General features: G+C 71.0%; 41 protein-coding genes and 1 tRNA gene. 28 read left to right on the top strand and 14 right to left on the bottom strand.

Going from position 1 to position 52,224, the window contains the following annotated elements; translation table 11 throughout:
• The first annotated feature begins 335 nt into the window (after positions 1 to 335).
• Positions 336 to 1,475 (top strand): glycerophosphodiester phosphodiesterase family protein, encoded by a 1,140-nt coding sequence (locus ABD841_RS12140; RefSeq protein ID WP_344970673.1) that lies wholly within the window; start codon positions 336 to 338, stop codon positions 1,473 to 1,475.
• Positions 1,476 to 1,560: 85 nt separating this feature from the next.
• Here ABD841_RS12140 and ABD841_RS12135 read toward each other — a convergent pair whose 3' ends face one another.
• The 10 genes from ABD841_RS12135 to ABD841_RS12090 all read right to left on the bottom strand — a co-directional run bounded on the left by ABD841_RS12135 (position 1,561) and on the right by ABD841_RS12090 (position 12,560).
• Positions 1,561 to 2,001, bottom strand: a complete 441-nt coding sequence (locus tag ABD841_RS12135) for a VOC family protein (protein ID WP_344970671.1) — start codon at positions 1,999 to 2,001, stop codon at positions 1,561 to 1,563.
• Positions 2,002 to 2,129: 128 nt separating this feature from the next.
• Positions 2,130 to 3,128: a sugar-binding transcriptional regulator gene (locus ABD841_RS12130; protein ID WP_344970670.1), complete on the bottom strand. Its 999-nt coding sequence runs from the start codon at positions 3,126 to 3,128 to the stop codon at positions 2,130 to 2,132.
• 292 nt (positions 3,129 to 3,420) lie between these two features.
• The gene (locus ABD841_RS12125; protein WP_344970668.1) at positions 3,421 to 4,455 is read right to left on the bottom strand and encodes a D-ribose ABC transporter substrate-binding protein; all 1,035 of its coding nucleotides are present in this window, start codon (positions 4,453 to 4,455) and stop codon (positions 3,421 to 3,423) included.
• A gap of 188 nt (positions 4,456 to 4,643) precedes the next feature.
• Positions 4,644 to 5,765: an ABC transporter permease gene (locus ABD841_RS12120; RefSeq protein WP_344970666.1), complete on the bottom strand. Its 1,122-nt coding sequence runs from the start codon at positions 5,763 to 5,765 to the stop codon at positions 4,644 to 4,646.
• Positions 5,762 to 7,309 (bottom strand): sugar ABC transporter ATP-binding protein, encoded by a 1,548-nt coding sequence (locus tag ABD841_RS12115; protein ID WP_344970664.1) that lies wholly within the window; start codon positions 7,307 to 7,309, stop codon positions 5,762 to 5,764. Before ABD841_RS12115 ends, ABD841_RS12120 begins: the two co-directional genes overlap by 4 nt.
• Positions 7,306 to 7,980, bottom strand: a complete 675-nt coding sequence (locus ABD841_RS12110) for a DUF2291 family protein (protein ID WP_344970662.1) — start codon at positions 7,978 to 7,980, stop codon at positions 7,306 to 7,308. The genes ABD841_RS12115 and ABD841_RS12110 overlap by 4 nt, the downstream gene beginning before the upstream one ends.
• The gene (locus ABD841_RS12105) at positions 7,977 to 9,599 is read right to left on the bottom strand and encodes an FGGY family carbohydrate kinase (RefSeq protein ID WP_344970660.1); all 1,623 of its coding nucleotides are present in this window, start codon (positions 9,597 to 9,599) and stop codon (positions 7,977 to 7,979) included. The genes ABD841_RS12110 and ABD841_RS12105 overlap by 4 nt, the downstream gene beginning before the upstream one ends.
• Entirely contained in the window at positions 9,592 to 10,545 is a 954-nt protein-coding gene (locus ABD841_RS12100; protein WP_344970659.1) for a transketolase family protein, read from the bottom strand. Before ABD841_RS12100 ends, ABD841_RS12105 begins: the two co-directional genes overlap by 8 nt.
• The gene (locus tag ABD841_RS12095) at positions 10,542 to 11,423 is read right to left on the bottom strand and encodes a transketolase (protein WP_344970657.1); all 882 of its coding nucleotides are present in this window, start codon (positions 11,421 to 11,423) and stop codon (positions 10,542 to 10,544) included. The genes ABD841_RS12100 and ABD841_RS12095 overlap by 4 nt, the downstream gene beginning before the upstream one ends.
• A 123-nt stretch (positions 11,424 to 11,546) precedes the next feature.
• Positions 11,547 to 12,560 (bottom strand): sugar phosphate isomerase/epimerase family protein, encoded by a 1,014-nt coding sequence (locus tag ABD841_RS12090; protein ID WP_344970655.1) that lies wholly within the window; start codon positions 12,558 to 12,560, stop codon positions 11,547 to 11,549.
• A 423-nt stretch (positions 12,561 to 12,983) separates the two neighbouring features.
• On the opposite strand from ABD841_RS12090, the gene ABD841_RS12085 reads away from it, so the two are divergent.
• From ABD841_RS12085 to ABD841_RS12055, 7 genes are all read left to right on the top strand, one after another.
• A complete protein-coding gene (locus ABD841_RS12085; protein ID WP_344970654.1) occupies positions 12,984 to 13,907 on the top strand; it encodes a hypothetical protein in 924 nt (307 codons plus the stop codon).
• A gap of 13 nt (positions 13,908 to 13,920) precedes the next feature.
• Positions 13,921 to 14,766 carry a class F sortase gene (locus tag ABD841_RS12080; RefSeq protein WP_344970652.1) on the top strand — a complete coding sequence of 282 codons (846 nt, stop codon included), beginning with the start codon at positions 13,921 to 13,923 and terminating at the stop codon, positions 14,764 to 14,766.
• Between the two features lie 191 nt (positions 14,767 to 14,957).
• Entirely contained in the window at positions 14,958 to 16,376 is a 1,419-nt protein-coding gene (locus tag ABD841_RS12075) for a DUF2079 domain-containing protein (RefSeq protein ID WP_344970650.1), read from the top strand.
• Positions 16,377 to 16,624: 248 nt separating this feature from the next.
• Positions 16,625 to 17,095, top strand: coding sequence for a phosphatase domain-containing protein (locus tag ABD841_RS12070; RefSeq protein ID WP_344970648.1), 471 nt, complete (start codon positions 16,625 to 16,627; stop codon positions 17,093 to 17,095).
• 196 nt (positions 17,096 to 17,291) lie between these two features.
• A complete protein-coding gene (locus tag ABD841_RS12065) occupies positions 17,292 to 17,570 on the top strand; it encodes a hypothetical protein (protein ID WP_344970646.1) in 279 nt (92 codons plus the stop codon).
• Between the two features lie 42 nt (positions 17,571 to 17,612).
• Positions 17,613 to 18,344, top strand: coding sequence for an HAD family hydrolase (locus ABD841_RS12060; protein ID WP_344970644.1), 732 nt, complete (start codon positions 17,613 to 17,615; stop codon positions 18,342 to 18,344).
• A gap of 273 nt (positions 18,345 to 18,617) precedes the next feature.
• A complete protein-coding gene (locus ABD841_RS12055; RefSeq protein WP_344970642.1) occupies positions 18,618 to 19,763 on the top strand; it encodes an acetyl-CoA C-acetyltransferase in 1,146 nt (381 codons plus the stop codon).
• 299 nt (positions 19,764 to 20,062) lie between these two features.
• Here the strand turns inward: ABD841_RS12055 and ABD841_RS12050 are convergent, their stop codons facing one another.
• Positions 20,063 to 20,242 carry a hypothetical protein gene (locus tag ABD841_RS12050; protein ID WP_344970640.1) on the bottom strand — a complete coding sequence of 60 codons (180 nt, stop codon included), beginning with the start codon at positions 20,240 to 20,242 and terminating at the stop codon, positions 20,063 to 20,065.
• Between the two features lie 559 nt (positions 20,243 to 20,801).
• Positions 20,802 to 21,512, bottom strand: a complete 711-nt coding sequence (locus ABD841_RS12045; RefSeq protein WP_344970638.1) for a class I SAM-dependent methyltransferase — start codon at positions 21,510 to 21,512, stop codon at positions 20,802 to 20,804.
• 149 nt (positions 21,513 to 21,661) lie between these two features.
• Here ABD841_RS12045 and ABD841_RS12040 point away from each other — a divergent pair, with 149 nt between their 5' ends.
• The 3 genes from ABD841_RS12040 to ABD841_RS12030 all read left to right on the top strand — a co-directional run bounded on the left by ABD841_RS12040 (position 21,662) and on the right by ABD841_RS12030 (position 28,055).
• Positions 21,662 to 23,683, top strand: a complete 2,022-nt coding sequence (locus ABD841_RS12040) for an ATP-binding protein (protein WP_344970636.1) — start codon at positions 21,662 to 21,664, stop codon at positions 23,681 to 23,683.
• A gap of 92 nt (positions 23,684 to 23,775) precedes the next feature.
• Complete coding sequence (locus ABD841_RS12035) at positions 23,776 to 25,806, top strand: ATP-binding protein (RefSeq protein ID WP_344970635.1); 2,031 nt, start codon at positions 23,776 to 23,778, stop codon at positions 25,804 to 25,806.
• 209 nt (positions 25,807 to 26,015) lie between these two features.
• Positions 26,016 to 28,055, top strand: coding sequence for an ATP-binding protein (locus ABD841_RS12030; protein WP_344970633.1), 2,040 nt, complete (start codon positions 26,016 to 26,018; stop codon positions 28,053 to 28,055).
• Between the two features lie 193 nt (positions 28,056 to 28,248).
• Here the strand turns inward: ABD841_RS12030 and ABD841_RS12025 are convergent, their stop codons facing one another.
• Complete coding sequence (locus tag ABD841_RS12025; protein ID WP_344970631.1) at positions 28,249 to 29,268, bottom strand: adenosine deaminase; 1,020 nt, start codon at positions 29,266 to 29,268, stop codon at positions 28,249 to 28,251.
• Positions 29,269 to 29,366: 98 nt separating this feature from the next.
• Here ABD841_RS12025 and ABD841_RS12020 point away from each other — a divergent pair, with 98 nt between their 5' ends.
• From ABD841_RS12020 to ABD841_RS12005, 4 genes are all read left to right on the top strand, one after another.
• The gene (locus tag ABD841_RS12020) at positions 29,367 to 29,867 is read left to right on the top strand and encodes a SigE family RNA polymerase sigma factor (RefSeq protein WP_344970629.1); all 501 of its coding nucleotides are present in this window, start codon (positions 29,367 to 29,369) and stop codon (positions 29,865 to 29,867) included.
• The gene (locus tag ABD841_RS12015; protein ID WP_344970627.1) at positions 29,864 to 30,847 is read left to right on the top strand and encodes a PASTA domain-containing protein; all 984 of its coding nucleotides are present in this window, start codon (positions 29,864 to 29,866) and stop codon (positions 30,845 to 30,847) included. The genes ABD841_RS12020 and ABD841_RS12015 overlap by 4 nt, the downstream gene beginning before the upstream one ends.
• A 228-nt stretch (positions 30,848 to 31,075) precedes the next feature.
• Positions 31,076 to 33,004 (top strand): ATP-binding protein, encoded by a 1,929-nt coding sequence (locus ABD841_RS12010; RefSeq protein ID WP_344970625.1) that lies wholly within the window; start codon positions 31,076 to 31,078, stop codon positions 33,002 to 33,004.
• Positions 33,001 to 35,046 (top strand): ATP-binding protein, encoded by a 2,046-nt coding sequence (locus tag ABD841_RS12005; protein ID WP_344970623.1) that lies wholly within the window; start codon positions 33,001 to 33,003, stop codon positions 35,044 to 35,046. Before ABD841_RS12010 ends, ABD841_RS12005 begins: the two co-directional genes overlap by 4 nt.
• Positions 35,047 to 35,106: 60 nt before the next feature.
• On the opposite strand, the gene ABD841_RS12000 is transcribed toward ABD841_RS12005, so the two are convergent.
• A complete protein-coding gene (locus tag ABD841_RS12000) occupies positions 35,107 to 36,312 on the bottom strand; it encodes a pyridoxal phosphate-dependent aminotransferase (RefSeq protein ID WP_344970622.1) in 1,206 nt (401 codons plus the stop codon).
• Between the two features lie 241 nt (positions 36,313 to 36,553).
• Here ABD841_RS12000 and ABD841_RS11995 point away from each other — a divergent pair.
• The 13 genes from ABD841_RS11995 to ABD841_RS11935 all read left to right on the top strand — a co-directional run bounded on the left by ABD841_RS11995 (position 36,554) and on the right by ABD841_RS11935 (position 52,176).
• Positions 36,554 to 36,626 (top strand) — tRNA-Trp (locus tag ABD841_RS11995).
• Between the two features lie 74 nt (positions 36,627 to 36,700).
• A complete protein-coding gene (gene secE / locus ABD841_RS11990) occupies positions 36,701 to 36,943 on the top strand; it encodes a preprotein translocase subunit SecE (RefSeq protein ID WP_344970620.1) in 243 nt (80 codons plus the stop codon).
• Positions 36,944 to 37,013: 70 nt separating this feature from the next.
• Positions 37,014 to 37,805: a transcription termination/antitermination protein NusG gene (nusG, locus tag ABD841_RS11985; RefSeq protein ID WP_344970618.1), complete on the top strand. Its 792-nt coding sequence runs from the start codon at positions 37,014 to 37,016 to the stop codon at positions 37,803 to 37,805.
• Between the two features lie 145 nt (positions 37,806 to 37,950).
• Complete coding sequence (rplK, locus tag ABD841_RS11980) at positions 37,951 to 38,382, top strand: 50S ribosomal protein L11 (protein WP_344970616.1); 432 nt, start codon at positions 37,951 to 37,953, stop codon at positions 38,380 to 38,382.
• A 131-nt stretch (positions 38,383 to 38,513) separates the two neighbouring features.
• A complete protein-coding gene (rplA, locus tag ABD841_RS11975) occupies positions 38,514 to 39,227 on the top strand; it encodes a 50S ribosomal protein L1 (protein WP_344970614.1) in 714 nt (237 codons plus the stop codon).
• 139 nt (positions 39,228 to 39,366) lie between these two features.
• Entirely contained in the window at positions 39,367 to 40,209 is an 843-nt protein-coding gene (locus ABD841_RS11970; protein ID WP_344970612.1) for an SCO4651 family lipoprotein, read from the top strand.
• 445 nt (positions 40,210 to 40,654) lie between these two features.
• Entirely contained in the window at positions 40,655 to 41,176 is a 522-nt protein-coding gene (gene rplJ, locus ABD841_RS11965) for a 50S ribosomal protein L10 (RefSeq protein WP_344970610.1), read from the top strand.
• 79 nt (positions 41,177 to 41,255) lie between these two features.
• Positions 41,256 to 41,648: a 50S ribosomal protein L7/L12 gene (gene rplL, locus ABD841_RS11960; protein ID WP_184538215.1), complete on the top strand. Its 393-nt coding sequence runs from the start codon at positions 41,256 to 41,258 to the stop codon at positions 41,646 to 41,648.
• A 479-nt stretch (positions 41,649 to 42,127) separates the two neighbouring features.
• Positions 42,128 to 43,129 carry an ABC transporter ATP-binding protein gene (locus tag ABD841_RS11955; RefSeq protein WP_344970608.1) on the top strand — a complete coding sequence of 334 codons (1,002 nt, stop codon included), beginning with the start codon at positions 42,128 to 42,130 and terminating at the stop codon, positions 43,127 to 43,129.
• 192 nt (positions 43,130 to 43,321) lie between these two features.
• Positions 43,322 to 43,831 (top strand): hypothetical protein, encoded by a 510-nt coding sequence (locus ABD841_RS11950; RefSeq protein WP_344970607.1) that lies wholly within the window; start codon positions 43,322 to 43,324, stop codon positions 43,829 to 43,831.
• The gene (locus ABD841_RS11945; RefSeq protein WP_344970605.1) at positions 43,828 to 44,352 is read left to right on the top strand and encodes a hypothetical protein; all 525 of its coding nucleotides are present in this window, start codon (positions 43,828 to 43,830) and stop codon (positions 44,350 to 44,352) included. The genes ABD841_RS11950 and ABD841_RS11945 overlap by 4 nt, the downstream gene beginning before the upstream one ends.
• A 442-nt stretch (positions 44,353 to 44,794) precedes the next feature.
• Positions 44,795 to 48,262, top strand: coding sequence for a DNA-directed RNA polymerase subunit beta (gene rpoB / locus ABD841_RS11940; protein WP_344970603.1), 3,468 nt, complete (start codon positions 44,795 to 44,797; stop codon positions 48,260 to 48,262).
• 26 nt (positions 48,263 to 48,288) lie between these two features.
• A complete protein-coding gene (locus ABD841_RS11935) occupies positions 48,289 to 52,176 on the top strand; it encodes a DNA-directed RNA polymerase subunit beta' (protein WP_344970602.1) in 3,888 nt (1,295 codons plus the stop codon).
• Positions 52,177 to 52,224: the final 48 nt, after the last annotated feature.

Raw genomic sequence — 52,224 nt, 5'->3', positions numbered from 1 at the left:
CGGCGAGGCGACCCGGGGGGTGGAGAACCGGGCGCTCGGAGGGATGGACGGCGAGGCGACCCGGGGGGTGGAGAACCGGGCGCTCGGAGGGATGGACGGCGAGTCGCCCCGGGAAACCGGCGTCCCAGCGGTCCTGGGACCAGGCGCCCAGGCGCTTCCGTGGCCCGTACGCCGATCGGCACCGCAGGCAGATGACCGGACGATCCGCCCGCCCGGCCTCCGCGCGCCCGCTGTCCATAAACCCGGCCTCCGCGCGCCTGCTGTCCGCGAGCTCCACCTCCACAGGCGCTGTCTCCGCGAGTCCTGTCTCCGCGAGTGCCGCGTCCGCGCGCCCGATGCTCGCGGAGCCCGGGCGTGACGACCGCGGGCCGATCGTCATCGCGCACCGCGGGGCCAGCGCCTTCCGGCCCGAGCACACCCTCATGTCCTACCGGGCCGCCATCCGGATGGGGGCCGACTACATCGAACCGGACCTCGTCTCCACCAAGGACCACGTGCTGGTCGCGCGGCACGAGAACGAGCTCTCGGCGACCACCGACGTCAGGAACCATCCTGAGTTCGCCGGCCGGAAGACGACCAAGGTCGTCAACGGCCGCCGGCAGACCGGCTGGTTCACCGAGGACTTCACACTGCGGGAACTGCGCACGCTCCGGGCCAAGGAGCGCTACCCCAAACGGCGCCGGGGCAACACGGCCTACGACGGGGTGGCGCTCATCCCGACACTGGACGAGATCGTCCGGCTCGCGCAGCGGCACGGTGTGGGCGTCTACGCCGAGACCAAGGCCCCGAGTCACTTCGCCTCGATCGGGTTGCCCCTCGAAGAGCCGCTGCTGGAGACCTTCCGGCGGCACGGCTGGGACGACGCGCAGGATCCGGTGTTCATCCAGTCGTTCGAGACCGGGATCCTCAAGAGGCTGCGCCCCGTCACGCGGTTGCGGTTGATCCAGCTGATCGGCGCGAGCGGTGCCCCGTACGACCTGGTCGCGGCCGATGACCCGCGCACCTACGACGACCTCGTCACCCCGAGTGGCCTGCGGGAGATCGCCGGGTACGCCGACGGCGTCGGCGTGTCCACGAGGCGGATCGTGGCCGCCGGGCCCAGCGGGAGGCTGGGGGCGCCCAGCTCGCTCGTCCGGGACGCCCATCAGCAGGGACTCCTGGTGCACGCCGCGACCATCCGCAACCTCAACGCGTGGCTTCCGGTCGAGTACCGGCGCGGTGATCCCGGCGGGCGTGCCTACCGGCGTGCCAAGGGCGATGTGACAGGGTGGCTGAGGCGGGTGTACGGCCTCGGCGTGGACGGGGTCTTCGCCGACGACCCCCGTGTCGCCCGTGTCACCCGTGACCGGTTGCGCGCGGAGCGGTCGGAGGCCCGGGGTGATGCGGGGCGGTCGGGGGCCCGGGGTGATGCGGGGCGCAAGCCCCGGCCGCGCCCCGGCGCGCGTGCGCCTCGGGAGTCCGCCGGGAGCGAGTAGGGCGCCGGCGGTACCCGCCAGTGTCCGCGCCCACGCCGGCCGTGCCGGAACCCCGGCATGGCCGGCCGGCGGCGGGGCTCCGGGCTCAGGTCACGCAGAACTCGTTGCCCTCCGGGTCGTGCATGGTCACCGCGTAGTGGTCGATGCCCGGTTCGTCCAGCACGCGCAGCACCGTCGCGCCCGCGCCCACCAGCCGGTCGACCTCGGCCCGGACCTGCTCCCGGCGCATCTCCGGCGGGAGCCCGCGGCCGCCGCTGGCCCGGACGTCGAAATGGAGCCGGTTCTTGACGGTCTTGCTCTCGGGGACCTGCTGGAACCAGATCCGCGGACCGGTGCCCTCCGGATCGACGATGGAGTCGACGCGGTCGTCCAGTTCCTCCTCGGGCACGCCGACGTCCCGCCAGTACTCCTTCCAGGTGGCGAAGCCCGCGGGTGGGTCTTCCGGCTTGTATCCCAGCGCGCCGGCCCAGAACCGCGCCAGCCGGTCGGGATCGGCGCAGTCGATCGTCACCTGGAACCTGGTCACCGTGGATCTCCTCCTGTCCGGGGTCCGCCGTCCGTGCGATTCTGCCCCGTCACCCCGACATTTCCCGCCGGGCGGGGCGCCCGTACACCGCCCCGGTGGTCTCGCGGAGGCCGACCGGCCGTCCGGGGTCAGGCGGGATCGGCGAGCAGGCGCCGGGCGACCTCCAGATCGGTGATCAGCACGTTGACCCAGCCGCCGCGGAGGGCGGCCTTGATGGCGGAGTACTTCCGCTCGCCGCCGGCGACGGCGACGCGGCGCTCGACCGAGCGGAAGGTCTCGACGCTTATCCCCACGACCCGCCGGTCGAAGGCGGAGTCGACCACGTTGCCCTCGGCGTCGAAGAAGTGCAGGCAAACGTCTCCGACGGCGCCCAGGGAGCGGAGCTCCTCCTGGTCGGCCTGGCTGACCGCGTTGCCGCTGCGCAGCAGCAGCGGGGAGGGCTCCAGGCTGCCGATGCCGACCAGCACGAGGGTCAGCTCGCGCCACTGGGACATGACGTCGACGACGGCCGCGTCCTGGAGCAGAGCGTCGCGGACCACGGGGGTGCCCACGACGCCGGCCGACGGGACGAAGACCGGTCTGGCCCGGGTGACGTCGGCCAGGCGGCTGATGAGGCGGGTGGCGTGCACCTGGGCCTCGGGGCTGCCGACGCCGCCGACGACCTGCATGACGCGGTCGGCGACCTGCACGCTCTTGGGATGCATGCGGTCGACGGCGGCCAGCAGCGTCTCGCTCCAGGAGGAGATGCCGATGACGTCGCCGCCCTTGAACGTCGTGTCGAAATAGGCCGCGGCGGCGGACGCCAGCGCGGGGATGACGTCGCCCTGGGCGCCGTCGGCGTCGACCACCACGGCGTCCCGCAGCGCGTACCGCCGCTGAAGGCCCTCTTCGAGCTCGGTGTGCACGCCCTCGGGGAGAACGACCACGGTCCGCACGATGCCCCGGGTGCTGGCCTCCTTGAGCAGGCGGGAGACGCGCGGCTGCGAGATGCTGAGCGCCGCGGCGATCTCCGGCTGCCGCATGCCCTGCTCGTGGTACATCCGGGCCACTCGCGCCAGCAGACGCAGATGGTCTGTGGCCACGGCGCGGCCGGAGCCGTGAACCCGTCCCATGTCGGGCACGACCATGCAGCGCCTCCTGTTCGACGTGTGGAGACCGGCTCCGTTCTCGGCCCGCGCGGCGGCGGTGAGGGTGTGAAGCCGGTGGCTGACGGGGGGATCCGATCATCTTTTTCACCCGCGGCCGATAACTCAGCGTACCGCCCGGATCCCTCACCCGCCCCGTGAGCCGGGACATACGAGCGGCCGGACCCGGCCGTGACGACCGCCGGGGACCGGACCGGTCCGGTCCTCCGGGCGGCCGGGGACCGGGTCCTCGGGAGAGCGGCGGGGGAGGGTGCCCGGCCCCCGCCGCCCGCCGTCACTTCCGGGCGAAGACGCCGAACTCGTCGGCGTTCTCCTTGGTCACCAGCTCGCAGTCGATGGACTGCTTCTCCTCCTTGCCGGTGGAACCGTTCTTGATGAACGCGTCGGCCTGCTCGACGGCGCTCTCCGCGGCGAGCGCGGCCGGCTGGAGGGCGGTGGCGTGCATCTCGCCGGCCTTGATCGCGGCGATGGCGTCGGGGCTGCCGTCGAAGCCGACGACCACGACCTTGTCGAGCATCCCGGCGGCCTTGAGCGCGGCCACGGCACCGAGCGCCATGGTGTCGTTGCCCGCGATCACGCCCTGGATGTCACGGTTCTTCTGGATGATGGTCTCCATCTTGGTGAACGCCTCCTGCTGGTCCCAGTTGGCGCTCTCCCTGGCCACGAGCTTCAGGTCCGGGTACTGGGAGATCACGTCCGTGAAGCCCTTGGACCGCACGCTGGCGTTGGTGTCGGACTCCTTGCCGACCAGCTCCACGTAGTTGCCCTTCTCCTTCATCGCCTCCACGAACGACTGGGCGGCCAGCTGGGCGCCCTGGGAGTTGTTGGAGACGATCTGGGCCTTGGCGACGCCGGTGGCGTTGATCTCACGGTCGATGAGGAAGACCGGGATGCCCGCCTCGGTGGCCTTGCGGACCGGGCCGATCGAGGCGTCGGCGCCGGCGTTGTCGAGGACGATCGCCTTCGCCTGCCTGGAGATGGCGGCGTCGATCAGCTCGCTCTGCTTGTTCGGGTCGTCGTCGTGCGACGCCACCGACGTCTCGTAGCCCAGCTCCTCGGCCTTCGCCTTGGAGGCGTCGGCCTCGGCCTTGAAGAACGGGTTGTCGTGGGACGGGGTGATGATGGCGATCAGCCCGCCCGCCTGGCCGCCGCCGGTCGGGCTCGCGGACACGGCCTGCGCGCCGGGCGAGTTCTGGGCCGACGTGTCGGCGGCACCCCCGCACGCCGCCAGCAGCGAGGTGCCGGCGAGGAGCGAGAGAGCGAGGCCGACGCCCCGGCGGCGCATGGAACCAAAGAAGGGAACGGACATCTCCGACCTCCGGAAGGATGGTGAACTGCACTGCGGATGAGGGGTGAGGTGGCCGCCCCGGCGGGCGGCCAGCCCGGCTGTTTGCCGTCGAGGCCGGGGAGATCCGGCTGCCGGCCGGCTGGGCCGAGGTGGAGCGGGGTACGCGAGCGAGATGGACCGGGGCTCGCGGGCGGGCCCCGGCCGCCCGCCTACGCCGCCGGCTCCGGCCGTTTACTGGCGGCCGCCGCCGAGACGGCGGCCCCTCGCCGTTTGAACCGCTGCTGGCCCTGGTCCAGCATCACGGCGAGGATGATGACGGCTCCCTTGATGACGATCTGCCAGAACGTCGACACGCCCAGGATCACCAGGCCGTCGGCGAGGAAGCCGATGACGAAGGCGCCGAGGAGGGTGCCCCGCACGGTCCCGCGTCCTCCGCTCAGCGCGGCGCCGCCGATGACGACCGCCGCGATCGCGTTGAGCTCGTACGTCTCGCCGGCCTGCGGCGCCGCCGAGGTCAGCTCCGACGCGATGATGAGGCCGGCGACCGCGGCGCACGCGCCGGAGATCACGTAGACGGCCGTCTTGACCCGGTTGATCGGGACGCCGGACAGCTCCGCCGCCCGCTCGTTGCCGCCGGTGGCGTACAGCCACCGGCCGAAGGGGCTCTTGGTGAGCAGCAGCATGACCGCCACGGCGAGAGCGACCATGATCCAGATCGAGGTGGGCAGGCCGAGCGGGCGGCCGCTGCCGAGCAGCCCGAAGCCGGTGTTGCCGAGTTCCGGGTTGCCGCCCAGGTTGGGATAGGTCGAGCCGCCGGAGATCAGCAGCGCGATGCCGCGCGCCACGTACAGCATGCCGAGCGTCGCGATGAACGGCGCCACCCGGAACCGGGTGACGAGCACCCCGTTCACCAGGCCGACCAGCATGCCGACCGCGATGCACAGCACGATGACGCCCCACACCGGCGGGTAGGCGATCAGGTCGACGAAGCCCAGGTTGAGGCCCTGGAGCAGCTCACCGGCGACGACGCCGGACAGGCCGACGATCGAGCCGACCGACAGGTCGATGCCGCCCTTGAGGATGACCAGCAGCATGCCGAGCGCGATCACCGCGTTGATCGCGACGTGCTTGGTCATCGTGATGAGGTTCGGCACGGTGAGGAACGAGTCCGACAGCAGGCCGAAGACGACGATCAGGACGGCGAGCGCGATGAACGCGCGCAGCTCGAACAGGGCGTTCAGCAGGGACAGGCGGCGTGCGGCGGCCGCGGCCTTCTCCGGCGAGGCGGGGTCCGTCGCACGCGGGGCGGTGGTGGTTCCCGGGGATGTCATCGCTCACCGTCCCCGGCCGCCTCGATGGCGGCGCCGTCCGACACACTCATCAGTTCCTCCCGGTTGATCTCCCCGCGCCGGAACTCACCGGCGACGGTTCCGCGGACGAGCACCAGCAGCCGGTCGGGGATGTGCAGGGCTTCCTCGGCGTCAGAAGTGGTGAAGAGGACGGCCAGGCCGCGTCGCGCCTGGGCCGCCATGAGCTCGAAGACGTCGGCTTTGGCGCCCACGTCGACACCGCGTGAGGGGTCGTCGAGCAGCAGCACGCGCGGGTCGGTCAGCAGCGCCTTGCCGATGACCACCTTCTGCTGGTTGCCGCCGCTGAGCGAGCCGATGGCCGCGCCGGCGCCGTCCGTCTTGACGGTGACGTCGGAGATCATCCGCTCCACGGCGTCCCGCTCCCGGTCCCGGGAGACGAACAGCCGCCGGACGAACTTGGCCAGGCTCGCCAGGGAGAGGTTCTCCCCGACGGACATCGTCTGGACCAGGCCGTCGCGCTGGCGGTCCTCGGGGACCAGGACCACGCCCTGCTCGATGCGGCGGCGGATGCCGGCGTCCTCCAGCGGGGCCCCGGAGAGCAGGATCTCGCCGGAGAGCGCCGGGACCCGACCGGCGAGCGTCTCCAGCAGCTCGGTGCGGCCCGAGCCCATCAGGCCGTAGATCCCGACGATCTCACCCTGCCTGACGGACAGCGAGAGCCGGTCGATCGCGAGGCGGTCGGGGTTGGCCGGGTCCGCCACCACGAGGTCGCGCACGGTCAGCAGTTCCTCCCCGAGGGCCGGGGTACGGTGCGGGAACAGCGCGTCCTGGTCCCGGCCGACCATCTGCTCCACGATCCAGCCGATGTCCACCTCGGCGGCGTCGGCGGTGGCGACGAGCCGGCCGTCGCGCAGCACCACGACGTCGTCGGCGATCTCCAGCGCCTCGTCCAGGTGGTGCGAGATGTAGACGACGGCGACGCCGTTCCCGGTGAGCTCCCGGATGACCCGGAACAGGACCTCGACCTCGGGGGCGGTGAGCGCGGAGGTCGGCTCATCCATGATCAGAACCCGGGCCTCCTGGAGGAGCGCCCGCGCGATCTCGACGACCTGCTGCTGCCCCAGCCTCAGGTCGCCGACCAACTGGTCGGGATCCAGATCCTCCTCCAGGTTGCTGAGGATCGCCCTGGTGGTGGCCCGCTGGGCCCTCCGGTCGATCGACCCGAGCCCTCCGGGGACCTCGCGCGCCAGGAACAGGTTGTCCTGGATGCTCAGGTTGGGGCAGAGGCTGAGTTCCTGATGGATGATCGCGATGCCCTGGTCGGCGGCGTCACGGGACGACACCAGTGCGACGGGCCGGCCGTCCAGCTCGACGTGGCCGGTCGTGGGGTGCTCGATCCCGGAGAGGATCTTCATCAGCGTCGACTTGCCGGCCCCGTTCTCACCGAACAGCGCGGTCACCCGGCCGGGAGCGACGTCGAAGTCGACCCCCTTGAGCGCGTGCGTGCCGCCGTACACCTTGGTGACGTCGCAGGCCCGCAGGATGGGAGCGACCGCCGTTCTCACGACGCCTCCTCGATCGAGACCGGGGTGATGGTCACGACGGAAGGGCTCAGGAGGGTGAACGCACCGGTGAAGGAGATCTTCTTGCCCGCGAGGCCCGGCGCGTCCAGGTTCTTGAGCAGCTTCTCCCGCATCTGGTTGTTCAGCGAGGTGGCGGCGTCGGCGTACTCCACCTGGTTGAGGAACTGCCCGAAGGTGATGAACCCGGCCGCGTCGCGCAGCGCCGTGCCGTTGATGGCCGGGCCGATCTGCAACGACACCCGGGTTCCCTCCGGCAGACCGGGGACGGTGACCGGCAGCAGACCCGATTTGGCCTCGCCGGCCTCGCCGGTGCCCTTGACCGGGAAGCTGTAGGGGCCGGTGCCCTGGCGGCGCCCGTATTTCTCGCCGGCCGCCTCCTTGTCGGCGACCAGCGCCTTGACCAGCACGGGGAGGTCGACGGCGTCCTTCTGGATCGCGGGCACGACCTTGCTCTCGTACGTCTCCGCGCCGAACGCGGCCGGGTCGAACTTCTTCGGCCCCGCCGCCACGGCCGACTCCGGCGAGCGGTACTCGGTGCTGAGGCCGATGGCCGCCAGCAGCGCCGCCGCCGCGGCGACGGCGATCCATTTCGCCGGGATCCGCCGGCGGGACGCCTGCCCGCCGCTCGGTCGCGCTGTGATCGGCGTGCTCATGCGCCGCTCCTTTCGGCCAGGTCGCCGCTCGTCTCCTGGTTCGCGTGGGGTGCGGACGTCTCCTGACGCGCGGAGGGAACGGGCGGTTCCGGGACGGTTTCCCGGTTCGTGCGAGGCGGGAACGTGGTGGCGGCCGGCAGGTCCATGCCGTCCGGAGGCAGGGCGCGGGGGCGCGAGCGCTCGACCGCCTCGTGCCACGCGGCCCGCCGGGCCGCGCGGCCGAGCTCGTCGCCGCCGGGTCGGAACTCGTCCGCCGGCCGGGGCCGGGCTTCGAGGTCGGCCAGGGTCCACAGGCCCGCCGCCAGACCCGCGGCGTCCGCCACCCCGAGGGACGACAGGTCGTGCTCGCCCGAGCGGGAGATCAGCCTGCCGCTGACGTCGGCCTGCAGCTGCATCATCCGGGCGCTGCGGGTGAGTCCGCCGTCGGCGAGGAGCACCCGCACCTCGCCGACCGCCCGCTCGACCGCGGTCACCACGTCCTCGACCTGGAAGGCGACCGCCTCCAGCGCCGCCGCCACCAGGTGGTCGCGGCGGGTGCCCAGGGTCAGTCCGCTCAGCACGGCGACCGCGCCGGGCTCCCACCAGGGCGCGCCCAGGCCGCCGAACGCCGGCACCAGGTGCACCCCGTCCGGCGCCTGCTCGGCGGCTTCCTCCAGCAGGGCCTCGGGAGAGGTCCCGAACAGCTCGGCGAGCCAGCTGAGCGCGCGCCCGGTCGCGCGGATGTTGCCCTCCACCGCCAGCACCGGCCCGGTGACGTCCCAGGCGACGCTGCGGCAGAGTCCGGGGGCGTCGTCGCAGTCGCCGATCGCCATCACCGAGGAGCCGGTGCCGTAGGTGGCCTTCACCACGCCCGGGCGCCACCCGCCGTGGGCGAACATCGCGGCGTGCGAGTCACCCATGACGGCCAGGACCGGGACACCGTCCGGGAGCGGAGCGAGGCTCCGCACCGCGGGGAAGGCGCCGCAGGAGGCGGTGATCCTCGGGAGGACCTCGCGCGGCACCCCGAACAGGTCGAGGAGCGCGTCGTCCCACTGCCGGGTCGCGATGTTCATCAGCTGCGTGCGCGAGGCGTTGCCGACCTCGACCACGTGGTCGCCGCCGAAGCGGCTGAGCAGCCAGGAGTCGACGGTGCCCAGGCACAGCTCGCCGGCCAGGGAGCGCCGGCGGTCGGGGTCGTACGTGTCGAGCAGCCAGCGGGCCTTCAACGCCGAGAACATCGGGTCCAGCGGCATCCCGCTGGCGGCCCGCACGAGCGGGTCGGCGCCCGTGGCGACGAGGTCGAGGCACCGCCGGGTCGTGCGCTGGTCCTGCCAGCTGACCAGGGGGCCGACCGGCCGTCCGGTGCGCCGTTCCCACAGCACCAGCGACTCGCGCTGGGTGCTGAAGCCCACTCCGGCGATCCGGGGGGCGAGCGCGGGGTCGACGCAGTCCGCGACCGCCCGGCGCACGCTCTCCCAGATCTCCTCGGCCGACTGGTCCACCCACCCCGGGCGGGGCTGGCTCTCGGAGAGCGGAGCCGACCCGCGTGAGACGATCCGGCCGTCGGGGGCGACGAGCAGCGCCTTCGTGGAGCCCGTTCCCTGGTCGACGGCCAGGACGAGCGGGCCGGCGCTAGTCATGCCCCAGCAGGTCTCGCACCGCGGCCACGATGCCGTTGGCGGAGAGCCCGAAGTGGTCGAGGAGGAACGCGGTGTCGCCCGTGGGGGCGAAGACCCGGGGCACGCCCAGGATCCGCATGGGGGAGGGCCGGTGGGTCGCGACCACGGAGGCGACGGCGGCGCCGAGCCCCCCGCTGGTCGTGGCCTCCTCGGCGGTGACGATGCCGCGGGTCTCGCGGGCGGCGGCGATCACGGCCCCCTCGTCCAGCGGGTCGAGGAAGGGCATGTTGAGCACGCGCACCGAGACGCCGTCCGCGCGCAGCCGCGCGGCGGCCTCCAGCGCGCGCGAGGTGAGCGAGCCGATGGCGATCACCGTGACGTCGTCGCCGTCCTGGAGCAGGACGGCCCTGCCCGGCTCGAACGGGGCGTCCGCAGGGGTGACCACGGGCACCTTGAAGCGGGGGACACGCAGGTAGGAGGGCCTGCCGGAGGCGGCGGCCCAGCGCACCGCGGCGCGGGTCTGCACCGGGTCGGCCGGCACGATCACGTCCAGGCCGGCGATCGCGCGCACCCAGGAGAGGTCCTCGATGGAGTGGTGCGTGGGGCCGAGTTCGCCGTAGGCCATGCCGGGGCTCTGGCCGCAGAGCACGACGTGCGCCTCGCTGTAGGCGATGTCGGCCTTGATCTGCTCCAGCGCGCGACCGGTGAGGAACGGCGCCGCCGCGCAGACGAAGGGGATCTTGCCGGCGTTGGCCAGGCCGGCGGCGACGCCGACGAGGTCCTGCTCGGCGATCCCGACGTTGACCAGCCGCGTGGGGAACTCCTGGCGGAAGGCCACGAGGTTGCTCGACCCGACGGAGTCGTTGCACACCGCCACGATCCGCTCGTCCTCGCGGGCCAGCGCGATCAGCTCGTCGGCGAACGCCTGCCGCGAGTCGAAGGTCGCCTGCTGTTCGGTGACGGTCATCGGGCCAGCTCCGCGAGCGCCGCCGTGACCTGCTCCGCGCTGGGCACCTTGTGGTGCCACTCCACCCGGTCCTCCATGAAGGACACGCCCTTCCCCTTGATCGTGTTCGCGATGACCACGACCGGCCTCCCCGTCGTGGAACGCTCCAATGCCTTCAGCAGTGCGAGGTGGTCGTGCCCGTCCACCTCGCGGACCTCCCAGCCGAAGCTGCGCCACTTGTCGCCCAGCGGCTCCAGGTTCTTGGTCTCCTCGGTCCTGGCACCCTGCTGCAGCCGGTTGCGGTCGATCACGACCGTCAGCGACGACAGGCCGTAGTGGGCCGCGGTCATCGCCGCTTCCCAGTTACTGCCCTCCTGGAGCTCGCCGTCACCGAGCACCACCACGGTCCGCCACGTGGCGCCGTCCAACTGGGCGCCCAGCGCGCATCCGGTGGCCACCGGGAACCCGTGCCCGAGCGCGCCGGTGTTGGTCTCCACGCCGGGCACCTTGATCTTGTTGGGGTGTCCGTTGAGCGCCGATAGGGGGGCCATGAAGGTGTCCAGCTCGGAGACGTGGAAGAAGCCGCAGTGCGCCAGGGTGGAGTACAGGGCGGCGGCGCAGTGCCCCTTGCTCAGCACGAACCGGTCGCGCCCCTCCCAGCGGGGACGTTCCGGGTCGAGGGAGAGCACCCCGTAGAAACAGGCCACCAGGATGTCGGTGACCGACAGGTCACCGCCGATGTGTCCCAGCTGCGCGCGGTCGATCATCCGGACGATGCTCTGGCGCACCTCGCCGGAGATCCGCTCCAGCTCGGCCACCGCGTCCTCCGGACGGCCCTCGCGGATTCGCTGAGAGATCTCCCGGTACGCGGCGGAACGCGTGGGATCAGCCGGCAACATGTCGCTTCCGTCCCTCGAACTCGAAGTTGTGGTTTCTCTGGTCGTTCCGGCCGCGGTCCTGCCGGGTGCGGCCTCCCCGGCGGCGCGCGGGCCGCCCGCCGCCGGTGGGGCCGTGGCGGGGTGTCACTGCTCGGCCTGTGCGCTCAGCAGGGCCTTCTGGACGACGCGCTGGGCGGTCAGGGCGTCCTGCGCCCGCTGCGCGGCGGCCAGGGCCTCGTGGTCCACCAGGCCGAGGGCGCGGTGGATGGTCTTCATGACGCGGATGCCGGCCCGGGCGGCCTCGACCGAGTCCTCCCGGAAGGGGAACTGGTCGAGCTGCCAGACACCGTCCCAGCCCGCCTCGCGCAGGGCGTGGAAGAACTCGAAGGTCTCGGTGAGGTGGACCGAGCCGACGACCATGTCGTCGTCCCAGCCCCGGTAGTTGTCGTTGACGTCGATGGCGAACAGGCGCCCGCGCGAGATCGCCAGCCGCGCCGCGTCCGCCGGGGACTCGCCGCCGTACAGGGAGTGGCCGAAGTCGAGCAGGATGCCGACGTTGGGCAGCCCGATCTCCTCGATGCCCAGCAGGGTCTTGGCCACGGAGGAGAAGACCATGGTGTTGCGGGGCTCGCGCGGCTTGTACTCGATGGCGAAGCGCAGATCGGGGAAGGTCGTCGCCAGCTCGCGCACCGCGTCGAGGGACAGGCGCCACAGCTCGGAGTGGTCGGCCTGGAAGGGGTAGTCCCACCCGTCCTGGCCGGGCCAGAGCTTCACGTAGTCGCAGCCGAGCTCCCGGGCCGTCTCGGCGCCCTGGGAGACGAGCTCGATGGCCTGCCGCCGCACCTCCGGGTCGGGGTTGGTGAACGCCCCGCGGGTGAAGCGCCTGGTGTAGATCTCCGGCGTGACCGCGATGGCCCGCAGGCCGTTGCGCTTGAGCGCCGTCTTCACGTCGTCGAGCGGCAGGTCGACCGGGTCGAAGGGGAACGTCAGGTCCACCACCGACAGCTCGCCCACCTGCCCCGCCAGGTCGATCGCCTCCAGCGTGCTGACCGGCGGGCCGTACCCGTCGGTGGCGTACCGGTCGACGTACCGCCCGAAGTGCCAGATACCTGCGCCGAAAGTCGGCTCTTGAATATCTATGCGCGAGTGACTAGACATAACCACGACGGTAGGGTCACTGCGCGTACATGTCAACGAAATCTTTCGGCAACATGAGAAAGGGTCCGGGATGCCCGCCGGGAGGGCCGCCGCGAGTTCCGGCGTGCCCTCATGTCGTCCGCCAAGCGGCTCTGACCTGCTGTTTCATTGGTTCCCGGGGGCCGGCCCGCCGACTCGCCGGCCGGCGGATCCGTCCTGGCGCGGTCCCGGGCGGGGGCGGAGGCCCCGTCTTCCGCAACGTGCGACACGCCGGTGGTGGGGTGCTGTACTTGCTGTGGGATAGATGAGAATTTCTGTCCGTTTTGCCGAGATGCTCGCGTCGCTTGGCCTCTCTTCATAGGATCTATGCCTGGCCGTGACTGTGGCCGGTCAGTCTTAATGACTAGGGCAAACCGGACTATTAATCTGGAACAGGGAGCAACTGTGCTGAAGTCCAAGACGCGGCGCCGCGTCGCGGTCAAGACAGCCGTGATCTCGGCGGCGGGCGCAGGCATCCTCTTCGGCGCGATCCCGGCGATCGCCTCCATCGCCGCCCCGAAGCAGGTCACCTACTCCTGCTCGGTCGTCGGCGCGGCGGCATCATCGACGTACGCGTTCCAGATGGACCTCACCGGCCCGACGGCGGCGGTGACGAACTCACCCCTCACCGCGACCTGGAAGGTCAACCCGCCCGCCGCGTCCCCTCTCGTCGCACCCACGGGCATCCCGTCGAACCTGAACCTCATCCTCGACGCGGACATGCAGATCAGCAATGTCACGGGCACCCCGCTGGCGACCCCCTCGGAGCTCCGCTCGGTCGCCGCCACCGGTGGCGTTCCCACGGCGGGTCAGACGCTCACGCCGCCACCCCTGATTGTCACGGTGACGCCCACCGCGACCGGCGTGGTCGCTTTCCAGCCCGACTCCTTCACCCTGCTCCTGGGGTCGGCCACCGGCACGGAGGAGACCGATCTGCTCAACTGCACCCTCTCGAACACCGCCGAGGCCTCCGCCGCCGCGCTGCGGGTGACCGTCGCGACGGCCGTACCGTCCGGCTCCGTCAGCCCGAGCTCGACCGGCACCTCCACCGGGACCTCCACCCCGACGTCCACCTCCACCGGGACCTCCACGCCCACGTCCACCGCGACCTCCACGCCCAAGCCGACGATCACCGTCACCAGGACCAAGACCTCCAAGCCGTCCTCCACCCGGCAGATCGAGAAGACTCCCGACGGCGCCGCCGCCACCGGCGGCGGCGGGGAGGCCGGGCCGGACGCGCGGGTCATCATGCTCAGCGGCGCGCTGATGGTGGCCAGCGCGGGGATCGGCGGGCTGGTGCTGCGGCGCCGCACCGCCTCCCGGGGCTGACCGGGGCGCCGGGATGACCACCCCGCCGCCGGAGGGCTGGCCGCCCAGGCAGTTCCGCGGGCCGGTACCCGGCTACCGGCCGGTCCCGCTCCAGCCGCCGCCCTACCCGGCCCCCGGATACCAGAGCTACGGCCCGCCGTACGAGGAGTGGCCGGGCCACGACGGCGTCGAGGGCGGCAGGGTGATGCGGTCGGTGCTCATCCTGGCCGGGATCGCCGGCGTCGTCACGGTGCTGGTCGGCCTGCTCTACATGCTGGCCGCCCCCGAGGAGTACGGCCTGGCCGACCAGCGGACCACCCTGCCGCCCCGCAACCAGGCGGCGGCGGCCCCGTACTTCCAGGCGCCGCCGACCGTGCCGCCACCCCAGCCCACCCTCCCGGCGGCCCCGCCCATGCAGCCCTCCACCCCGGTCCGCCTGGTCATCGAGCGGCTCGGCGTCAACGCGCCCATCAGGTCGGTCGGCCTCGACAAGCACGGCGCGATCGAAGTGCCGCCGGTCGGCAATCCCAACCTGGTCGGGTGGTACCGCTCGGGGCCCACGGCGGGCGAGGCCGGACCCGCGATCATGCTCGGACACAAGGACACGCGCTTGGGCAGCGCGGTCTTCAGCCGCCTCGACGAGATCCGCAACGGTGACGTCATCGAGGTGCACCGCAAGGACGGCATCATCGCCGTCTTCACGGTCGGCGGGCTGGAGCAGGCGGAGAAGTCGGTCTTCCCGACCCAGCGGGTGTACGGCGAGTCGGCCAACCCGCAGCTCCACCTGATCACCTGCGGCGGCACCTACGACCGCACCACCGGCCACTACACCGACAACGTCATCGTCTACGCGACCATGACGAGCACCCGGAAGGCATGAGCGGCGCGGTCCCGGCCGGGACCGGGTGCCCGAAGGACCCGGGCGTTTCCGAGACGCGGGAGGGCCCGGACGCCTCCGAGACATCGGGGCACGCGGACGCTTCCGACACATCGGGGAGTTCGGACACCCGCGGAACCGTCAGGCGCCCGGACCTCCCCGGGATCCTCAAGCGCCCGGACCTCCCCGGGTTCGTGCGGCGCCGCCGGCACGGGTTGCTCCTGGGCGCGCTCGTCGCGACGGCCGCCGGGGTCTACGCGTTGCTCGGCCTGGTCAGATTCGCCACCTTCCGGGCGAGTATCTTCGACCTGGTCATCTTCGACCAGGCCGTGCGCGGCTACGCGGGCTTCGGCGCACCGGTGGCGCCCGCGGTCGGGGTGTTCCACGGCGCGGGGATGGACTTCCTCCAGCTTGCCGACCACTTCTCGCCCATCCTGGCCGTCCTGGCGCCGCTGTACTGGATCCACGACGGCCCGCAGACGCTCATCGTCGCCCAGGCGGTCCTGTTCGCGCTGGCCGCGATCCCGATCTGGCACTACGCCGAGCGCCGTCTCCGCCCGGCCGGGGCGCACCTGGTCGTGGTGGCCTACGCGGTGTCGTGGCCGATCGCGCAGGCCGCCGCGTTCGACTTCCACGAGGTGGCATTCGTCCCGCTGCTGAGCGCCATCATGATCGAACGGCTCGACGCCGACCGGGCGGGCGCGGCGTACCTGGCCGGCATCGCCCTGCTCCTGGTCAAGGAGGACATGGGCCTGCTGGTCGGGGGATTCGGCTGCTACGCGTTCCTCACCCGGCGACGGCTGGAGGGCGCGGCGTTCGTCCTGTTCTCCCTGGGCGCGCTGCTGATGATCCGTGACGTCCTGATGCCGCTGGTGGGTTCCCGCCCCGCCGGGTTCCACTGGGCGTACGCCAGCCGGGGCGCGACCATGGGCGAGGTCGCGCTGTCGATCGCGCGCGACCCGGCGGGCGCGTTGTGGAGCCTGGTCAGCCCGGCGGTCAAGGTGGACACCCTGGTCCTCCTGCTCTGGCCGGTGCTGCTGACCGCGCTGGCCTCGCCGTTGGTCCTGGCCGCCCTTCCCCTCGTCGCGGAACGGTTCCTGGCCGATCGGTCGCAGTGGTGGGGGAGCGACCACCACTACAACGCCTTCGTCATCGCGATCCTCATCTGTGCCGGGGTGGACGGCGCCGACCGGCTCAGGAAGCACCTCCGGGCACGGGCGCGTGGGTACGACCTCGGCATGCACTGGGCGGTCGCCGTATGCGTGATCGGACTCACCCTCACCCCCCGGTTCGCTCTCGACGGCCTGTGGGACCCGGTCTTCTACACCGGTGAGCCGCACGTCGCGGCGGCCCGCGAGGCGGTGGCCGTCGTTCCCGACGGCGTGGTCGTCGAGGCCGCCAACAATCTCGGTCCCGCCCTCAGCGGGCGGGCGACGGTGCTGCTCTGGGGCGCCGGGGCGCCCGGCGCGCCGTGGATCGTGGCCGACGTGGCGCGGCCGTCCTACCCGTTCGGGGGGCAGGACCAGCAGCGGCAGCGCGTCGACGAGGCGCTGCGCGGCGGTTACCGCGCGGTGTTCGAGCGGGACGGCTACATCGTGCTGCACCGCCCCTGAGTTCCGCTCCCGTTTCCGGCCCCGCTTCCCACCCCGCTTCCCGCTCCGGACCGGAGGGCCGGTGCGGGCCGTCCGGGAGCGGGAACATCGTCTTCCTCCGGCGGGTGCCGGCCCCGGCCGTCCGCGGCCGGGGCCGGTGCCGAAGAGCGCGGGAACGGGGCGTGACGTTCGCTTCCATCCGGGCGTATCGTCCTGTCCGGACGGTGCGGCGAAAACAGAGAGGCTTCGTGGGCGCTGACAAGGATCGGGTGAGAGAGCTCGAACTGCCGGGCGGAGGCACGGTCCTGGCTCGCGGGCTGCGCGGCGCACCGGCGCCGGACCCGCCTCCGCAGTTCGGGCTGTATCTGCTGGGGCATCCTCTCGACCGGCCCACCCTCTACGGTCGCTACCTGGTCGGGCTGCGGCCGTGGACGCCGCCCTGGCCGCACGAGCGCGTCGACTGGCCGGACTTCTCCGCCCCGCGCCGTCCCGAGGAGGCGGCCGGCCGGCTGCGTGAGGCCCTGGCGCGCATCCGGCGCGGTGAGCGCGTCGAGGTCGCCTGCGGCGGCGGCCGCGGCCGAACCGGTACCGCCCTGGGTGCTCTGGCCGTCCTTCAGGGGATGTCCCCCGCGGAGGCGGTCGACTGGGTGCGCTCCGCCTACGACGCCAAGGCGATCGAGTCGCGGGCGCAACACCGGTTCCTCCGCTCCGGGATCCTGGTGGAGGGGCGCCGACCGTAGCCGGGTTCCGGCCCCGCCCGCCGGGCCGACCCCGGCGGGCGGCGGGAGAACACCCGTGAGACTCCCGGCGATAGTTGGCGGGAATCGAAGTGGGATCCTGCTGATTCACCGGGTTTCCCAGAGATTGTCGGCGGATCGGGCTGCTTCCCGGCCCAAGATGGCGGAGAAGAGGTGGGGATCCCTCGCTCTGTTCCCCATGGCTCTCGATCTCGAACGGCCACCGGTGATGGAGGTCGAGACCGGTTACCGCAGTGGTGATGCGATGCACCCGCTGCCGGGAGAACCACGAGCCGCCTACGACCCGGTCGGCACCGGGCTGGGCCGGCGGCACCGGGCCAAGGTCGCCGAGCTCGCCGCCCTGGACCCGGATCAGGCCCGGCTGCTGGGCCTGGAGCACGTCAGTGAGCGCACTTTGGAAAGGTCTGGCGGGAGTGGTTCGGTCCAGGCGGTGCCCGGCAGCGCTGCCGATATCTGAGATCGACCGGCTGCGGGACGGACACCACGAGATGATCATCCTATGGCGGATGTGATTTTCTTCGATCTGGACGGCACCCTGGTCGATCATCGGAGCGCGGTCTTGGAAACGATCGGCCAGATCGTCCGGACCGCGCCGAACGCGACGGCTCCACCGGAGGAGCTGGTGACGTTGTGGTGGACACTGGAGGGGCGCCACATGCGGGAATACCTGGCCGGTCAGTGCTCCTTCGCTGAGCACCACCGACGCAGGCTCCGTTCCTTCCTGCCGGTGCTCGGCGAGCCGGTTCCTGAAAGTCCCGGCCTTCTGGACGCCTGGATCGCCGAGCGCTACCTCACCGTGTTCGAGGAGTCCTGGCGGTGCTATCCCGACGTCCAGCCATGCCTGGAGACCCTGAAACGGCTTCCCCGAGGACCGCGTCTGGCCGTTCTCACCAACGGGGACCCCGAGCAGCAGCGCGCCAAGCTCGCCCGCTTCGGCCTCCTCGAATACTTCGAAGCCGTCCTGACCCCGACCGAGCTCGGTGCGGCCAAGCCCGTCGCCTACGCCACCGCCTGCCGGTGGATGCGGACGGACCCCGCGCAGGCGGTCAACGTGGGCGACATGCTGGAAAGCGATGTAAACGCAGCCGCCCTCGCCGGGCTCACCGGCATCTGGCTGGACCGCGGCATCGACTTCGTCACCGGTGGACCGTCGCCGACGGCAGACGAGACGGTGCTCCGCATCGAACGGCTGACCGACCTCCCCGACCACCTGTCACGCACGAACGCCTGAGTGGCGCGGAGGGGACCGCATCCCGCTCTCGGCAGGCGGAAACATCTACAAAGACCCACCAGGATAGGGAACGGTGGCACATCTTCCACTCCACGCCCGGCGGATCCGCCAGCCACCGCTGGGATCCGCCGACTGTCGCTGGGAGTCACAACCCGACCGGCCCGGTAAGGCATGGACGAAAATTCTGTTGTAACCTCCTACTGACCGAACATTGCTCGGTTTCCATGGCGGCTCGGTTCCATCGGCAACCCGGTTCCCCACGCAGGAGGCACTGTGGCAGAGGCGTACATCGTCGGGGCGGTCCGCACCCCGGTCGGCAAGAAGAAGGGCGGTCTGTCCACCGTCCACCCCACCGATCTGGCCGCGCACACCCTCAGGGCGCTCATCGACCGCACGGGGGTCGACCCGGCCGCGGTGGAAGACGTGATCATGGGCTGCGTCATGCAGTTCGGCCCGCAGAGCATGGACATCGCGCGCAACGCCTGGCTCTCGGCCGGCCTGCCGGAGAGCGTCGCCGGCGTGACCATCGACCGCCAGTGCGGTTCCTCCCAGCAGTCGATCCATTTCGCCGCCCAGGGTGTGCTCTCCGGCACCCAGGACCTCGTGGTGGCCGCGGGCGTGGAGTCGATGAGCATCGTCCCCATGGGGTCGAGCATCACCGCCGCGCTGGAGAAGGGCATGCCCTTCCCCTTCGGCGAGAAGTGGGTGGAGCGGTACGGCAAGCAGGAGATCTCCCAGTTCCGCGGCGCCGAGCTCATGTGCGAGAAGTGGGGCTTCGAACGCGACGAGCTGGAGCGGTTCGCGTACGAGAGCCACCAGCGAGCGGCCAAGGCCGTCGCCAACGGTTACTTCAAGGAGCAGATCGCCCCGATCAACGGCGTCGAGGACGACGAGGGCCCGCGTCCCGACACCACGCTGGAGAAGATGGCGGCGCTGAAGACCCTGAAGGAAGGCGGCCAGATCACCGCGGCCACCTCCTCGCAGATCTCCGACGGCTCCGGTGCGATCCTCATCGCCTCCGAGCAGGCCGTCCGCGACCACAACCTGACCCCGCGGGCCCGGATCGTCACCCTGGCGCTCCTCGGCGACGACCCGGTCTACATGCTGACCGCGCCGATTCCGGCGACGCAGAAGGCGCTGAAGAAGTCCGGCCTGTCGATCGACGACATCGACGTCACCGAGATCAACGAGGCGTTCGCCCCGGTCCCGCTGGCGTGGATCAAGGAGATCGGCGCCGACCCGGCCAAGGTCAACCCGAACGGGGGCGCCATCGCCCTCGGCCACCCGCTGGGCGGCACCGGCGCGATCCTGATGACCAAGCTCCTGCACGAGCTGGAGCGCACCGGCGGCCGGTACGGCCTGCAGACGATGTGCGAGGGCGGCGGCCAGGCCAACGTCACGATCATCGAGCGCCTGTGACGGCCGGGCGTCCACGACGCCCCGGTGGACCGTGAGCCCCGGCCCCGGACATCCGGGGCCGGGGCTCACCCGAAGAGAGAGCCGGCGGGAACTTCGTGACGGGGTTCCCGCGGGGATCCTCCGTGGAAACCGCCGCGCGGAGATCCTCCGAACCTCCGGCGGGAGAACCCCGGGGCGGGCCCGGGGCGAAGAACCCGGCGAAGAGCCGGGTGCGGGACCCGGAGGAAGAACCCGGCGCGGTCCCGGGGAAGGCCCCCTCGGGAGAGGGCCTTCGAGAAGAGACCGGGAGCGCCCTCGGGTCAGCGACCGCCCTTGCCGGGAATCCGGCGCGGCTGCTGAGTGGGCCTGATCGGCATCTGCGGCATCGGCACCCGCCGGGGGGCCGTGGGGACGAAGCGCTCCGGGAACGGAGCGTCGGTCTTGTCGGTTTCGGCGGCCTTGGCCTTGCCGTTGCGCTTGTGAATGGCACTGACTCGCATATGGAACTCCTCGAGAAGATGACGACGCGGCGGAAGACCGGGCCGGACAACTCAGCTGCCGCGTCAGACGAACGGGGCCAGAGAGCTGAGCGCGGGCGGATCAGCGACGGCTGATCGACGCCTGCTCTTAGGAGTTAATCCACATGCGGATGACCTTACGGCGGTCCCGCCGGGCGGTGCAATCGGTTTTTCCGGCCTGCCTTCTCCGCCTTCGTGCCCACCGGCGCGTGCCCACGCGGTCCGGCCACGAAGGTGAGGCGGGAGACGCCCGGGGAGAGCCGCAACGATCCGAAGGTCACCGCGACCGCGGTTCGCTGCCTCCGGGCTCATGCCGCGGGACTCCTCGCCCTGTGACGGCCCGGGCGTCCGGCGCGCGGTCGTACGGCCGGTGGGCATCGGGGCGCGGGCGCACGGCACCCGCCCGTTCGCGGCGCGCTTGGGCCCGCCGGGGCGCGAAGCGGCACCCGCCGGCCGGACGCGAGCCACGCCGATCAGTCGAGGAGCCGCGGAAGGGCACGCGACGACGCCCCGGTGTTCCCCGGAACGTCGTCGCGCACGATCACTTCGGCACGCGGGCGACGCAGAAGACGGTCTGCCCGAACGGCGGGCGGACGAAGCGCTCGATGAAACGGGTCGCCGGGACCACCGTGCGGTCGTAGATCTTGACCAGGCGCGGGTCGGGGTAGCCGACGCCGCCGCGGCGGACGGCGACCCACCAGGCGATGCCCCCCAGGAAGTTGATCGGCTTGAGCACGTCGATGTCGAGGCCCGCCCGAGAGACCGTCCGGCGCAGCGTGGCCGGGGTGTAGCGGGTGACGTGGCCCACCTTGCGGTCGAAGTCTCCGTACAACTGCATGTAGCCGGGGACCCAGATGACGATCCGGCCACCGGGGGCGGTGACCTTGGCGAGCGACCGCAGGGCCTCGACGTCCTCCTGGATGTGCTCCAGGACGTTCATCATCACGACGGTGTCGACCTTCTCGCCGATCGGGATCTCGGTCGGCAGGCCGAACTGGAGCACGTCGACGTCGGTGCGGTCGGCGAAGCGCTTGCGGAGCTGCTCCACGCAGTAGGGGTCGAAGTCGCTGACCACCAGCCGGTCGAGGCGGGGCAGGAACTGCTCGGCGAAGTGCCCCAGGCCGGAGCCGATCTCCAGCATGGAACGGCCCACGTGCGGGGCGACCATGTCGAGCTCATACTGCCGGTAGTTCCTGGCCTCGTCACCACCCAGGTGGTTCTCCAGGGCCTCGTCACCGGCCGCGGGTTGCACTACGCGGTCATACCCAGACATGCGGTTCCGTCCAGCTCGCTCACGAAAGGCCGCGGCGAGAGCCACGGCCGGGGACAGCCAGAGTCTAGTGGCGGTTCCCTCGGAGCGGCCCCTCAAACCACACCCGGCCACCTACCATGGGCTGCCTCATGGAAGAAACCACCTTCGTCGGCCGGGTCGCGGAAAGCGCCGGGCTGGTCCGGTTGCTCCGAGAGTCCCGCCTGGTCACGCTGGTCGGGCTGGGCGGAGTCGGCAAGACCCGCCTGGCGCGCAGGGTGGCGCAGGAGGCCGCGCGAGATTTCCCCGGCGGTCTCTGGCTGGTCGAGCTGGGCTGCCTCACCGACCCGCACCTGGTGCCGGGGACGGTGGCGGAGGCCGTCGGCGTCGTCGACCAGTCCGCCAGGGCGCCGGAGGAGGTGCTGGTCCGGTGGCTGACCCCGCGCACGTCGCTGCTCGTCCTCGACACCTGCGAGCATCTGGTCGACGCGGTCGCCTCCCTGGTGGACACCCTGCTGCGCGGCGCGCCCGGCCTGCGCGTCCTGGCGACCAGCCGCCAGCCGCTCGGCGTCTGCGGTGAGCACATCCACCCCGTTCCGCCGCTGCCGATCGAGGACGCGGTCGCCCTGCTCCGTGACCGCGTCGGCCCCCTCACGGACGCCGGCGGCACGGCCGCGGACACCGGTGCCGGTGGCGCGGCCGCCGACACCGAGGGCATGGCCGAGCTCTGCGAGCGGCTCGAACGCATCCCGCTGGCGATCGAGATGGCGGCCGTCCAGCTGCGCACCTGGTCGGTCGGGCAGCTCACCCGGCAGCTCGACGACCGCTACCGGCTGCTGACCGGGGTGGGCGGACCGGTGCGGCACGGGTCGTTGCGCGCGGCGATGGGCTGGAGCCACGAGCTGTGCACGCCCGCCGAGCGACTGCTGTGGGCGCGGCTGTCGGTGTTCGCCTCGGGGTTCGACCTGGAGGCCGCCGAGCAGGTGTGCGCGGGCGGGCCGCTCGGGGCGGGAACGGTGCTGGAGGCGTTGACCGGGCTGGTCGACAAGTCGCTGGTGCAGCGCGAGGAGCTCGCGACCGGCGTCCGGCTGCGCATGCTCGACACGGTCAGGGAGTTCGGGGCCGAGTGGCTGCGCCGGCTCGGCGAGGCCGACCGGGGCCGGGCCCGCCATCGCGACCACTACCTCCGGCTGGCCAAGCGCTGCGCGGTGGAGTGGCCCGGCCGCCAGGTGGAGTGGTACGCGCGGATGCGCGCCGAGCGGAGCAACTTCCGCAAGGCGCTGGAGCTGTGCCTGGCCGACCCCGAGTGGTCCCGGGTGGGCCTGGACCTGGCGGGTTCCCTGTGGTTCCTGTGGATCTGCTGCGGTATGCAGCGCGAGGGCCGCCACTACCTGGAGGGCGCCCTCGCGCTGCACGCCGGGCCCTGCCCGGAGCGGACGAGGGCGCTGTGGGTCTGCGCCTGGGTGGCCGCGATCCAGGACGAGACCGACGCCGCCCTGGAGCTGCTCGCCCGGTGCCGCGCCGAGGACGCCGAGGGGAGCGCGGGCGGCCACATCCTCCAGATCGAGGGACTCGTCGCCCTGATGCGCCGCGACCTCGGCCGGGCGGTGGAGCTGCTGCGTGAGGCCGCGGCCCGGCACGCGGCCGGGGGCGACGTGCTGTCCGGGCTGCTGCCCTGCCACATGCTGCTGGCACTGGGCCTGCTGGCCGCGCGCAGGACCGAGGAGAGCGTGCGGACGCTGACCGAGGCCCGGGCGCTCTGCGACGCCCACGGCGAGCAGTGGAGCCGCGCCCAGGTGGAGTACGTCTTCGCCCTGACGGAGCAGGCCATGGGCCGCACCGCCGGTGTCTTCGACCACGCCGGGGCGGCGCTGCGCGGGGCGCGGCTCTTCGACGACCCGCTCATGACGGTCGTCTCGATCGAGCTGATCGCGTGGGCGACGGCGGCCGCGCCCGGCGGCTCAGCCGCGAAGGCCGCCCGGCTGCTGGGCGCGGCCCAGACCATGTGGGACCGCACGGGACTGCCGCAGCTCGGCTCGCCGATCTTCACCAGGGTCCGGGAACGCGCCGTCACACAGACCGTGAAGATCCTCGGCGGTGCAGGATTCGACACCCATTTCACCGAGGGCCAGGCCTGTGACCTGGACTTCACTGTGAAATATGCGCTCGGGTAGAAAATTTCACCACCGGCGGCGCTCCGGCCCGCCCGGCCCGCCGCCGCTTCCGTGATTGGCTTGCCCCCTCACGCGAAGCTGCGGGGGGATCGGTGGCGGAGACGCGCACGCGCCGGGGCAACGTCCCCGCGGAGACGAGCAGCCTCATCGGCCGGCGACGGGAGCTCGACGAGATCGCGGTCCTGGTCGGAGGGTCACCGCTGGTGACCCTCACCGGGGTCGCCGGGGTCGGCAAGACCAGGCTGGCCCTGCGTACGGCCGCCCGCCTGCGCGGCTCCTTCGCCGACGGGGTGTGGGTGGTCGAGCTCTCCGCCGAGCAGAACGGCGACCTGGTCGGCCACGCCGTCGCCGCGGTGCTCGGCCTGCGCGAGCAGGCGGTGCGCCCCCAGGACGAGGTGCTGGCCGAGTATCTCGCCGACAAGCACCTGATGCTGGTCCTCGACACCTGCGATCACCTGGTCGACGCCTGCGCCGTGCTGCTGCGTCGTGTCCTGCCCGGCGCCCCGCACGTGCGGGTGCTCGCCACCAGCCGCGAGCCACTCGGGCTGCCCGGTGAGCGGTGTTTCCCGATCGAGCCGCTGGCGGTGCCCGAGTCCGGCGCCGCCGGGACGGACGCCGTGCGCCTGTTCACCGAGCGGGTCCACGCGCTGGTCCCCGGCCTGGTCCTCGATCCGGAGGAGGTCGGCCACGTCTGCCGTTTGCTGGACGGCATCCCGCTGGCCATCGAGCTCGCCGCGCGGCGGCTGCGCGCACTCTCCCTGCAGCAGCTCGCCGAGCGGCTCGACGACCGTTTCGCGCTGCTCGTCGGCGGCAGCCGCACCCCGTTCCGGCGCCACCAGACCATGCGCACCGCCGTCGGCTGGAGCCATGAGCTGTGCACGCCCGCCGAGCGCCTGCTGTGGGCGCGGTTGTCGGTCTTCGCGGGCTGGTTCGACGCCGCCGACGCGCGGGCGGTGTGCGCCGACGCGGGGCTCACGCGGCTGCCGCTGGCGCGCCTGGTGAACCGGTCGATACTGATCGCCGACGGGTCGCGCTACCGGATGCTCGCCACGGTCCGCGACTACGGCCGGCAGTGGCTGCGATGGCTCGGCGAGGAGGAGACCTTCCTGCGCCGTCACCGCGACCACTACCTGGTCCAGGCTCGCCGCGCGGACGCCGAGTGGTACGGCCCGGGCCAGGCGCGCTGGGCCGACTGGGTGCACCGCGAGCTGCCGAACCTGATGGCGGCCCTGGACCACGACGACGGGTTCGAGCTGGTGACCGCGCTCTGGTTCGCCTGGTGCTGCCTCGGCCAGGTGCGGCGGGGACGCCGGTACCTGGAGCGGGCACTCGACCGGCACACCCGGCCCAGTCCGGCGCGGACCAAGGCCCTGTGGGTGAGCGCGTGGACCGCGCTCACCGCGGGGGACACCGCCGCGGCCCGGCGACGCTCCGGCCAGGCCTACGCCGCCGCGACGGCCGACGGCGACCTCGCCGCCGCGGGATGCGCCCGGCAGTGCGCCGCGGCGGCCGCTCTCGCCGAGGGCGACCTCGACGAGGCCGTGCGCCTGGCCGCCGAGGCGGCCGAGTTGTTCGCCCAGGCCGTCCACATCCACATCGGGTTGCCCGTCGCCGAGGTGACGATGGCCAGAGTGCTCGACGCCCGCGGCGAGGCCGGCACGGCCGTGGAGGTGCTCACCCGGCAGTGGGCGCGCTGCGCCGAGCACGGTGAGCTGTGGGCGCGGTCCCACGGGGACCAGGCGCGATCGGTGGTCGAGCTCGGCCGCGGCGACGCCGACGCGGCGGAGGTCTACGCGCGCGCGGCGCTCGACCTGAAGTGCCGCCTGGGCGATCCGATCGGCAGCGCCGCGGCGATCGACCAGCTCGCCGCGGCCGCCGCGGCCCGGGGCGAGGGATGGCGGGCGGCCTGCCTGCTCGGCGCGGCCCATCGGATGTGGACCTCCCTCGGGCTGTCCGGCGACGGCTCGCGTGGGCTCGCCGTGCCCCGCGAGCGCACCGAGAACACGGCCAGGGCGCTGATCGGGGATGCCCGCTACGAGATCGCCTTCGCCGAGGGACTGGTCATGGAGCCGGACGCGGTGGTGTCCCGGAGCCGGGACACGGGCGGATCCGACCACCCGTAGCGGGCACACCCGATCGACGGCTCCGCCGCGCCGGATGCCAAAAACCCCGATTCCCGGCATTCGCGGCGCGGGGGAGGAAGTTCGCCCTCGACACGGCGGTGAGATTTGCACCCGGGGGAGAAGGAAACCCCACCGGGGAAGGGTGATCCGGCCGGTTCGTGACCCGGAGGCGGTGCGATTCCTCCTGAGTGGAAAAGGAGCGCGAACCGATGGAACGGACCCCATGGTGGCGCGGGAACCTGCCCGCGGAGACGAGCAGCTTCATCGGCCGCGAGATCGAGGTACGGCGGCTGCTGAAGCTCCTGTCCGACACACCCCTGATCACGATCACCGGCGCCGGGGGCGTCGGCAAGTCGCGGATCGCGGTCAAAGTCGCGGAGGAGTCCCACGACTCCTACGCGGACGGCACGTGGCTGGTGGAGCCGGCCGGCCGGCGCGACGGCGACCTGCTCGCCCACACCGTCGCGGCGGTTCTCGGGCTTCGTGAGCAGCCGCCCCGGCCGCGGACCGGGATGCTCGTCGAGTTCCTCGCGGACAAGAACCTGCTGCTGGTCCTCGACGCCTGCGAGCACCTGACGGACGCCTGCCGCGGGCTCGTCACCGAGATCCTGGACGCGGCACCCCGCGTACGTGTCATCGCGACCTCCCGCCAGGCGCTCGGACTGCCCCGGGAGGTGCCCGTACCCATCGAGCCGTTCCCCGTGCCCGGCCCCGGAGCGGAGGAGCGGCGGACGAACGACGCGCTCCGTCTCTTCCTCGACCGGGCCGCGGACACGGTGCCCGGCCGCCGGGTCACCGGAACGGACCTGGCGGCCGCGGTGCGGATCTGCCGCAGGCTGGACGGCGTCCCCCTGGCCGTCGAGCTGGCCGCGGGGCGGCTGCGGGCGCTGCCGGCGCCGCGGCTCGCCGATCACCTGGAGGAGCGTTTCGCGGCCCTGCCCGCCGGCCCCGCGCCGGCCGCGCAGCGGACCCTGCGCACCGCGATCGACTGCTGCCACGAGCTGTGCACCCCCGCGGAGCGCCTGCTGTGGGCCCGGCTGTCGGTCTTCGCGGGGACCTTCGACACCGAGGCGGTCCGGCGGGTCTGCGAGGACGAGCACCTGCCCGACGCGTCGGAGCCGCTGGCGGGTCTGGCCGCCACGTCGCTGCTCGCCCGGGTGCCCGGCGGCTACCGGCAACCCGACGCGATCCGTGAGTACGGCCGGGAGCGGCTCGCCCGCCTCGGCGACGAGGACAGGCTGGTCCGGCGGCACCGCCACCACTACCTGGACCTGGCACGCCGGGCCGACGCGGACTGGTACGGCCCCCGGCAGGAGGAATGGGCGGCCCGCCTCGACGCCGCCGCCGCCGACCTCCGCCTCGCCCTCGACTCGGGCTCCCCGGCCTCCCCGGCCTGCGTCGAGCTCTCCGGGAGGCTCTGGATCCTCTGGTCCTGCCTGGGCCGGCTCAACGAGGGCCGCCACTACATGGCGCGGTCGATCGAGGCCGCGCCCGCCGCCGACCCCGGGTTGCCGAGGCTGCTGTGGGCCGACGGCTGCGTGGCCGTCGCCCGGGGCGAACTGGAGCTCGGCCGCCGCCGGGCCGAGGCGGCGCTGTCCGCGGCACTCGACCGGGGCGACTACACGACGGCCGGGCACGCCCAGCTCCTGCTCGCCTGCCGCTCACTGCTCGTCGGAGACCTCGGCGAGGTCGGGCCCGCCGTCGAACTCGTACGCGAGTACTTCCGCCGGGGCCGGGCCGACACCGTCGACGAGCCGCTCGCCCTGGTGACCGTCGCCACGGCGCACACCTGGCGCGGCGAGTTCGCCAGGGCCGTCGCCGCGCTGGAGGAGGCGCGGCGGCTCTGCGACGCCCGCGGCGAGCGCTGGGTCCGCGCCTGCGGCGACTACGTGCTGTCCATCGCCCGGCTCGGACTGGACCGGGTGGCCGAGGCGGCCGAGGCCGCGCGGGAGTCGCTGGACGCCAAGTGGCGCTTCCGCGACGCCGCCGGTGTGGTGCTGGCCCTCGACCAGCTCGCGGTGATCGCCGCGGTCGGGGGCGACGGGCACCGCACGGCCCGGCTCCAGGGCGCGGTGGCGCGGCTGCGGACGACCTTCGGGCTACGCAGGTCCGATTCGCGAGGCATGTCCGAGCCGGGGAGCGTGGCCGAGCGCACCGCGCGGCAGCTGCTCGGTGACGAGGCCTATGACGCGGCCTTCGCCGAGGGCTACGACGACCTGGACTCCGCGATCGCGTACGCCCTCGCCTGAGCCGCCCGGGCACCGCTCCCGCCGGCCCGCGACCGCCACGGGCGGGACGCCCGGCGGGTCACACAGGCGGAAAGAGGCGACACGAGAGGCGACAGAGGCGACACCGGCTCCGCCCGCGCCCGGAGCCGCTCGGTCCGTTGATGTCGGCTGGTCGTCGATGTCCCGTGGCGGGTTCTCGGGTACCGTCAGCCGCTCAGTCCGCCGATGCCAGCCAGTCGTCGATGCCCCGCAGCAGGTCCTTGCGCACCGCCTCCGGGGCCGCCGAGGCCCGCACCGACTGCCGGGCCAGCTCGGCCAGCTCCGCGTCGGAGAACCCGTACACCTCCCTGGCCAGCTCGTACTGGGGCAGCAGCCGGGCCCCGAACAGCAGCGGGTCGTCCGCGCCCAGCGCGATCGGCACCCCCGCCTCGAACAGCCGCCGCAGCGGCACGTCCTCGGCCCGCTCGGCCACGCCCAGCCCGACGTTGGAGGTCGGGCATACCTCGCAGGTGATGCCGCGCGCCGCGAGGCGCTCCATCAGCTTCGGCGACTCGGCCGCCCGCACGCCGTGTCCCAGCCGGTCGGCGCCCAGCATGTCGACGCACTCCGCCACGCTCACCGCGCCCATCAGCTCCCCGCCGTGCGGTACGGCCAGCAGCCCCGCACGCTTGGCCAGCCGGAAGGCGCCGTCGAAGTCGCGGGCCCGGCCACGGCGCTCGTCGTTGGAGAGCCCGAAGCCGACCACGCCCTGGTCCATGTGGTGGATGGCGAGGCGGGCGAGCGTCTTGGCGTCGAGGGGGTGCCGGGTCCGGTTGGCAGCCACCACGACCGCGATCCCTATCCCCGCGTGCTCGGCCGCCCGGCGCGCCGCGTCCAGCATCAGCTCCATGGTCGAGGTGAGCCCGCCGAACCTGGACGCGTACCCGGACGGGTCGATCTGGATCTCCAGCCAGCCCGACCCCTCGGCGGCCTCGTCCTCGGCGGCCTCGCGCAGCAGCCGGTAGACGTCGCTCTCCCGCTGCAGGACGGACCGCGCGATGTCGTACAGCCGCTGGAAACGGAACCAGCCGCGCTCGTCGGTCGCACGCAGCCGGGGAGGCCAGTCCTCCTCCAGCGCGTCGGGAAGGTGCAGGCCCTGCTCGCGGGCGAGCTCGACCAGGGTCGAGTGCCGCATCGAGCCGGTGAAGTGCAGGTGCAGATGGGCCTTGGGCAGTTCGGTGAGGGGACGTGGCATTTCAACATGGTGCCGTACCGCCGGGACCGGGTGGTGATTTTTGGTCTCAACCTGGCGGTCCGTTCGCGCGTTGGGGAGGGCGAAAGGGGACCTCGCTGATGACGGAAGAAGACGAGGCGGCCTTCGACGAGTTCCTGGCCGCACGCAGTACGGCGCTGCTGCGCACCGCGACCCTGGTCTGCGGCGCGTCACCGCACGACGCCGAGGACCTGGTGCAGGGCGCGCTGGAGAAGGTCTACCGGCACTGGAGCCGGATCCGGCACGACAACCCCGAGTCCTACGCCCGCAGGATCGTGGTCAACGCCGCGATCAGCCTCTCCCGGCGCCGGAAGGTGATCCGGGAGATCACCTTCGCCCGGCTCCCGGAGACCCCGGTCGACGGGCCCGACATGGAGCTGCGGGACGCGCTGCTGGTGGAGCTGCGCCGGCTGCCCGCGCGGATGCGCGCGGTGCTGGTGCTGCGGTACTGGGAGGACCTGTCGGAGACCGAGACCGCCGCGCTCATGGGCTGCTCGGCGGGGACCGTGAAGAGCCAGGCCGCACGGGGGCTGGCCAGGATTCGCGAGCGGATGGGCACGCTGGAAGGGGCGTTGGGATGAGTCTTGAGCAGGAGCTGTCCGAGGCGATGCGGGGGCACGTCGCGGGCGTACGCGCCTCCTCCCTGATGGGTACGGCGATCCGCCGCCGCCACCGCGCCCGGCGGCTCCGGTTCCGCGTGGCGGGCGCCGCCCTGGCCACCGCGGCCGTCGCCGGCGCGGTCCCGGCGTACCTGGCGTTGAACGCGGGTCCGCCGCCCGCCGCGGGCGGCCCGGCGGCCCCGGCGGGCGGCGAGGCCAGGGCCGGCGTCGTGGAGCAGGTGAAGGTGCCGGACGTCGGGAAGAAGTCCGTGGCCGAGGCCAGAGCGGCCCTCGCCGGGGTGGGCCTCACGGTGACGGTCGGCAACGGGGCCCCGGGCGGAAGCAGCCCGTTGCCCGAGCCGGACGACGACGACCTGGTGGTCGAGCAGATCCCCGCCGCGGGGCAGGCCGTCCCGAAGGGGTCCGCGGTGGAGCTGTTCGCGGTCGCCAGGCCCGCGGCGACGTCCTCGCCGGAGGCGGGGCCGGAGAAGGTCTCCATGCCGCAGGACCTCGGCGACCTCGGGGACGGACGCGAGTTCGGCGGCGTCGAGTTCACCTACCTGCCCGGCGGCCTGGTATGGGGCGAGTGGTCGGTCAAGAACGGCTTCGGCGTGGCCAGCTACTCCACGTCCTGGAAGAAGCCGGACCTGCCCGCCGGGCACTACAGCGTGCAGGCGGTGGTCTACCGGGGCGACGCCGCCGTCGCGGTGACCGAGCGGATGAAGGGCTACCGCGGGCAGGGCGCCGAACCGATCAAGGTCGGCGGCCGGACCGCCTACCTGGTGAACGCCGGCGAGGCCGTCGGCACGATCGAGGAGAGCGGCACACCCACGCTCGTCTGGGCCGTGGGCAAGGGCCTCGCCGTGGAGGTCATGATGAGCCCCGACTACGCCGGGGAGCTCGGCGGGGAGGCCCCGGCCGAGCTGAGAAAGATCGCTGAGGGTGTCGTCCCCGCGAAGTGACGCGGGTGCGGGCGCCACGGCGCGCGCCGCGAGGCCATGACACTCCACACTATTTATCGATATATCGGATTCTGGGTTGCAAACCGGGCGAGCGTCTCCGGCCGTGGGGCGCTCGCCCGCGCCCGCATCGCCCGTCATACCGAGGAAATCTGAGCAACGGGGTTTCAGGCGACCGTTCCTCCGTGCGACCGTAGATGCACACGTTGTCAGGACGACGCTGGGGCTGCCATGAAAGCGGACGTCTTCGTCGGCAGGGAGACAGAGCTCGCCGACGTCTCAGCGCTGCTCGAAAGGGTCCGTCACGTCACGCTGACCGGCCCGGCCGGGGCCGGCAAGACCAGCATCGCCCTGCGCCTGGCCGCCGCGCTCGAACCGGCCTTCCCCGGCGGCGTCCACGTCGTCGAACTGGCCGACGCCCCCGCCGACGTCGGGGCACTGACCGAGATGCTCGCCCGCGCGATCGGTGCCCCCGAGCGGCCGGGCGTGGCCACGCTGCGATCCCTGATCGACGTGCTCGTCCCGCGCCGCAGCCTGATCGTCCTCGACACCTGCGACCGGGTCGTCGGCGCGGCGGGCATCCTGGTCGGCCTGCTGCTGCGCTCGGTCGAGGAACTGCGGGTGCTGACCACCAGCCGGCAGCGGCTGGGCCTGCCGGGCGAGCACCTCTACCCGATCGGCGGCCTGCCCGACGACGAGGCCGTCCGGCTGCTCATGACGCTCACCCACGACGAGCCCGGCGACGGCGACCCGGCCGAGCTGTGCCGGCGCCTCGACAACCTGCCCCTGGCGATCGGGCTCGCCGCGGGCGTCACCCCCGGGCGCGCGTCCGGCCCGCGACGGCACGGCTCCATGCGGGTGGCCCTCGGCTGGAGCCACGAGCTGTGCACGCCCGCCGAGCGCCTGCTCTGGGCGCGGGCGTCCGTCTTCTCCGGCACCTTCGACCTCGAAGCCGCCGAGGAGGTCTGCGCGGGCGGCGCGCTCACCTCCGGGCAGGTCCTCGACGGGCTGCTCGGCCTGCTCGACAGATCCATCCTGGCCCGCGAGGAAGGCGAGGGCGGGGTCCGCTACCGCCTGCTGAACACCGTCCGCGAGTTCGGCCTGGTCTGGCTCGACCGGCTCGGCGAGACCGACGAGGTCCGCCGCCGCCACCGCGACCACTTCCTCGCCCTGTCGGCCCGCGCCGAGATGAGCTGGCAGGGCCGCCAGCTGGAGTGGTACCGCAGGCTGGTCCTCGAATGCGGCAACATGCGCGGCGCCATCGAATACTGCTACTCCCGCCCCGAGGAATACCGCAAGGGCCTCGACCTCGTCGGCAACCTGTGGTTCCTATGGGCGTGCTGCGGCATGCAGGCCCCCGGCGACGACCTCCTCCAGCGCGGCCTGGACCTCGACCACACCGTCAGCCCCGAGCGGGTCAAGGCACTGTGGGTGCACGCCTGGGTCTCCATCCAGCGCGGCGACCTCGAACGCGCCGAGCGCATCCTGACCGAGTGCGCCGCCGAAGACTCCGACGGCTACGCCACGGCCTACGTCAGCCAGTTCCAGGCCCACCTGGCCGTCGTCAGGGGCGACGTGGGCGAGGCGCTGCGGCTCATCAAACACGCCCGCGTGCGCCACCGCTCCACCGGCAACGTCTTCCCCGGCTTCCTGCCCACCTACACCGTCGTCGCCACCGCCATGATGCTCGCCGGCCACCACAACCAGGCCGTCTCCGTCCTGCGTGAGGGGCGCGAGCTCTGCGAATCCTGCGGCGACTACTGGACCCTCATCCGCCTGGACCTGCTGCTGGCCCAGGCGGAACTCCTGCTCGGCAACACCGCCTCCGCCGTGGCGGCGGCCCGCGGCTCCCTACGCGGCGCGCGTCTGTTCGGCGACACCATCTCGCTGATGGAGGCGCTGGAGGTGTTCGTCGTCATCGCGGAGTCCTGCTCGGACGACGCCTTCGCCGCGACCCTCTTCGGGGCGTCGCAGGCGGCCTGGGAGAGCGCCGAGGTCCCGCCCAGCCGATCGCCCATCGTCACGAGCATGCTGCGCGTCATCGAACTGCGGTTACGCGGGCGCATGGGCAGGAGCACGTTCGAGAGGCTGACGGCGGAGGGAAGCTCGACCAGCCTGCGCACCGCCGTGGAACACGCACTCCAGGGAGCCTTTTCTTGACACAGTGCGGCAACCTGCCGGTCGAGATGAACACCTTCGTCGGCCGCACCGCCGAGCTCGACGAGATCGCGAAGCTGCTCACCCGGACGCGCCTGCTCACCCTGCACGGCGCCGGAGGCGTCGGCAAGACGAGGCTGGCCCTGAAGGCTGCGCAGAGCATCCGGGACGACTACCCCGACGGCGTCTGGGTGGCCGAACTGTCATCGGAGATGAACGGCGACCTGCTGGCCGGCGCCGTCGCCGGGCTCCTCGGCCTCCCCGTGCAGGCCGAGCGCCCGGTCATGGAGTCGCTCACCGCCTTCCTCGCCGACCGGCGGCTGCTCCTCGTCCTCGACACCTGCGAGCACCTGGTCGGCCCCTGCGCGGAACTGGCGGTCGCCATCCTGACCGGCGCACCCGACGTGCACATCATCGTCACCAGCCGCCAGGAGCTCGGCCTGCCACTGGAGATCGTCAAGGTTGTCGAACCGTTCCCGGTCCCACCGCCCGAGGCCGCCGACCTCGCCGAGTACGACGCGATAAGCCTGTTCCTCGACCGGGCGAGAGCCGTCGCCCCCGGAGTCCGCACCGACGAGCGGGCCATGATGGCCATCGCCCGGCTCTGCCGCAGGCTCGACGGCGTGCCGCTCGCCATCGAGCTGGCGGCCAGCCACATGCGCGGCCTGTCGGCGACCCAGCTCGCCGACCAGCTCGACGACCGTTTCAAGCTCCTGGCCGACGGCGACGGCCTGCCCGTCCGCCACCACACGCTGCGCACCACCGCCGGCTGGAGCCACGAGCTGTGCACACCCGCCGAGCGCCTGCTCTGGGCACGCCTGTCGGTCTTCCCCGGCGCCTTCGACGCGGAGTCGGCCCGCGGAGTCTGCGAGGACGAGCGCCTGCCCGACGTGCCGGACGTGCTCGCCTCCCTCGTCGCCAAATCCGTCGTCGCCCGGGTCGGCGACCAGTACCGCCTCCTCGACACCATCAGGGAGTACGGGCGCGACTGGCTCGGCGAACTGGGCGAGGGCGAGCTGATGGTCCGCCGTCACCGTGACCACTACCTGTCCACCGCCCTGCGGATGGGCACCGAGTGGTACGGCCCGCGCCAGCTCGAATGGGCCTGCTGGGCCCACCGGGAACTGCCCAACATCCGCACGGCGCTCGACCGCTGCCTCGCCGCGGGCGACCACCGCGCCGCCCTGGAACTGAGCGGGGCGCTGTGGGTGCTCTGGTGCTACCTGGGCCTCGTCCGCGAGGGCCGCTACTACGTCGACCGCGCCCTGGCCACCGTCGGCGCCCCCGACCCCGCCAGGTCCAGGCCCCTGTGGGTGGCCGCGCACCTCGCGCTCATCCAGGGCGACATGACGCTGGCGCGCAGCCGGGCCGAGGAGAGCGTCGAGAGCGCCCAGCACTACGGCGACGCCGACGCCGAAGCCAACGCCTACATCCGCCTCGCCGGCCACCGCCTGCTCACCGCGGACCCCGACGCGGCGCGATCCTACGCCCTCCGCGCGGCCGCCAGGTTCCGCGAGGCCGGCCCCCCGGACTCCCCGGCGCCGCTCTCCGTCCCCCTCGTCCTCGCCATGGCCGCCGCGTTCGGGGGTGACCTCGACGAGGCCGTGGAGATCCTGCGGGAGACGCGCCTGCGCTGCGAGGCCCGCGGAGAGCTCTCCCATCGCGCCCTGGGTGACTACATCCTCTCCCTGGCCCTCTTCGGCCGGGGGGAGGTCGCGGAGGCCTCAGCGGCGGCCAGGGAGGCGCTGGAGGTCAAATGGCGGCTGCGCGACATGGTCGGCAGCGCCCTGGCCATCGACCAGCTCGCGCGGATCGCCGCCTCCGCGGGCGACGGGTACCGCGCGGCCTGGCTCCTGGGCGCCGCCCAGCGCATCTGGATCGCCTTCGGGCTGCCCGGCCCCGGCGCCCTCACGAGCACCGAGCCCCGTCAGATCGCCGCGGTCCGCGCCACGGAGCTGATCGGCGAGGCCGCCTACACCCGGGCCTACGAGGAGGGCGCCGCCTCCCACATCGAGGCCGCCGTGGCCTACGCCCTGGGAGACTGAGCGCGCGGGCACACGAGGGCGGGCCCGGCCGTGGGGGCCGGACCCGCCCTCGCGACACGCCTAGCGGATCTCGCCGAGGAACTTGGCGAGACGGCTCACGCCCTCGACGAGGTCCTCGTCGCCGAGCGCGTAGGACAGGCGGAAGTAACCCGGGGTGCCGAAAGCCTCACCCGGGACGACCGCGACCTCGGCCTCCTCAAGGATGATCTCGGCGAGCTCCCCCGAGGTCTGCGGACGCCGGCCCCCGACCTCCTTGCCCAGCAGCTCCTTGACCGACGGGTAGGCGTAGAAGGCGCCCAGCGGCTCGGGGCAGACCACGCCCGGGATCTCGTTGAGCATCCGGACCATGGTCTGGCGGCGGCGGTCGAACGCCGCGCGCATCTCGGCCACGGCGGACAGGTCGCCGCTGACGGCGGCCAGGGCGGCCGCCTGGGCCACGTTGGAGACGTTGGAGGTGGCGTGCGACTGCAGGTTGGTCGCGGCCTTGACGACGTCCTTGGGGCCGATCAGCCAGCCCACCCGCCAGCCGGTCATCGCGTAGGTCTTGGCGACACCGTTCAGGACCACGACCTTGTCGCCCAGCTCGGGGACCGCGGTGGCGATGCTCGCGAACGTCGCGCCACCGTACGTGAGGTGCTCGTAGATCTCGTCCGTGACGACCCACAGCTCGTGCTCGGCGGCCCAGCGGCCGATCGCCTCGACCTGCTCGGGGCTGTAGACCGCTCCGGTCGGGTTGGACGGCGAGACGAACAGCAGGACCTTCGTACGCTCGGTGCGCGCCGCCTCCAGCTGCTCCACGCTCGCCAGGTAGCCGGTGGTCTCGTCGGTCACCACGTCGACCTGCACGCCACCGGCGAGCTTGATCGCCTCAGGGTAGGTCGTCCAGTACGGCGCGACGACCAGCACCTCGTCACCCGGGTCGAGCAGCGTGGCGAACGCCTCGTAGACGGCCTGCTTGCCGCCGTTGGTCACCAGCACCTGGGACGCGTCGACCCGGTAGCCGGAGTCGCGGAGCGTCTTGTCGGCGATGGCCTGCTTCAGCTCGGGGAGACCGCCGGCCGGCGTGTACTTGTGGAACCTGGGGTTCCGGCACGCCTCGACGGCGGCCTCGACGATGTAGCCGGGGGTCGGGAAGTCCGGCTCGCCCGCGCCGAAGCCGATGACCGGGCGGCCCGCCGCCTTCATCGCCTTGGCCTTGGCGTCCACGGCGAGCGTGGCGGACTCGGAGATCGCGGAGATGCGCGCTGAGATGCGAGGACGGGTCATGCCTCCATGGTTACAGACCCGTGCCGCGGACTCCGCCTCGCACCCGCCGTCGGCCGGTCCCCGGCGGACCGTACCGGAATCCGGAAAACCCGCTGAGCTGGGTGATCACTATCCAGTTCGACGCGGCGGCCATTCCCACGTAGACTCCGGCATTGTCTTCCCGACGACGCGTGAACCGGCGGGCAAGACCGTGAGCCGCAACCAAACATCGGCCCAACCGATGTATGGTGGTTCATGTCCTAGGGCAGTAGCGCAATTGGTAGCGCACCGGTCTCCAAAACCGGCGGTTGGGGGTTCGAGTCCCTCCTGCCCTGCGAGGAGCGGTCCGCGCATCAGGCGTCCAGCGCGCCGCTGGATGCGTTGGATTCGACAGATTCAGGTGAGGACTGTGGCGATCGACACGCGCGGCGAAACCGCAGACAAGCCGAGCGGCGAGAAGAAGCGTACTTCTCCCGCGCTCTTTTACCGGCAGGTTGTCGCCGAACTGCGTAAGGTCATCTGGCCCAAGCGCAAGGAACTCGTCTCCTACACCATCATCGTCCTGGTCTTCGTGCTGATCCTGGTCGGAATCGTGTCGGCTCTGGACGCGTTGTTCACCGAGGGTGTGCTGAGAATCTTCGGCGGAGCCTGAGCCGGCGTCCGGCAGGCGGGTCGCTCCGCGACACCTCCATCAGCCATCGACGGAAAGAGAAAGAGCCACCGTGTCCGAGTCTTCACAGTCGGCCGGCGAGTCCCGCGAAGAGCGCGAGGACGAGCTGGAGAAGGCCGTCGGCGTCACCGAGGATTCGTCTGACGAGTCCGAGGAGTACGACGTCGAGGCCGAGACCGACGACACCGACGTCGAAACCGAGGCCGCTCCGGCCCCGGCCGGCGCCGTCGACGAGGACGGTGACGTCCTTCCCGACGTCGACCCGGTCGAGGAGTTCAAGCGGGAGCTGCGCGGTCTGTACGGCGAGTGGTACGTCATCCACTCCTACGCCGGTTACGAGAACCGCGTGAAGTCCAACATCGAGACCCGCACGCAGTCCCTCAACATGGAGGACTACATCTTCCAGGTCGAGGTGCCCGTCCACCACGTGACCGAGATCAAGAGCGGCAAGCGCCAGCTGGTCAAGGAGCGTGTGCTGCCCGGCTACGTGCTGGTCCGGATGGAGCTCACCGACGAGTCCTGGTCCGCGGTCCGCAACACGCCCGGTGTGACCGGTTTCGTCGGCCTGTCCAACAAGCCGAGCCCGCTGAGCATCGACGAGGTCGCCAAGCTGCTCGCGCCCGAGCCCACCGAAGAGGTCAAGAAGACGACGGCCAAGACCTCCACGGCGACGGTCGACTTCGAGGTCGGCGAGTCCGTCACGGTCATGGACGGCCCGTTCGCCACGCTGCCTGCCACGGTCAGCGAGATCAGCGCCGAGTCGCAGAAGCTCAAGGTGCTCGTGTCGATCTTCGGTCGCGAGACCCCGGTCGAGCTCTCGTTCAACCAGGTCTCGAAGATCTGAGCCGGTCGCGTAGACTTCGTTAGTCTGCCCCGCGGTCGCGGGGATGGTTCCAAAGTTGCCGCGCTGGTCAAGGTACGGCTGCGGCGGGCCCCGCCTGCGCGGGGATTTGGAACGTCGTTGAGAAGAGAAGGACCCGGAGAGAACCATGCCTCCCAAGAAGAAAATCGCCGCGCTGGTCAAGGTCCAACTGCCCGCCGGCAAGGCCACGCCCGCCCCGCCGGTCGGTACCGCCCTCGGTCCGCACGGCGTCAACATCATGGACTTCGTCAAGCAGTACAACGCTGCGACCGAGTCCCAGGCCGGCAACATCATCCCCGTTGAGATCACCATCTTCGAGGACCGCAGCTTCACCTTCGTCACGAAGACGCCCCCGGCGCCTGAGCTGATCAAGAAGGCTGCCGGCGTGGCCAAGGGCTCGCCCGTCCCGCAGAAGGACAAGGTCGGCAAGCTCACCAAGGAGCAGCTGCGCCAGATCGCCGAGACCAAGATGCAGGACCTCAACGCCAACGACCTGCAGGCGGCCGAGAAGATCATCGCCGGCACCGCCCGGTCGATGGGCATCACGATCGTCGACTAGCCGGTTCCCCGCACGACCGGCCGGGCGCCGGGTGCGACGACGATCGCGTCCACGCCGCCGGCCACCAAACGTCGAAGTGGGAGGGCCCGCGCAGGCCCCTACCACGGACACTCGTATCCAGGAGTGAGCAAGTGAAGCGCAGCAAGGCATTCCGCGCCGCATCGGCGCAGGTCGACCGCGAGACCCTGTACAGCCCGGCCCAGGCGGCCAAGCTGGCCAAGGAGACCAACGTCGCCAAGTTCGACGCCACCGTCGAGGTCGCCCTGCGGCTGGGTGTCGACCCCCGCAAGGCGGACCAGATGGTCCGTGGCACCGTCAACCTCCCGCACGGCACCGGTAAGACCGCCCGGGTCCTGGTCTTCGCGACCGGTGACCGCGCCGAGGAGGCCCGCGCCGCGGGTGCCGACATCGTCGGTGCCGACGAACTGATCGACGAGGTCGCCAAGGGCCGCCTCGACTTCGACGCCGTCGTCGCCACGCCGGACCTCATGGGCAAGGTCGGTCGTCTGGGCCGCGTGCTCGGCCCCCGCGGCCTGATGCCGAACCCCAAGACCGGCACCGTGACCCCGGCCGTCGGCAAGGCCGTCACCGACATCAAGGGCGGCAAGATCGAGTTCCGTGTCGACCGGCACGCGAACCTGCACTTCATCATCGGCAAGGTGTCCTTCAGTGAGCGTCAGCTCATCGAGAACTACGCCGCCGCCCTCGACGAGGTGCTCCGTCTCAAGCCGTCCGCGGCCAAGGGGCGCTACCTCAAGAAGGTCGTCTTCTCCACGTCCATGGGCCCCGGCATCCAGGTCGACCCCAACGTGACGCGGGCGATGACCGCCGAGCTCGAGGTCTGATAACAGACGTCTTCCGCGGAAGGCCTCAACCGAATGGCCATTCGGTTGAGGCCTTCTTCGTTCTCCGGGAGGACGCGCCGGATCTTGCCGCGGCGTAGTGTCGTAGGCAAGTCCTCGGGGGAAGAAAGGGTGAAGACGAATGCGCCGATTGGCTCCCGCACTCGCCGTGGGAGCGGCCGCGCTGGTCGCGGTCGCGGGGTGCGGTGCGCAGGGCACCGCGTCCCTTGGAAACGTCAAGCTGGCCGCCGCGGAGGCGGTGCAGCAGAGCGCGCAGAAGGCCGAAGCGGTGACCTCCTACTCCGCGGACCTCGTCCTCGACGCCACGGGTGGGCAGAAGGGCACGAGCAAGGTCCAGGGCAGCGTGCTGTACCAGAGCCAGCCTCAGCTGGCGACCGACATCCGGCTGGACACGATCACCTTCGGCGGCCAGAACGTGCCGGGCGGCGCGCGGGCCATCCTGTCGGGTGAGACGGTCTACGTGAAGTCGGAGCTCCTCAACCGGTTCACGGGCACGGAGAAGCCGTGGGTCAAGGTGTCGCTCAGCGAGCTGGACGCCTCCGGGCAGGCCGAGGTCAGGAAGTTCATGGACCAGGCCCGGCAGTTCGACCTGGCGGGCACCGTCAAGCTGCTGACCGCGTCGAAGGACGTCAAGGCCGTCGGCACCGAGACGGTCGGCGGTGTCGAGACCACGCACTACAGCGGCACCTTCCCGGTCGCCGAGGCCGCCCAGCTCGTCGACCCGGCCGAGCGTGAGAAGCTCCAGGGGCATTTCTCGCAGGCGAAGGACGTGAAGTTCGACCTGTGGGCCGACGCCCAGAGTCTGCCCCGCAAGGTGACGCTCAGCGGCGCCGAGCAGGGGACGACGTTCAACCTGACGGCGTTCTTCAAGGGCTTCAACGAGCCCGTGGAGATCACCGTCCCGCCCGCGGACCAGGTGGGCGAGCTGCCCGACCACCCCGCCGGGAACCACGGCGGGAACTGACGCCCGGTCCGCCGGTCTCCGTCGCGGGGGCCGATGTTCCCGAGGCTCTCGCGCCCCCGGCCGACCGGCCGGGGGCGCGTGTTCTCCCGGGCGCCTTTCCGCGGTGATTCTCCGGGTGTCCGGGCGCCCTTCCGGGTGTCCGGGCGCGCTTTTCCGAATGCGCCCCGGCCTCGGGGCGCGCTCCTCTCCGGGGCCGGCCGCGCTTTTCCCGGTTCGATTTGGCTTCCACCCGGCCAGGGCGTAAGCTGTCAACGCCAAAGACCGCCGGTCGTCGTCATGCCTCATGGCCTGGCGACCCAAGGATCCACGTCAGTGGACGGCCCGCGTAGGTGTGATGTGAGTTTTCATTTGGATTGATCTCCTTATGTGAGCCCCGTGCGCCTGCGCTCGGGGCTTGTTCGTTTTCACGGGCCTTTACGCCGGCGGCACATCTGGAAGGAGGCCCATGGCGAAGGCAGAAAAGGCAACGGCTGTAGCCGAGCTCAAGAGCAGCTTCGAAGGCTCGAGCGCCGCCGTTCTGACCGAGTACCGCGGTCTCACCGTCGCCCAGCTCAAGCAGCTGCGCGTCTCTCTCGGTGAGAATGCGAAGTTCGCCGTGGTGAAGAACACGCTGACCAAGATCGCGGCCTCTGAGGCCGGATTCAGCCAGCTCAACGACCTGCTCGCCGGTCCGTCTGCGATCGCGTTCGTCAGCGGTGACGTGGTCGAGGCTGCCAAGAGTCTGCGTGACTTCGCCAAGGCCAATCCCCTCCTGGTCATCAAGGGCGGTGTCGTCGACGGCAAGTCGATGACCCCGGACGAGATCACCAAGCTTGCCGACCTTGAGTCCCGCGAGGTCCTCCTCGCGAAGCTGGCCGGTGCTCTGAAGGCGAAGCAGGGCCACGCGGCCGCCGTCTTCAACGCGCTGCCCACCAACATGGCTCAGCTGGCCGAGGCCCTGCGCGCCAAGCGCGAGGGCGGCGAGTAGGTCCGCGCAGGCGGTCCAGGGGATTAACGCAAACCGCGGTCCCATTTCGTAGTAGTTGCAGTTAAACGGAGGAACCATCATGGCGAAGCTCAGCACCGACGAGCTGCTCGACGCTTTCAAGGAGATGACTCTCCTTGAGCTCTCCGAGTTCGTGAAGCTCTTCGAGGAGACCTTCGACGTCAAGGCCGCCGCCCCGGTGGCCGTGGCCGCCGCCCCCGCCGCCGGCGGTGGCGCCGCCGCCGAGGAGGTCGAGGAGCAGGACGAGTTCGACGTCATCCTCGAGGCCGCCGGTGACAAGAAGATCCAGGTCATCAAGGAGATCCGCGCCCTGACGAGCCTGGGCCTGAAGGAGGCCAAGGACCTGGTCGACGGCGCTCCGAAGCCGGTCTTCGACGGCAAGGTCAACAAGGAGCAGGCGGAGAAGGCCAAGGCCGCCCTTGAGGGTGCCGGCGCGACGGTCACCGTCAAGTAATTCGTCTCACCAGGAAGAGCGGGTCCACCCAGTGCCGGTGGCCCGCTCTTCTTGCATTTCCATGGTGCGTTTCCGTCCTCTTCCTGCGTCTCCCCGCCGCGTTTCCGTCGTACGTCTTCGCGTTTCCGCGTTTCCGCGTCTCTGTCTTTTCGCGTTCAGGCGTGCGTCTTCGCGTCTGCGCGTCTGCGCGTCTGCGCGTCTCCGCGTTCAGGCGTGCGTTCCCGCGTCGGATCTCCGCAGGTCCGCGGCCGGGGTCGGGTGTCTCCGGCCGGGCGTGCGCGCCACCTGTTGGACGATATGTCTTATAACCGTGGCGTAACGATCGCCGGAAGCCCTTGGACCCTCGTGCGATCCGGGTGATCGTGGCTACGGTTGTTCCATCCGCGGGCCGTGCCGGTTCCCGCCGGCGGGGCTTTCGGTCGGCGAAGTCTCCGTCAAGCCGCGGGACGAGCGGTCCCCGGTGTCCTGGAGGGCGGCACGTGGGCGTCGAAGTCGTGGTCGAGGGTCTGACGAAGTCGTTCGGCAGGCAGGTCATCTGGGAAGACGTCACGCTGACGCTGCCGGCCGGCGAGATCTCGGTGCTGCTCGGGCCGTCGGGCACGGGCAAGTCCGTCTTCCTGAAGACCCTGGTCGGCCTTCTGCGGCCCGACCGCGGGCACATCTGGATCGACGGTCACGACCTCGCCAACTGCAGCGAGAACAAGCTCTACGAGCTCAGGAGGTTCTTCGGCGTCCTGTTCCAGGACGGGGCCCTGTTCGGTTCGCTCAGCCTCTACGACAACGTGGCCTTCCCGCTGCGCGAGCACACCAAGAAGAGCGAGACCGAGATCCGCCGGATCGTGATGGAGAAGATGGATCTCGTCGGCCTGGTCGGCGCCGAGGGCAAGCTGCCGGGGGAGATCTCCGGCGGCATGCGCAAGCGGGCGGGCCTGGCCAGGGCGCTGGTACTCGATCCGGAGATCATCCTCGTCGACGAGCCCGACTCCGGCCTCGACCCGGTCCGCACGGCTTACCTGAACCAGCTCTTCGTGGATCTCAACACGGAGATCGAGGCGACGTTCCTCATCGTCACCCACGACATCAACACCGCGCGTACGGTGCCCGACGACATCGGGCTGCTGTTCCGGCGCGAGCTGGTGATGTTCGGGCCGCGGGAGATGCTGCTCTCCAGCGACGAGCCGGTGGTCCGGCAGTTCCTCAACGCGCGCAGGCACGGCCCGATCGGCATGTCGGAGGAGAAGGACGTCTCCGAGCTGGAGGCCGAGGCCCAGATGGGGCACGACCCCGGTGGCCTGCCCCCGATCCCGCCGCAGCTCATGCCGAGTGCCAACCGCCTGCGCCGGACGCAGCGCCCGCCGGGCTCCTGGCTGGCCGCCAACGGGGTGATCCCCCCGCCCAACTCGTTCGTCGACGAGCGGGGCCGCAACTGGCTGGAGGAGTATCCCCGGCTCGTCGCCGCCCATGTCAACGGGGTGCGGTGACCGCGCTCGGGTGGCGGGCGTCCGTCAGCGCCCGGGGCGGGTGCGAAACGGTGCGGGAACAGGTGCGCGAAGCCTCTCATATGGATCCATCCGGCGGGTTATGATCCGGCGATCGGGAGCCTTCCGGCCGGATGGCCGGGGCGGCCCGCTCACCGGCCCGGGTTACGGAGATCGTGCGACGGGAGGGAAGGCATGGCATTGCACGCCGCTCGGCCCCGTCGCCCGCTGAGGGCCCTGGGGTCGGTGCTGGGCGTGCTGATCGTGGTGCTGACCGCCACCGCCTTCTGGGTCGGCGCCCAGTTGCGCGACGCCCAGGCCGAGGCCGACGACCGGCGGGCGGCGTTGCGGGCCGCCGGGGCGCACGCCGTGCACCTGCTCTCGATCGGCCACAGGAGCATCGACGCGGACCTCGAACGCATCCTCGGCTCCTCCACGGGGGCCGCCAGGGCCGAGTACACCAGGACGGCCGCCGATCTGCGGAAGAACACGGTCAAGGACAAGATCGTCCAGACGGGTGCCCTGCGTGCCTGCGCCCTGGTCTCGATGAAGGACGACACGGCCCGGGTGATGGTGGTGGCCGACGCGGTCATCCGGTGGGACGGCACCGACAGGGCGCCGCAGGAGCGCTTCCACCGGTGGAACATGGAAGTGACCAAAGTCTCAAAGACCTGGCTCGTGTCGAAGGCGGAGCTGGTGCTGTGAGGCGCGTCTCCCAGGTGCTGATCGGGGTTCTGGCGGTCGTGACGCTCGCGCTCACGGCCGTGGTCTGGGTCATGGTCGCGGACCTGACCCGGCTGCGCGCGGACGAGACGGCGGGGCAGGAGGCGCTCGCCGCTGCCCGTGCGCTCGCCTCCGACATGCTGTCGTATGACTATCGTACGATCGAACAGGATTTCGCAAGGGCGGGCGGATACACCACCGGTGATCTCACCCGGCACTATCGCGAGCTCGCCGCGACCATCATCCCGCAGGCGCGGCGGGAGCGGACGGTGCAGCAGGCGACGGTGGCCGGGGCCGGGGTGGAGTCGGCCGTGTCGGGCGACCCCGGGCGGGTCGAGGTGCTGCTGTTCATGACCATGAACACCGTGAAGGTCCCGCCCGGCGAGAAGGAGCCCCGGCGGCAGGTCAGCCAGAACCGGGCCCGGTTCGTCATGGTCAAGAAAGATTCTCGGTGGCTGGTCGCCGAGCTGTCCACGCTGCTCGGAAACCCTCCGCCGCCGTAGTCGGCGTGGCGCTTTATTCAATTGTTAGCAAAGCCTTGGTTTAGGACTGGTTCGGGCCTGGGTAGATCGCCCATGGCAGTCTCGATCGTCAGTCGAACATCGGCTAGCGTTCGAACCGTCGTGTGACTGAGCGTCAGCCGCACCAGGTCGGAAGATCGGCTTGGTTGCTGGGTGTGCGCAGGTCACCCGGTGGGAAAACTCCCAGCGTCTCAGCTGCTTCTCGGCCGAAATGTCGAGCCACGGGCTTGACGTTTCGGCTCTGACGGGCGATGCTGCGACCAACGTGGAGCTTGCAGCGAGACTTGAGTGGACAGGTGTATGCCGTTCGGCTACACTGCCCCTTTGCGCTGCCCTTTGACGACCCGCTTCTTTTGGTGCTCTGTTGCATGGTCGTCTGGCGTGCGTGTAGTCAGTCCGCCGCGAGCCCTCGGAAGGACATCTGTTGGCAGCCTCGCGCAACGCCTTCGCCGTACCCGCCGGTCCCCGTCGTGTGTCTTTCGCACGGATCCAGGAGCCGCTCGAAGTTCCTGACCTTCTCGCTCTCCAGACCGAGTCCTTCGACTGGTTGCTCGGTAACGAGAAGTGGAAAGGGCGGGTCGAGGCGGCTCGCCAAGCCGGGCGCAAGGACGTTCCGGCCCAGTCGGGCCTCGAAGAGATCTTCGAGGAGATCAGTCCCATCGAGGACTTCTCCGGGACCATGTCCCTGTCGTTCCGTGATCACCGGTTCGAGCCGCCGAAGTACTCTGTCGATGAGTGCAAAGACAAGGACATGACCTACTCCGCCCCGATGTTCGTCACGGCGGAGTTCATCAATAACACCACTGGTGAGATCAAGAGCCAGACCGTGTTCATGGGCGACTTCCCGCTCATGACCGGCAAGGGCACGTTCATCATCAACGGCACCGAGCGTGTCGTCGTCTCCCAGCTGGTGCGGTCCCCTGGCGTCTACTTCGACCGCAGCGTCGACAAGACCTCTGACAAGGACCTCTACGGATGCAAGGTGATCCCCTCCCGGGGCGCCTGGCTCGAGTTCGAGATCGACAAGCGTGACAGCGTCGGCGTCCGCATCGACCGCAAGCGCAAGCAGGCCGTGACGGTGCTGTTGAAGGCGCTCGGGTGGACCAACGACCAGATCCTTGAGCGGTTCGGGCAGTACGAGTCGATGCGCGCGACCCTGGAGAAGGACCACACGGCCGGCCAGGACGACGCCCTGCTCGACATCTACCGCAAGCTGCGCCCGGGCGAGCCGCCGACCAAGGAGTCGGCGCAGACGCTGTTGGAGAACCTGTACTTCAACCCCAAGCGTTACGACCTCGCCAAGGTCGGCCGGTACAAGATCAACAAGAAGCTCGGGGTCGACGCCGACATCACCCAGGGCACGCTCACCGAGGACGACATCGTCGCCACGATCGAGTACATCGTCCGGCTGCACGCCGGTGAGGTCTCGATGCCGGGCGCCAACGGTGAGGTCGTCGTCGAGACCGACGACATCGACCACTTCGGCAACCGTCGTCTGCGCACCGTGGGCGAGCTCATCCAGAACCAGGTCCGCCTGGGCCTGGCCCGTATGGAGCGCGTCGTCCGCGAGCGGATGACCACCCAGGACGTCGAGGCAATCACGCCGCAGACCCTGATCAACATCCGCCCGGTCGTGGCGTCGATCAAGGAGTTCTTCGGCACCTCGCAGCTGTCGCAGTTCATGGACCAGACCAACCCGCTGGCCGGCCTGACGCACAAGCGGCGTCTGTCCGCGCTGGGTCCCGGTGGTCTGTCCCGTGAGCGGGCCGGCTTCGAGGTCCGTGACGTCCACCCGTCGCACTACGGCCGCATGTGCCCGATCGAGACGCCGGAAGGGCCGAACATCGGTCTGATCGGCTCGCTGGCCTCCTTCGGCCGGGTCAACTCCTTCGGCTTCGTCGAGACGCCCTACCGCAAGGTCGTCGACGGCCGGGTGACGGACGAGGTCGAGTACCTCACCGCCGACGAGGAGGACCGGTACGTCATCGCCCAGGCGAACACGCCGGTCGGCCCCGACGGAACGTTCCTGGAGTCGCGCGTGCTCGTCCGCCGTAAGGGCGGGGAGTTCGAGTCGGTGCGCGCCACCGAGGTCGACTACATGGACGTCTCGGCCCGCCAGATGGTGTCCGTGGCGACCGCGATGATCCCGTTCCTGGAGCACGACGACGCCAACCGCGCGCTCATGGGCTCCAACATGCAGCGCCAGTCGGTGCCGCTGCTCAAGAGCGAGGCGCCGCTGGTCGGCACCGGCATGGAGTACCGTGCCGCGACCGACGCCGGCGACGTCATCACCGCGGAGAAGGCCGGCGTGGTCGAGGAGGTCTCCGCCGACTACGTCACGGTGATGAACGACGACGGCACGCGGACGACGTACCGCGTGGCGAAGTTCAAGCGCTCCAACCAGGGCACCTGCTTCAACCAGAAGCCGATCGTCGCCGAGGGCGACCGGATCGAGGTCAACCAGGTCATCGCCGACGGTCCGTGCACCGACAACGGCGAGATGGCCCTGGGCAAGAACCTGCTCGTGGCGTTCATGCCGTGGGAGGGCCACAACTACGAGGACGCGATCATCCTCTCCCAGCGCCTGGTCCAGGACGACGTCCTGTCCTCGATCCACATCGAGGAGCACGAGGTCGACGCCCGCGACACCAAGCTGGGCCCCGAGGAGATCACCCGGGACATCCCGAACGTCTCCGAGGAGGTCCTGGCCGACCTCGACGAGCGCGGCATCATCCGCATCGGCGCCGAGGTCGTGCCCGGTGACATCCTGGTCGGCAAGGTCACGCCCAAGGGCGAGACCGAGCTGACCCCGGAGGAGCGCCTGCTGCGCGCGATCTTCGGTGAGAAGGCCCGCGAGGTCCGCGACACCTCCCTGAAGGTGCCGCACGGCGAGCAGGGCAAGGTCATCGGGGTGCGCGTGTTCTCCCGTGAGGAGGGCGACGAGCTGCCCCCGGGCGTCAACGAGCTGGTCCGCGTCTACGTGGCCCAGAAGCGTAAGATCACCGACGGTGACAAGCTGGCCGGCCGGCACGGCAACAAGGGTGTCATCTCCAAGATCCTGCCGGTCGAGGACATGCCGTTCCTGGAGGACGGCACCCCGGTCGACATCATCCTCAACCCGCTGGGCGTGCCCGGCCGGATGAACGTCGGCCAGGTCCTGGAGACCCACCTGGGGTGGATCGCCGCCCGAGGCTGGGACATCTCCGGCATCGAGGAGGCGTGGGCCGAGCGGCTGCGCGACAAGGGCTTCGCCCAGGTCGAGCCGCGCACCAACATGGCCACCCCGGTGTTCGACGGTGCCAACGAGGAGGAGATCGTCGGCCTGCTCAACAACACCCTGGTCAACAGGGACGGCGGGCGGATGGTCGCCGAGAACGGCAAGGCGCGGCTCTTCGACGGCCGCTCCGGCGAGCCGTTCCCGCACCCGATCTCGGTCGGCTACATCTACATCCTGAAGCTGCTCCACCTGGTCGACGACAAGATCCACGCTCGGTCGACCGGCCCGTACTCCATGATCACCCAGCAGCCGCTCGGCGGTAAGGCCCAGTTCGGTGGCCAGCGCTTCGGTGAGATGGAGGTGTGGGCGCTGGAGGCGTACGGCGCCGCCTACGCCCTCCAGGAGCTGCTGACCATCAAGTCCGACGACGTCCTCGGCCGTGTGAAGGTCTACGAGGCCATCGTCAAGGGCGAGAACATCCCCGAGCCGGGCATTCCGGAGTCGTTCAAGGTGCTCATCAAGGAAATGCAGTCGCTGTGCCTGAACGTCGAGGTGCTCTCCAGCGACGGTATGTCCATCGAGATGCGCGACACCGACGAAGACGTCTTCCGCGCCGCGGAAGAACTCGGCATCGACCTGTCCCGGCGCGAGCCGAGCAGTGTCGAAGAGGTCTGATCTAGAAGCTGAGGAGGGGATTACAAGTGCTCGACGTCAACTTCTTCGACGAGCTTCGGATCGGCCTCGCGACCGCCGACGACATCCGCCAGTGGTCGCACGGTGAGGTGAAGAAGCCCGAGACCATCAACTACCGGACCCTGAAGCCCGAGAAGGACGGACTCTTCTGCGAGAAGATCTTCGGTCCGACCCGGGACTGGGAGTGCTACTGCGGCAAGTACAAGCGCGTCCGCTTCAAGGGCATCATCTGTGAGCGCTGTGGCGTCGAGGTCACCCGCGCCAAGGTGCGCCGTGAGCGGATGGGCCACATCGAGCTGGCCGCGCCCGTCACGCACATCTGGTACTTCAAGGGTGTCCCGTCCCGCCTGGGATACCTGCTCGACCTGGCCCCGAAGGACCTGGAGAAGGTCATCTACTTCGCGGCCTACATGATCACGCATGTCGACAAGGAGATGCGTGAGCGTGACCTGCCGTCGCTGGAGGCGAAGATCTCCGTCGAGCGGCAGCACATCGAGCAGCGTCGTGACGCCGACATCGAGGCCCGCCAGCGCAAGCTGGAGACCGACCTGGCCGAGCTGGAGGCCGCCGGAGCCAAGGGCGACCAGCGCCGCAAGGTCCGCGAGGGCGCCGAGCGCGAGATGCGCCAGCTCCGCGACCGGGCCCAGCGCGAGCTGGACCGGCTGGAGGAGGTCTGGAGCCGCTTCAAGAACCTCAAGGTCCAGGACCTGGAGGGCGACGAGCTGCTCTACCGCGAGATGCGCGACCGCTTCGGCCGCTACTTCCGCGGCGGCATGGGCGCCCAGGCCATCCAGGAGCGGCTGACCAACTTCGACCTCGGTGTGGAGGCGGAGAACCTGCGCGAGACGATCCGCAGCGGCAAGGGCCAGAAGAAGGCTCGTGCCCTCAAGCGGCTCAAGGTCGTCTCGGCGTTCCTGAACACCCGCAACTCGCCCAACGGCATGGTCCTCGACTGCATCCCGGTCATCCCGCCGGACCTGCGCCCGATGGTGCAGCTCGACGGTGGCCGGTTCGCGACCTCGGACCTGAACGACCTGTACCGCCGTGTGATCAACCGGAACAACCGCCTCAAGCGCCTTCTCGACCTCGGTGCCCCCGAGATCATCGTGAACAACGAGAAGCGGATGCTCCAGGAGGCCGTCGACGCGCTGTTCGACAACGGCCGCCGCGGCCGTCCGGTCACCGGCCCCGGCAACCGTCCCCTGAAGTCCCTCAGCGACATGCTGAAGGGCAAGCAGGGCCGGTTCCGCCAGAACCTGCTGGGCAAGCGTGTCGACTACTCCGGCCGTTCGGTCATCGTCGTCGGCCCGCAGCTGAAGCTGCACCAGTGCGGCCTGCCCAAGCAGATGGCGCTGGAGCTGTTCAAGCCGTTCGTGATGAAGCGCCTGGTCGACCTGAACCACGCGCAGAACATCAAGTCGGCCAAGCGGATGGTCGAGCGTGCGCGCCCGGTCGTGTGGGACGTCCTCGAAGAGGTCATCACCGAGCACCCCGTGCTGCTCAACCGCGCGCCGACGCTGCACCGCCTGGGCATCCAGGCCTTCGAGCCGCAGCTGGTCGAGGGCAAGGCCATCCAGATCCACCCGCTCGTCTGCACCGCGTTCAACGCGGACTTCGACGGTGACCAGATGGCCGTGCACCTGCCGCTCTCGGCCGAGGCGCAGGCCGAGGCCCGCATCCTGATGCTGTCGACGAACAACATCCTGAAGCCGGCCGACGGCAAGCCGGTGACCATGCCCACCCAGGACATGATCATCGGTCTGTACTCGCTGACCACGATCAAGGACGACGGCGAGGACGCCCTCGGCGCCGGCCGGGTCTTCGGCTCGGTGGCCGAGGCGCTCATGGCCTTCGACCGCCGCGAGCTGGACATCCAGGCCAAGATCCAGATCCGGATGAAGGGTGACACCCCGCCGCCTCGCGGCTGGGCGGCCCCCGAGGGCTGGGAGCCGGGCGAGCCCTACCGCCTGGAGACGACGCTGGGCCGGTGCCTGTTCAACCAGACCCTGCCGCAGAACTACCCGTACGTGAACATGCAGGTCGGCAAGAAGCAGCTGTCGACCATCGTCAACGAGCTCGCCGAGAAGTACCCCAAGGTCGAGGTCGCGGCGGCGCTCGACGCCCTCAAGGACGCCGGTTTCTACTGGGCCACCAGGGCCGGTGTGACGATCTCCATCGAGGACGTCATCGCGCCGCCGAACAAGGGCGAGATCATGGAGACGTACGAGCGCAGGGCCGACAAGGTCCAGCGTGAGTACGAGCGCGGTCTGATCACGGACGAGGAGCGCCGTCAGGAGCTCATCGAGATCTGGACGCACGCGACCAGCGACGTCACGGACGACATGCAGAAGGCGTTCCCGAAGACCAACCCGGTCTGGATGATGGTCCAGTCGGGCGCCCGAGGAAACCTGATGCAGGTCCGGCAGATCTCCGGCATCCGCGGTCTGGTGTCCAACACCAAGGGTGAGACGATCCCGCGTCCGATCAAGGCCTCGTTCCGCGAGGGCCTGTCGGTGCTGGAGTACTTCATCTCCACCCACGGCCAGCGGAAGGGTCTGGCGGACACCGCGCTGCGGACCGCCGACTCGGGTTACCTGACCCGTCGTCTGGTGGACGTCGCGCAGGACGTCATCGTCCGCGAGATCGACTGCGGTACCGACCGCGCGGTCCCGCTGCACGTCGGCGAGCGCGACGCGGCGGGCAACCTGGTCAAGGCGGAGAACGCCGAGAGCAACGTGCACGGCCGCATCCTCGCCGAGGACGTGGAGGTGGACGGGAAGATCATCGCGAGCGCGGGTGTCGACATCAACGACGCCCACGTCACCGCGCTGGTCGAGGCCGGAGTGGAGACCATCAGGACCCGCAGCGCTCTCGTCTGCGAGGCCAAGATCGGTGTCTGCGCCACCTGCTACGGCCGTTCGCTCGCGACCGGCAAGCTGGTGGACGTCGGCGAGGCGGTCGGCATCATCGCCGCCCAGTCGATCGGTGAGCCCGGTACCCAGCTGACGATGCGGACCTTCCACACCGGTGGTGTGGCGGGCGCCGACATCACCCACGGTCTGCCCCGTGTCCAGGAGCTCTTCGAGGCGCGCGTCCCCAAGGGCGTCGCCCCGATCAGCGAGGCGGAGGGCCGGGTCCGAATCGACGAGACCGACAAGACCCGGAAGGTCGTCATCGTTCCGGACGACGGTTCCGACGAGATCGCCTACCCGGTGTCCATGCGGTCCCGGCTGCTGGTCTCGGAGGGTCAGCGGGTCAAGGTCGGCCAGCAGTTGATCGCCGGTGCGGTCAACCCCAACGAGGTGCTGCGCATCCTCGGCCCCCGGGCCGTGCAGCTGCACCTGGTGGCCGAGGTCCAGCAGGTCTACCGCTCGCAGGGTGTGTCGATCCACGACAAGCACATCGAGATCATCGTCCGGCAGATGCTCAAGCGCGTGAACGTGCTGGAGTCCGGCGACTCCGACATGCTTCCCGGTGAGCTCGTCGAGCGGCCGCGCTTCGAGCGGGTCAACCGCGAGGTCGTGGCCGAGGGCGGCACCCCGGCCTCCGGCCGTCCGGTGCTGATGGGCATCACCAAGGCCTCGCTCGCCACCGAGTCCTGGCTGTCGGCGGCCTCCTTCCAGGAGACCACCCGGGTGCTCACCGACGCGGCGATCCACGCCAAGTCGGACTCGCTGCTGGGCCTCAAGGAGAACGTCATCATCGGTAAGCTCATCCCGGCCGGTACCGGCATGCCGCAGTACCGCAACATCCGGGTCGAGCCCACCGAGGAGGCCAAGGCCGCGATGTACACGGTCGGTGGCTACGACGGCTCCGCGGCGGACTACACCTTCGGCTCGGGCTCCGGCGAGGCCGTCCCGCTGGAGGAGTACGACTTCGGGCAGTACAACCGGTAGTCGACGCGACCGGTAGGCGTTCCGACGAAGCGCCCGGAGACCTCGGTC

This window comes from Streptosporangium fragile (genome assembly GCF_039534445.1).
GTDB classification, from domain to species: Bacteria; Actinomycetota; Actinomycetes; order Streptosporangiales; family Streptosporangiaceae; genus Streptosporangium; species Streptosporangium fragile.
This window is presented reverse-complemented; position numbering and strand designations above follow the sequence as displayed.

What these genes read in the sequence shown, in the direction of transcription:
- ABD841_RS12140 (WP_344970673.1), top strand. Translation starts at nt 336, where the DNA reads ATGCTCGCGGAGCCCGGGCGTGACGACCGCGGGCCGATCGTCATCGCG.
- ABD841_RS12130 (WP_344970670.1), bottom strand. Translation starts at nt 3,128, where the DNA reads ATGGTCGTGCCCGACATGGGACGGGTTCACGGCTCCGGCCGCGCCGTG.
- ABD841_RS12125 (WP_344970668.1), bottom strand. Translation starts at nt 4,455, where the DNA reads ATGTCCGTTCCCTTCTTTGGTTCCATGCGCCGCCGGGGCGTCGGCCTC.
- ABD841_RS12120 (WP_344970666.1), bottom strand. Translation starts at nt 5,765, where the DNA reads ATGACATCCCCGGGAACCACCACCGCCCCGCGTGCGACGGACCCCGCC.
- ABD841_RS12110 (WP_344970662.1), bottom strand. Translation starts at nt 7,980, where the DNA reads ATGAGCACGCCGATCACAGCGCGACCGAGCGGCGGGCAGGCGTCCCGC.
- ABD841_RS12105 (WP_344970660.1), bottom strand. Translation starts at nt 9,599, where the DNA reads ATGACTAGCGCCGGCCCGCTCGTCCTGGCCGTCGACCAGGGAACGGGC.
- ABD841_RS12100 (WP_344970659.1), bottom strand. Translation starts at nt 10,545, where the DNA reads ATGACCGTCACCGAACAGCAGGCGACCTTCGACTCGCGGCAGGCGTTC.
- ABD841_RS12095 (WP_344970657.1), bottom strand. Translation starts at nt 11,423, where the DNA reads ATGTTGCCGGCTGATCCCACGCGTTCCGCCGCGTACCGGGAGATCTCT.
- ABD841_RS12090 (WP_344970655.1), bottom strand. Translation starts at nt 12,560, where the DNA reads ATGTCTAGTCACTCGCGCATAGATATTCAAGAGCCGACTTTCGGCGCA.
- ABD841_RS12080 (WP_344970652.1), top strand. Translation starts at nt 13,921, where the DNA reads ATGACCACCCCGCCGCCGGAGGGCTGGCCGCCCAGGCAGTTCCGCGGG.
- ABD841_RS12065 (WP_344970646.1), top strand. Translation starts at nt 17,292, where the DNA reads ATGGCTCTCGATCTCGAACGGCCACCGGTGATGGAGGTCGAGACCGGT.
- ABD841_RS12060 (WP_344970644.1), top strand. Translation starts at nt 17,613, where the DNA reads ATGGCGGATGTGATTTTCTTCGATCTGGACGGCACCCTGGTCGATCAT.
- ABD841_RS12050 (WP_344970640.1), bottom strand. Translation starts at nt 20,242, where the DNA reads ATGCGAGTCAGTGCCATTCACAAGCGCAACGGCAAGGCCAAGGCCGCC.
- ABD841_RS12040 (WP_344970636.1), top strand. Translation starts at nt 21,662, where the DNA reads ATGGAAGAAACCACCTTCGTCGGCCGGGTCGCGGAAAGCGCCGGGCTG.
- ABD841_RS12030 (WP_344970633.1), top strand. Translation starts at nt 26,016, where the DNA reads ATGGAACGGACCCCATGGTGGCGCGGGAACCTGCCCGCGGAGACGAGC.
- ABD841_RS12025 (WP_344970631.1), bottom strand. Translation starts at nt 29,268, where the DNA reads ATGCCACGTCCCCTCACCGAACTGCCCAAGGCCCATCTGCACCTGCAC.
- ABD841_RS12020 (WP_344970629.1), top strand. Translation starts at nt 29,367, where the DNA reads ATGACGGAAGAAGACGAGGCGGCCTTCGACGAGTTCCTGGCCGCACGC.
- ABD841_RS12015 (WP_344970627.1), top strand. Translation starts at nt 29,864, where the DNA reads ATGAGTCTTGAGCAGGAGCTGTCCGAGGCGATGCGGGGGCACGTCGCG.
- ABD841_RS12010 (WP_344970625.1), top strand. Translation starts at nt 31,076, where the DNA reads ATGAAAGCGGACGTCTTCGTCGGCAGGGAGACAGAGCTCGCCGACGTC.
- ABD841_RS12000 (WP_344970622.1), bottom strand. Translation starts at nt 36,312, where the DNA reads ATGACCCGTCCTCGCATCTCAGCGCGCATCTCCGCGATCTCCGAGTCC.
- rplK (WP_344970616.1), top strand. Translation starts at nt 37,951, where the DNA reads ATGCCTCCCAAGAAGAAAATCGCCGCGCTGGTCAAGGTCCAACTGCCC.
- ABD841_RS11970 (WP_344970612.1), top strand. Translation starts at nt 39,367, where the DNA reads ATGCGCCGATTGGCTCCCGCACTCGCCGTGGGAGCGGCCGCGCTGGTC.
- rplJ (WP_344970610.1), top strand. Translation starts at nt 40,655, where the DNA reads ATGGCGAAGGCAGAAAAGGCAACGGCTGTAGCCGAGCTCAAGAGCAGC.
- rplL (WP_184538215.1), top strand. Translation starts at nt 41,256, where the DNA reads ATGGCGAAGCTCAGCACCGACGAGCTGCTCGACGCTTTCAAGGAGATG.
- ABD841_RS11950 (WP_344970607.1), top strand. Translation starts at nt 43,322, where the DNA reads ATGGCATTGCACGCCGCTCGGCCCCGTCGCCCGCTGAGGGCCCTGGGG.